The following is a 57671-nucleotide window of genomic DNA, read 5'->3' as shown; positions in this document are numbered from 1 at the left end:
GCTGAAGTGGTTCCAGGAGAGGGTGACGTGGTCGGCCCCGTCGGTCACCGAAATCAGCGCGCCGTCCCGGCCTCCGGAGAAGGTGGAGCCGTCCACCCACACGTGGTGGGCACCGCCGCGGACCGCGACCACGGTGCCGTCGGAGGTCATGTCCAGATTGGCGAGGATGACGTTGCTGGAACCGTCCACGGACAGTCCGCCACCGGTGAGTTCGGCACCCTCGCCGACCCCGATGAGCGTCTTGTCCGAGGCGATCGGGACGGTGCCGTCGAGGTCGATCTCGCCCTCGACCTCCACCACCAGGGGCTCTTGAGCCGCCAGGTGTTCGGCGAGCTGGTCGGCGTCGGTGGCGGTCACCGTCTCACCCCCGGCTCCTCCGCTCACGCCGGGGTGGAGGGCGGGTTCGGCGTCCGTGCCGCCGGTGTCACCTTCGGTTTCCTCCGCTTCCTCACCTTCCTCCGTGTCCGTTTCCTTCTCCGCCTCCGCGGAGAGTTCGGGGTCCGTCACCGCCATGGGCTGGCCCGCCCAGCCGACCGGGGCTGCGAAGGGCCACTCCCCCTCCGGTCGCGGGGGCGAACCGGCCTCGCCGGTCTCCTCCGGGGGCGGGGCGGCGGCGCCGGCCGCTGCCTCGACGGCTTCCGCGTCCTCCTCCGGACCGGAGCAGGAGGACAGGGCGGCGCACAACAGGACAGCCAGGCACGCGGCGGCGAGAGGGTGGGGTTGCATCTGGAACTTTCCAACGAACGGGGCGGGGGGCGGTGTCGGACTCCACCGATTCTGTCAGGCGGGGAAGGAACACCTGCACCCCAGTCGCGCGTTCGGGGCCGGGAAGCGGGCACGGCGGAGGGCGCCGACCCCCTCGGAAGGGGGCCGACGCCCTCGTTGTCGGAAACGCTCACCGGACCGGGTCAGGGGTGCCGGCGGCTCCGGTCGCACTCACCCGGGGGTGACTACTCCTTGACCCAACCGATGTCCTCGTAGACGTAGTCGGAGGCCACGCCGTACTCACCCCAGTTGCGCAGGTTCTCGTCCATGACCCAGAGGCCGGGACGCTCGAACATGGGGATGGTCAGGACCTCGTCCCAGACCAGGCCGTCGATCTCGTTGGCCAGCTCGGCGTAGCGGTCCGGGTCGGTCTCGGCCTGGAGCTCGCCGAACTTGTCGTTGATCTCAGGCGTGGAGTGGAAGCTGAGGTTGTTGCCCCACTCGGCGTCCTCGCCCTCACCGCTGACCGGGCCACCGTAGTTGCCCTTGCTGTCACCGGCGTAGGGGTTGGAGCCGACGTAGACGAACGTGGCCAGCTGGTAGTTGCCGGGGATGACGTACTCGGAGAACAGGGCGTTGCCGGGCACCTGCTGGACGTCGACCTCGACGCCGATCTCGGCGAGCATCTCGCGGCCGATGTCGGCCTCGTTCTGGGCCAGGGTGAAGTCGTCGGAGGCCACCCAGGTCAGCGTCAGGGTGTCGCCGTCCTCGTTGGTGCGGAACTCCTCGCCCTCGGCCAGGGTCCACCCGGCCTCGTCGAGGAGCTCGGCGGCGCGCTCGGGGTCGTGCCCGCCGAGCTCACCGCTGTTGTCCTCGAAGCCGTGCTGCGTGGAGCGCAGCAGGCGGTTGACCTGGCCGGTGATCGGCCAGTCGATCGGGCCGAGCGCGGCCTCGGCCAGGGTGTCGGTGTTGAGCCCCAGGGCCAGGGCCTCACGGACGCGCACGTCCTCCAGCTGCGGGCTGCCGGCGTTCACCGAGACGAAGCGGTGACCGTGGTTGACGGCGCGGGTGAAGTAGGCACCGTTGCCCTCGCGCTCCTTGAGCAGCTCGTACCCGGCGGCGTCGTAACCGAGGTAGAACCCGTCGATCTCGTCGTTGTCGAACGCGGTCGGCTGGCCGTCGATGGCCATCGCGTCGAAGATGATCCGGTCGAGCTTGGCGGGCTCGCCCCACCAGTCGTCGTCGCGGTTGACGATGATGCGCTGGGTGGTGTCGTCGAACTCCACGTCGCCGAACGGGCCGGCGGTGACCGGGTAGGCCTTGTGGTAGCCCTCCTCGAACTTCTCCTCGTCCTCCATGTACTCCGCCGGGTACAGCGGGGAGAACAGGGAGGGCCACTCGGCGTAGGGCTCGGAGTAGACCAGGGTGAAGGAGTACTCGTCGTCGCCCTCGACGAACTCGTCGACCAGCTCGTAGCCGGTGGTGCCGCCGATCTCGAACTCGCCGTCGCGCTGGCCCGACCAGGTGAGGTACTGGGCCTCGTAGTCGGCCGAGGTGATCGGCTCGCCGTCGGACCACTCGGCGTCCGGGTTCAGTTCGTAGGCGACCTCCAGGCCGTCGTCGCTGACCTGGGCGTCCAGGACGTAGTCGGTGATCACCTCGGGCAGGCCCTCGGCGTCCCAACGGAACGGACGCGGCATGACGGCACCGGCCACACGGCGCACGTTGGCCATGTTGCCCTGGGTGTGCGCCATGTTGTGCTGCTCGTCGTAGTTGGTGAGGGCCCAGACGAAGTCTCCGCCGTCCTCGAGGTCCTCACGGGGAGCGGGGTTGAGGTCCTGGGCGGGCAGCGCCGCCAGCTCCTCCTGGGCCTGCTCGGGGTCGTTCTCCTCGGCGCCACCGCTGCACGCGGTGGCGACCATCACCAGGGCGGCGACGGGGGCGAGGTAGCGCACCTTCCCGATTCGCATGGGGATCTTCCTCTCAGGGGTGAGATGGCCAGCGCGCGGGGTGGCTCTGGCCGTGCCGTGTCGGGCCGCAGTCAGCCGGTCTGCCGTCCCTCCGCGAAGTGGCAGGCAGCTCCCTGGTCGCCACCGTCGGTGGCGAGGATCTGCGGCTCGACCGTCATGCACTGCTCCTGCTCGTGAGCGGAGAGAGTGATGAACTTCTGGCACCTGGTCCGGAACCTGCACCCCGTCGGTGGGTTGGCGGGGCTGGGCAGGTCACCGTCCAAGACAATGTGGGTGCGTGTCCGCTCCTTCTCCGGGTCGGGAATCGGGATGGCGGACAGCAACGCCTGGGTGTAGGGGTGTGCGGGCCGGGTGTAGATCGACTGCGTGTCGCCGATCTCCACGATACGGCCGAGGTACATGACCGCGACGCGGTCGGCGATGTGCCGTACCACGGACAGGTCGTGCGCCACGAACAGGTAGGCGAGGCCGAGCCGGGCCTGGAGTTCCTCCAGGAGGTTGACCACACCCGCCTGGATGGACACGTCCAGAGCGGACACGGGTTCGTCCAACACCAGCAGCTTGGGTTCCAGGGCCAGGGCCCGGGCGATGCCGATGCGCTGGCGCTGGCCGCCGGAGAACTCGGCCGGGAACCGCGTGACGTGCTCGGTGTTGAGGCCGACCAGGTCGATCAGCTCGTACACCCGTCGGCCGACCTCGGCCGCGGACACGCCGTGCGTACGCAGGGGCTCGGCGATGATGTCGAAGACCGGCATACGCGGGTCGAGCGAACTCATCGGGTCCTGGAAGACGATCTGCATGTCCCTGCGCAGGGAGAACCGTGCGGGCCGGTTCAGCCCGGCCACGTTCTGGCCCATGACCTCGACCGTGCCGCGCTGGGGCTTGCTCAGCCCCATGATCTCCATGAGGGTCGAGGACTTGCCGCAGCCGGACTCACCGACCAGAGCGAGGGTCTCCCCCTCCCCGATGTCGAAGTCGACCCCGTCCACGGCGTAGACCGTGCCCACCCGGCGCTTGAACACGGTGCCCTTGGTGAGCGGGTGGTGCTTGATGAGGTCGGTGACCCGCAGCATCTCCGCGCGGTCCTCGCGGCGCAGGGACGCGCCCTCCGGCTCGGGGATGTCGGGGATAGGGTAGATGTCCCGGGCGGTCCACTCGTTGGCGTCGATCTCACCGGAGCGGATGCAGGCCGACCTGTGCGTGTCCGTGTCGTGCGCGCCGTCGGCCTGCGCGGTCCGGGACGCCTCGGGGCCGTCCGCGGCGGGCTCCCGGGATTCGCTCCGGGTCTCCTCCGCGGCGGGCTGCCCACCGATGGGGAGCAGGTCCGGCTCGGCGAGTTCGCACTCGGGCCGCGCGATGGGGCAGCGCGGGGCGAAGGTGCAGCCGGGGGGCAGGTCGGTCAGCGAGGGCGGGTTGCCCTTGATCGGGACCAGGGCGCCCTGGCGCTCCAGGTCCATCCGGGGTACGGCGCCGAGCAGGCCCATCGTGTAGGGCATGCGGCTGCTGTAGTAGATGTCGTCGACGTCGCCGATCTCCACGGGGCGTCCCGCGTACATCACCAGGACCCGGTCCACGAATCCGGCGACGACGCCGAGGTCGTGGGTGATCATGACGATCGCGGCGCCGGTCTCGCGCTGGGCGGTGCGCAACAGCTCGAGGATCTGCGCCTGGATGGTGACGTCCAGGGCCGTGGTCGGCTCGTCGCAGATGATGACGTCCGGGCTGTTGGCCATCGCCATGGCGATCATGACGCGCTGGCGCATACCGCCGGAGAACTCGTGCGGGAAGGAGCGGTAGCGGTCCGCCGGGTTGGGGATGCCGACGAGGTCGAGGAGTTCGACCGCGCGGGCGTGCGCCTTGGCCTTGCCCGCCTTGGGGTCGTGCACCAGGACCGCCTCGGCGAGCTGGTCGCCGACGGTGTACACGGGGGTGAGCCCGGACAGCGGGTCCTGGAAGACCATGGAGATGACCTTGCCGCGCTTCTTGGCCATGGTCCGGTCGTCCAGGCCGAGGATCTCCTCGCCGTGCAGGCGTACGGAGCCGGTGATCTCGGCGTGTTCGGGCAGCAGGCCCATCGCGGCCATCGAGGAGACCGACTTGCCGGAGCCGGACTCACCGACGATGCCCAGGACCTCGCCCCGGCGGACCGCGTAGCTGACGCCGCGCACGGCGCGCACATCGAGGTTGCCGTTCAGGCCGGGGAAGGTGACGTTGAGGTCGTTGACCTCCAGGACGGGGGCGTTGTCCGCGCGTTCGTCGGGCGCGGTGCCGGTGGTCGTCACGGTGTCAGTGCTCATGTGTGTCTCCCCCTAGGACCGGCGCGACTTGGACGACGGGTCGAGGGCGTCGCGCAGCCCGTCCCCGATCATGTTCACGGCCAGCACCATCACGACCAGCAGCAGCGCGGGGAACGCGAACATCCACCAGGCGGTGGTGGCGAACCGCGAGCCGGCGGCGATCACGACGCCGAGGCTGACGTCGGGCGCCTGGACGCCCAGGCCGAAGTAGCTGAGCGCGGTCTCCCCGATGATCGCGGCGCTGACCATGATGGTGGCGTCCGCGATGAGCAGGGAGGACATGTTCGGCAGGATGTGGCGCAGGATGATCTTGTGCGGGGGGACGCCCATGAAGCGGGCGGCGTGGATGTACTCGCGTTCGCGGAGGGAGATCGTCAGGCCGCGGATCATCTTGGACGTGACCATCCAGCTGAACACGGCCAGCAGGAGGACCAGCACGAACCAGCCGCCGTCACCGGAGAAGTGGGTGGACAGGATGGCCAGGATGACGAAGTTGGGCAGGACCAGGGCCAGGTCGGCAACCCACATCAGGCCCTTGTCGAGGAGGCCGCCGAAGTACCCGGCGAAGGAGCCGACGACGGCCGCGACGCCGGTGGTCAGGACGGCGACGAGCAGGCCGATCATCAGCGACTTGCGCAGGCCCGCGGTGGTCTGCGTGAAGATGTCCTGACCGGTGCTGTTGGTGCCCATCCAGTGGTCGGCGGACGGGCCGCCGAGGATGTCGGTGAAGTCGCGCTCGCCGACCCCCCAACCGCTGACCAGCGGGCCGAGGAAGGCGAACAGCGCGAGGAGGGCGAGCAGGACGAGGCCGACGATGACGCGCCGGGTCCCGAGGAGTTGGCGGCCCAGGTCCTTGAGCCGGTTGGGAGCCGGGGGCGCGGTCGGCGCCTTCGTGGGCTCCGCACTCTCTTGGATCGTGCTCATGACGTGGTCTCCAGCAGGGGCGCCGCTGCGATGCGGGACGGAACGTGGCGGGTGGGGGTGCGGGGCGTCTGTGTCACGGTCACACCCGCACCCTCGGGTCGAGCCAGGCGTAGAGGATGTCCGACAGGAAGGACGCCGCCATGATGGTGATCGCCATGAACCAGGAGACGGCGGCGACGACGTGCACGTCCTGACTGAAGATCGAATCGATCATCCAGGCGCCCATGCCGTGCCAGCCGTAGATCTTCTCGGTGAAGGTGGCCCCGGACACCAGGGCGCCGAAGGTGAAGGTGAAGTAGGTGATGGTCGGGATCAGGGCCGTGCGCAGCGCGTGCTTGAACAGGGCCGCTCTGCGGGTGAGCCCCTTGGCCATCGCCGTGCGCACGAAGTCGGCGCCCAACACGTCCAGCATCATGTTCCGCTGGTACCGGGCGAACGCGGCGAACAGTGCGACGGCCAGGACGAAGGTGGGCAGGATCGCGTGGTGGACGCGGTTGAGGAACAACTCCCATGCGCTGCCCTGAAAACCCGCCGAGTACTCACCCGAGTAGGTGAACAGTTGGAAGCCGAGGAGGTCGTTGACGGCGTTCGCGCCGACCTGCACGGAGAGCGCGATCACGACGGTGGGTACCGACAGCACGAAGAACGACGCGGCGGTGGCCGCCTTGTCGAAACCCCGGTACTGGCGTACGGCGGCGTAGGCGCCGATGATGATGCCGATGGCGCTGCCCAAAACGGTGGCGACGGTGATGAGCCGCAGCGTGACCCCGGCCTTCATCCACATCTGGGCGGTGACGTCGCCGCCCTGGATGGTCTGCCCGAAGTCACCGGTGAGGACACCGCTGATCCAGGTGACGTAGCGCTGCGCGATGGGCGTCTGGTCGTTGAGGTTGAGCGCGTCCAGTTGGGAGTTGACCGCCTCGGGGGACGGGGGTGGCTGCATCTGCTCGAAGTACCCGCGTGGATACAGGTTGGTGGCCGCGAGCAGGTAGGCGAAACTCGTCGCGAGAAAGATCAACACGACGTAGTTCAGCAGCCGCCTGGCCAGGAACTTGCCCAAAACTATCTCCGAACCTCACAGCCGAGCCCGGCGCTGGATCTGTTGTGATTCGTCCGCACTGGGGGTGACCTCGGGCGGGCAGGAGGCGCACGCCCCGGTCGGTTAGCCCGGGTAAGCGTTCGCGCTCCGCCAACACCATGAGGATCACTCTCAGTGACTGCCGAAACACACTGACTTCTGGTTCACGTTCAGTGACCGGAATGTCAAGAGTCTGGGGGATCGCTAGACACTTGACGGTAACTGACGCATCAAGAAAGGACAACGGTGGCAATTTGGACAGCAAGTTTTCGCTTAATTGTCAAGCTTTACACTCATGGCTACCACGGCGACACTTTAAGTCACAATAGGCAACTTGACCTGCAAAGACAGAGACTCTGGACCCTCATTACGTAAACGTCGTTTACAAAAAGGCGACACTCCCCCCGAATCCGACCCCTATTCGCAACGGTTCGCAATCCGAGGGAAACAATCACGCCCTCGCCACGGCCACGAGCACCGAGAACGCCTCCCAAGGCATTACGCCGGGTCACAGGCGGGGACGGGCCCCACCATCCGACCCCCGGCACACTCATCACCTTGGGTGAGCAGTGTTAACCACCGCTAACGACAGAAACTGGCGCCGGCTTACGAACCTGGCCGCCTGAACCCCTCTCCACCTGCGAGGACACCAGTGACGTGGCCGACACCGGGGGGCGTCGCCGGGGCAGCAGCGGGGCCGACGAACGGGCCCGGGCCGCACCCCACCACGTCCCCGCCGAGCGGGCCGCGTCACCGGCCGCGGACATCCCCGTCCACGCGAGCGGGCCCACCAGGGCGGTACCGTGGCGCCGCCGCCAGGACACCAGGTGCGGGACCGTCAACACGGCGCCCGCCGCCAGCGCCCAGCCTCCCGGCACCCGCACGCCACCGGACCGGTCCACCCGGGCCACGGCCCCGCCCACGGCCACCGCGGCCACCACCGGCCACCAGACCGTGCGCGCCGCACGCGCCCCGGTCCGCGCCGTGTGCACCAGGTCGGCGACGGCGGGACGCACCGTGTCCGCCAACGGGACAGCGGCTCCGCTCGTCATCGCCCGGGCCGTCATCGCGCCCCCGACCGCGCACACCGCCAGACCCGCCATGGGCCGCCCGGCCAGCACCAGCCCCAGGCCGAGCGCGCCCGGCAGGGACAACTCGGGGCCGACCGCGCACCGCCCGTGGCGACGGGCCAGCGGCCCGGCCGCTGCCCCGGACTCGAAGCGGACGCGCAGGTAGGAGCCGAGGCCGGTCGGCATCGGGACCCGCACCTTCGAACGCGGTTCGTACCGGACCGACCAGCCCTCCTCGGCCAGACGCCACAACATCTCCACCTCCGCGCCCGCGCCCAGGGAGGGATCGAGGTCGGCGGCGCTCCGGCGCACCAGGAGCGCGCGGACCGGGGCCAGCGGGTCGGCCGAGGCGTGTTCGTTGGGCGGGGCGGGGTGGCCGAGACCGCGGCGGGCGTGACCCCAGGGCAGGACCGGTGCGGGGTCAGCGCCCCGGTCCACCGCCTGGGCGTGCAGGGCCGCGGCGGCCATCGCGCCGTTCCCGCAGCGCTGTCGCACCGGAAGGACCCGGGGCAGCACGGCGGCGACACCGGGGTCGGCGAAGTGGCCCAGCGCGACGTCGAGCCAACCCGGCTCCGGTTCGGCTCCGGTCTCCAGCAGGGCGACGATCCCGGCGTCACAGGCTCCGAGCGCCGCCGCGCGGGCTCCGGCCCCGCCGGACGGCCCTTCCACCACCCTCAGACCACGCCGTCGTGCCGCCCGGGCGGTCTCCCCGGTGGCACCGACCACGAGCGGGCGCAGGCCCGGGTGCTGCCGTCCGATCCGGTCCAGGGCTCTTTCCAGTTCGGCGGGTTCGGCCCGGCCGGTGAGAGCGATCTGCACGTCCTCACCCGGGGGCAGGGGCGCGGGACGCGGGTGGGCAAGCCCGGCCCGGACCAGCAGGCGCGCGAGTCGGCGCTCACCACGGTGGCCGGGATCGGCTCCGCTGAGCCAGCGGATGACGGCACTGACGCCTTCAGCGGGCAGGCGAAGGGCCCGGGGAGGAGAACCGCCGACGAGGACGTGGCCCTCGTCGGTGAGCCGGACGGCGCGGTCGATCTCCACGCCGAGGCCCACGGGCAGGGGGTCGGGGGTGGGCGAGGCCATGCCACATACCTTGTCGGGAGACACAGGCCACGCGCAAGACCGAACAAAGCAGCAAAATTCAGATGGCCTTCACCAAATCGTTATTTGCCCCCGGAGGACCCCAGGAACACGCATCCCCGCCGATATCCGTCTCCTGTCAGCCTTCCCGGTCTTACGGATACCCCCTTTACCCAGCTCAGGCAGGGTTACCCTGTGCGAACCAGGTCGGCCGGGTCGCAGGGAGGCACGGAGCGTATGCTGAGCGCAAGTAGGCCCTTCAGTGTCGTAGGGCATGCCCCACACCAGACATGACCACCCTCCACGGGCCGCCCCCAGGCCCCAACACCGTCCAGTGTGAAGCCCAGCGGCTTCTCCCCCACCGTGTGCCGCCACCCTCGTACCGCGCCCCCAGCGATACCGAGCCGTGTCCCTCCCTGCCCCAGGGGGCTTCGCCCCGTGTGTCCACACCGCGCCGTGACCCGTACCGGGCATGGACGCCTCGAGGGCCAGGCGCCAGTTCAGCCCTGCCCTCGAACACACATCCCCTGGGAGTGAACCCACATGTGTGAGACCGCAGCCCCCCGATCCGCGCCCTCGGACCCGCTCCAGACGATCTCGGCCCCCCTCCACCGTCCCCAACGCCCGGCGAGTTCCATGGAAGAGTCCAGTAGCACCTCGTACCGAACCAGCACGGACCCCCGGTCGTCGCGCAGGCGTTTTCCCGGCCTGCCCAGCCAGATCGCCTACGCGCGCAGATTCGTCGCCCGACAGTTGGCGGACTCACCGGAGCTCACCACCGCGACGCTGTTGACCAGCGAACTCGCCACCAACGCCATCACCCACAGCGACTCGGGCCGTGCCACCGGAAAGTTCGAGGTGTGTGTGCACCGCGCGCCCGGGTGGGCGCGGGTGGAGGTCCGGGACCTGGGCAGCACGACGGAGGCGCCCCAGCCACAGCACCGGGACCCCTATGACACGACCGAACACGGCCGTGGCCTGGATCTGGTCGAGGCGCTGGCCGGCAAGTGGGGCACCGAACCACGCCGGGACGGCCGTGGCCGCCAGGTGTGGTTCGAACTCGTGTGGGACGGCGACGGGCCGGACGGGGACGCCAGGCCCGGTTGAGGACCCCACCGGGTCCGAAGCGGAACAGTCCTCCGGGCTCGCGTCCGTGCGTCGCCGTGCCGGGGAGTGCCCCGGCCGCTACTCCTCGGGCGCGGGCGCGGCGGGGGCGGCGTCCTCGGTGGCGGGCAGCCGGTAGCGCTCGTAGAGCTGGCGTGCGTAGTCCTTGGCCTCCTGGGACGGCTCGTCACCGAGCTCGTCACGAACGAGGTCTTCCAGGCTCTTCTTCGAATCATCCATGTGAGGCAGCCTGCCTGGACTGCGCGGATAGCACAAATCGGCACTCCGGTCACACAGCGGAAGGGTGCCGGATGTCCTGTTCTGCAGCTCTTTCCGATGATCCGGCCGGACCCCGCGCCCGGGCGTGTCGCACCCTCGGCGGGCCGGGCCGTGCACCCCGGGCACGGCGTGCGTACCAGGACAACGAAAGGGCGCCCCGCACGGAAGATCGTGCGAGGCGCCCCGGACGGTGCCGACGGACTACCTGTCGGCGTGCTCCCCGGCGGTCTCTCCGGAGGCGTCCTTGGCAGCAGCGTTCCCACCGTGCTTGGCGGGGCTCTCGCCCGCCTCGCCCTCGGCGGTACTGCCGTTGCCCGACGCCTTACCCGACGTCTTGGCCGCAGCCCTGGCCCGACGCCTGGCGCGGCGCCGCTCGTGGCGGGCGGCCGACCTGGCCTCACGCCGCTCCCGGAGCACCTCCACCAGCTGGTAGAGGACCGGGACCAGGATCAGGGTCAGCAGGGTCGAGGTGACCAGGCCGCCGATCACCACGAGGGCGACCGGGGCGGAGATGAACGCTCCGCCGCCCGCGAGGCCCGTGGCCATCGGCAGGAGCGCGGCGATGGTTCCCGCCGCGGTCATCAGGATGGGCCGCAGACGGTGCCTGGCTCCCTCCACGATCGCCTCGCCGAGGTCCATCCCGTTCTGCCGGTTCTGGTTGATCAGGTCCATCAGCACGATGGCGTTGGTGATCACGATGCCGATGAGCATCACCATGCCGATCAGGGCCGCGGCGCCGATCGGGGTGCCGGTCAGCATCAGCAGGCCCAGCGAGCCGGTGGCGGCGAACGGCACCGAGATGAGCAGCATGAGCGGCTGCATCAGGCTCTTGAACGTCGCGACCATGATCAGGTAGCAGATGACGATGGCCGCGAGCATCGCCAGGCCGAGCTGGGCGAAGCCCTCGGTCTGGTCCTGGCTGACGCCGCCGAGGCTGGCAGTGGCGCCCGAGGGCAGGTCGAGGGAGTCCAGGACCCGCATGATCTCGGCGCTGACCGCTCCGAGGTCGGAGGCGGTGGGGTCGGCCGAGACCGTGGTGCTGGTGACACCGTCGATGCGGGTGAGTTCCGGCGGCTGCTGGACCTCGGCGACCTCGGCGACCTCGGACAGCTCGATCTCCTCGCCCGTGGGGGTGCGGATCGGCAGTTCCTCGAGCTCGGCCACGCTCTGCGGCGCGTCCTCCACGATGACGACGACGTCGCGGCGGACGTCATCGATGGTGGCGGTGCCGACGCCCTGGCCGTTGAAGGCCGCTGCGACCGTCTGGCCGACCATGGCCTCGCTCAGACCGAGCTCGGCGGCCTCCTCCCCGTCGACCTGTACCTCCAGCGAGGCCTGAGAGGCGGTGATGCCGCTGTTGACGTCCTCGGCGCCGTCGATCGCGCGCAGCTCCTCCTCGACCATCCCGGCGGCCTCGGCCAGGGTCTCCTGGTCCTCGGCGGTCACCTGGACCTCGATCCCCGAACCGCCCATGCCGCCGGTGGAGTCCAGGCGCGGCTGGTACTCGGTGTCGAGTTCGTCGAAGGTGTCGCGCAGCACGTCGCGGTTGCGGAGCTGATCCGTTTCGGGGTCGGCGGTGATCGTGTAGTCGATCTGGTCCGTACCGCCGCCCATCAACGGGTTGCCGCCGATGTTGACCTGGTAGGTCTCGATCCAGGCCATCCCCTCCAGGGCTTCCTCGACCTTGACGGCCTCGGCGTCCGCGGCCTCCAGGGACATGCCCGGTTCGAGCTCCTGGACGACGGTGTAGGTGTTCTCCTCGGCCTGGCCCAACCAGTCCGTCTCGGAGCCGGCGGCCATGACGGCGGTACCGCCGAAGATCGCCACCGAGGCGGCCAGGGTGAGGACCGTGGCGGTCTTGCGCCTGGTGGTGATCCAGCGGATCACCGGCAGGTAGACACGCTGCAGCGGGGTGCGGATCTCCCGGTCGTGGGCCTCGCGCTCGATCTCCTCGCGGCTGGCGTCGCCGACCTCGGCCGGACGCAGGAACCAGTAGCACAGCACCGGGGTGATGGTCAGGGCCACCACCAGGGATCCGGCCAGGGCCAGGCTGCTGGTCACGGCGAAGGGCATGAAGATCTCGCCGACCATGCCGCCGACGAAGGCCAGGGGCAGGAAGACGGCGATGGTGGCGAAGGACGAGGAGGCCACGGCCGTGGCGACCTCGCGAACGCCGTCCCTGACCGCGCTCAGCCGTTCCTTGCCGTAGTCCATGTGTCTGCGGACGTTCTCCAGCACGACGATGGAGTCGTCCACCACCCGGCCGATCGCGATCGTGATCGCCGCCAGGGTGAGCATGTTCAGGGTGAACCCGAACGCCTGCATGCCGATGAAGGACACCAGGACCGACACCGGGATGGAGACCGCCACCACCAGGGTGGAGCGGATGGACAGCATGAAGACCAGGATCACGATGACCGCGGCGGCCAGACCGTAGGCTCCGGCCTCGAACATGTCCGTGATCGAGTCGTTGATGAAGGGGGCCTGGTCGAAGACGACCGCGAGGTTGATGTCCTCACCCAGCAGGTCGGACTTCCCGTCGATGACGTCCTGGACGCCCTCGGAGATCTCGACGGTGTTGCCGTCGGGGGTCGCCATGATCATCAGGGCGACGCTGGGGTCGCCGTCCAGGCGGGCGATGGAGGAGGACTCCTCGGTCACCATCCCGACCTCGGCGACCTCGGAGATCCGCACCGGCTCGGGCTGCGGGGCGGGAGGGGCGCCGGGCACGGCGGCCGAGGAGTCGACCCCCTGCGAGGGCTGCACCCACACGTCCTCGATCTGCTCGAGGCCGGTGAGCTGGTCGCCGGTGGTGACGCTCAGGGTGCGACCGTCCTCGTCCACGGTGCCGCCGGCCATGAGCAGACCGCTGGACTCCAGTGCGTCGGACAGGTCCTGGGTGGTGACCCCGGCGTCGGCGAGCTCGTCCTCGTCCGGGGTGACCTCGACCCGCTGCTCGGGCACGCCCATCAGGTTGGCCGCGCGGACCCCGGAGACCGACTCCAGTTCGGGGATGAGCACGTTCTCGATGGAGGAGGCCATCGCCTGCTCGTCACCGTTCTCGCTGCTCGCGGCGAGGAGCATCACCGGCATCATGTCCGTGCTCATGGACGTGACGGAGGTGTCGGCGTCCTCGGGGAGCATCCCGGAGACCTGGTCGACGGCGACCTGGACCTCGCGGACCAGGGCATCCTGGTCGCGGCCGTAGTCGAACTCCGCCATGACCTGTGTGGAACCGGTGCTGGTGGTGGACGTGACCGAGTCGACGCCCTCCACCCCCTGCACGGCCTGTTCCAGGGGCTCGGTGACCTGTCCCTCGACCACCTGGGGTGTCGCCCCCTGGTACTGGCCGCTGACCATCACCATCGGGAGGTTCACTTCGGGGAAGAGTTCGCGTTTGGCCGAGACCGCGGCGAGGACACCGAAGAAAAGCACGGCCAGGGTGATGAGGAGGACCAGCGCCCGGTTTCCGAGCGACATGACCGATAGGCGGTTCACTCGTTCGTCCCTTCCGACTGGTGGGCGGGAGCCCCGTTTCGGGGTCGCTCCGCGCAGAGGGCCGTTGTGGCCGGTCTGGACATGAGAGGTGCTCGCTCCTAGCTCGCCGTGTGTGGGACGGCCGGACCGGGATGTGCGGCGCTCGTCGTCGGGCGCGCACTCACTGGCTCGGTCTCGGGGCCGATCCGCGAGGACGTGGGTGGGGTGCGGGGCGCTCATCCGCGCGGCGCGGGGCCCGTTGGCAGGGCTGCGCGTCCGCTGGGCGCACCACTCACCATACGTCGCGTTATATCGGAAGTTGAGCCGCCCCAGGCCGGTTCAGGGATCTCTCAGGGACATGTCAGCCTTCTGTCAGGGTCGCCCCCGACCAAAGTTGGGGACATCTTCCGGAAGTCGGTGTCTCCCCGTTCCGAAGTGGGGCTTCACGCCCCACCAGTCGACCCTCGACCTGTAACGGACGTCACGTGGCCGATTTCGGACATCCCGGAAAAGGACACCCGGAGTGAGCACCGGGCGCAGCGAAGCGCCTCCCCCGGGTGAGCACGCACGCCCCTGGCGACCACCCGGAGACAGCGGTCACGACAGGCGGCCCACTGAAGCGCTTCCGGCCACCCGCGACGGCGCGGCGCGGTGACTCAGACAGCCGAGGCCTGTTCCCCTGGGGCTTCCAGCGGCTCGTGGGGCTGTGCGGTGCCCCAGACGACACGGAGGAGGTCCTCCAGCGCGTGGGCGAGGGAGTCGTCGACGAGTTCGTAGCTGACCTGACGGCCGCGGGCATGGGTCCGCACCAGTCCGCAGTCGCGCAGGCAGGCCAAGTGGTTGGAGACGTTCTGCCTGGTGAGACCGAGCCGATCAGCGAGCCCGGCGGGATAGTCGGGCCCTTCCAGCAGGGCCAGCAGGAGGCGGCACCGGGTGGGATCGGACAGGGCGCGCCCGAGACGCTGGATCGCGGAGAGGCGCTGCTCGGAGGTCAACATGAAAATCATTGTACACCGTTTGCTGTATAGACAGCCCAGGCTGTATAAACAGTGAAGGCTGAACTGTTCGGCCACAAGACCCCGACGGCGTACCGGCAGGGGAACCGAGCACCACCGAAGCACCACGAACCGAGGAGGGGACCATGGGCGCGGGACACGACCACGGACGAGTCACCGCCGGGGCCGCCAACAGCGGAAGACTGGCGGTGGTCCTGGGCCTGATGCTCACGGTCGCCGCGGTGCAGGTCACCGGAGCCGCGTTCAGCGGCAGTCTCGCCCTGCTCGCCGATGCCGGACACACCGTCACCGACTCCTTCGGGGTCGCCCTGGCACTGGCTGCGGTGTGGATCGCGGCACGGCCGGCCACCAGCAAGCGCACCTTCGGCTTCCAACGGGCCGAGATCCTCGCCGCAGCCGTCAACGCGATCGTGCTGTTCGTCCTGTGCGGGTTCATCGTGCTGGAGGCCGTGGACCGCCTCCGCGAACCCGCCGAGGTCTCCGGAGCCGGAATGGTCGCCGTCGCCGCCTTCGGCCTGGTGATGAACGTGGTGGCGCTGCTGGTCCTGCGCTCGGGCGCCAAGGAGAGCCTCAACGTCAAGGGCGCCTACCTGGAGGTCATGAGCGACGCCCTGGCCTCGGTGGGCGTGATCGTGGGCGGCCTGGTGGTGTGGTTCACCGACTGGCAGCAGGCGGACACCCTGGTCTCCCTCGGCATCGCCGCGATCATCGTGCCCCGAGCGTGGTCACTGCTGCGGGAGGCCGTGCACATCCTGCTGGAGGCCACCCCCGAGGGGATGGACCTGAGTGAGGTCCGCACGCACCTGATGGGCCATCCGGCGGTCATCGACGTCCACGACCTGCACGCCTGGACCATCACTTCCGGAGTCCCCGTGATGTCCGCACACGTGGTGGTCGCGGAGGAGGACCTGCGGGACGGCGGGAGGATGCTCGACGAACTGCACGAGTGTCTGACCGGCCACTTCGACGTGGAGCACTCGACCCTTCAACTGGAGCCCCCGGGGCACGCGGACCACGAGGGCGCCAGGCACCCCTGACGCCGCGCCCCGGCCCGGGCCCACCCCCACCACCGCCACGCGCTCCGGCCCGCACCACCGCGCCGGAGCCTCGTCGTCCCAGGCCACCGGATCTGGCAGAATTGCGCAGGTTCGGCAAGACCCCAGCTAGTGACGACAGGTGAGCACGGGATCATGTGGTGGAACTCCACCACACCCAGGGCAACCAGGACCCGGGTGTTCGTGGCAGTACTCGAACGGGTGAGAACCCTGTGGGACCGGCTCCCCATCCCCCGGAGCAGGTTCCGGGGCGCACCGCCCATGCAGAAGTCGCGCACCGCCTGGGGCAAGCCCGCCCGCGCCTTCCTGCTGATGTTCGTCCTGGTCGACCTCCTGGGCACCGGGTTGCTCATGACCCCCGCCGCGACCACCGGTCCGGAGGAGCTGACCCTGGTCGAGGCGACATTCACCTCGACCACCTCGCTCGCCGTGTGCGGGCTCAGCGTGATCTCCATCGGCGGCGACCTCTCCGTCTTCGGGCAACTCGTTGTACTGGCGCTCATCCAAGTGGGCGGGATCGGCATCATGACCCTGGCCTCGCTGCTGGGCGCAGCCCTGGTCCACCGCTTCAGCCTGCGCATGCAGCTCAACGTCCAGGCGGAGAACCGGGCCCAGGCCGTCGGGGACGTACGCAGCATCGTGAGCCGGGTCGTCATCGTGTGCCTGACCATCGAGGCCGTCGTCTTCGCCATCATCACTCCGCGGATGTGGCTGGGCCACGGCCTGAGCCCGGGCGAGGCCCTGTACTCGGGCCTCTTCCACTCCGTCTCCGCCTTCAACAACGCCGGGCTGTCGCTGTACGACGAGAGCCTCACCCGGTTCTCCGGTGACGGGATCATCCTCTTCACGGTGGCGGTGGCGGTCATCCTCGGCGGGATCGGCTTCCCCGTGCTGTTGGAACTGCGCCACCACTGGCGGACCCCCGGCGCCTGGGGCCTGCACACCAAGATCACCATCGTCACCAGCACTCTGCTCTTCGGGGTGACGGCGCTCCTGATCATCATGATGGAGTGGAACAACCCGCGGACCCTGGGCGAACTGCACTGGTGGGCCAAGATCTCCGACGGGTTCTTCCACGGGGTCATGCCGCGAAGCGGTGGCTTCAACGTCACGGACACCGGTGCGATGTACGACTCCACACTGCTGCTCACGATCATGATGATGTTCGTGGGCAACGGCAGCGCGGGAACCGCCGGCGGCATCAAGGTCGCCACCCTCGCCGTGATCTTCCTCGTGGTGTGGTCCGAGGCACGGGCCCACACCAGAGTGCACGTGTTCGGCCGCCGACTCGCCCCCGACGTGATCCGGCAGTCGCTGAGCCTGACCTTCCTGTCCATGACGGTGGTGGCGATAACCACGGTGTTCTTCCTACACACCACACCGTTCACCTTCATGCAGACGCTCTTCGAGGTCGTCTCGGCCGTGGGCGTGGTCGGTCTCTCGACCGGGATCACCCCCGCCCTGGCCCCCTGGGCCCAACTGACGCTCGCGTTCCTCATGATCGCGGGGCGTATCGGCCCCATCACCTTCGTCACCGCGCTGGCCTTCCGCGAGCGCAAGCGCCGTTACGACCTGCCCGAAGCCCGGCCGATGATCGGCTGAGGCCGCTCCACAGACAAGAGGTAGAACCCCGTGCCGCAAAGCAACAAGCTCTCCGACAAACGCATCCTGGTCATCGGGCTCGGCCGGTTCGGCAGCTCGCTGGCCCTGGAGCTGGTCAACCACGACTGGGAGGTCCTCGGGGTGGACTCCAACCCCCGTGTGGTCCAGGTCTTCGGGGAGTCGCTCACGCACACCGTCATCGCCGACTCCACCGACGACGAGGCCCTGAGACAGATCGGCGCCGCCCAGTTCAGCCGGGCCGTGGTCGCCATAGGGACCCACCTGGAGGAGAGCATCCTGACCACCTCGCAGCTGGTCGACCTGGGGGTGAAGGACATCTGGGCCAAGGCCACCAGCCGACGGCACGGCCGCATCCTCGAACAGGTCGGAGCCCACCACGTCGTCCTGCCCGAACACGACATGGGTGAGCGGGTCGCCCACCTGGTGTCGGGGCGCATGCTCGACTACGTGGAGCTGGAGGAGGGGTTCTCCCTCATCAAGACCAAGGCCCCCCAGGCGCTGATCGGCCGCTCCCTCAGGGAGACCAAGGTCAGGCAGCGCTTCGGGATCACGGTGGTGTCGGTGAAACGGGTGGGGGCCTCCTTCACCTACGCCACGGAGGAGACGGTGCTGCACAAGGGCGACGTGATCGTGGTGGCCGGCCGCACGAAGGACGTGGAGCGGTTCGCCGAGAACAGTTGACCGGGGCGGCCGGCCATGACCGAAGGGCGCGGTCCCGGGCGGGCCGGTGTACCCGCAGAGCCGGGGAGGCCGTCAGAGCAGCGGTCGGAGGGGCAACCGGGAGCCGTTCCCCGAGGTGACCGCCCCCATGGACAAATGCGGCAAATTGACAACCGTTTTCATTTTCCCGATGATGGTGTCCATGCGAACTGCCACCGTACGAGCCGCCGCCCTCGGCGCCGCCACACTCATGATCGTCGCCGGGTGCGGAAACGACGGAGGTGGGTCCAGTGACAACGGAACCTCCCCCGCCGACGCCGACCTCACCGTCGTCACCGGTGTCTACCCACTGGAGTGGTTGGCCCAGGAGATCGGCGGGGACGGCGTCGCCGTCGTCCAGCTCACCGAGCCGGGCACCGAACCACACGACCTGGAGCTGACCGGCCGACAGATCGCCGAGGTCAGCGAAGCCGACATCGCCTTCTACGTCGAGGGCCTCCAGCCCGCGGTGGACGAGGCGGTCGAACAGGAGGCCGCCGAGGCCGCGCTCAACGTCGCCGACACCGTCCAGCTCCGCCCCGCCGACGACGGCGCGGGCGAGGAGGACGAGCACGGGCACGAGGAGGACGAGCACGGGCACGGCGAGGAGGAGCACGGGCACGAGGACGAGGCCGAACACGAAGAGGACGGCCACGAGGAGGACGGCCACGACCACGGCGAGTACGACCCGCACTTCTGGCTGGACGTCGAACTCATGACGGAGACCGCCGAGGCCCTCGCCGCCCGGATGGCCGAGGCCCACCCCGAGGGCGCCGACCTCTACGAGGAGGGGGCCGAGCGCGTCAGCACCGAGCTCGCCGCCATCGGCTCGGAGTACGAGGAGAACCTGGCCTCCTGCGAGCACCGTGAGGTGGTCGTGGGGCACACCGCCTTCACCTACCTCACCGACCAGTACGACCTCGAACAGATCGGTGTCAGCGGCGTCGACCCCGACACCGAACCCTCCCCGGCCCAGATCGCCGCGATCGCCGACACCGTCAACGAGCGCGACATCACGACGATCTTCACCGAACCGCTGATGCCCGCCGCCACCGCGGACACCATCGCCGCCGAGACCGGAGCCCGGGTGGAGGTACTCGACCCGCTGGAGGGAGTCACCGACCAGTCGCCCGGCGACGACTACCCGTCGATCATGCGCGGCAACCTCGACACCCTGTCCACCGCACTCGTCTGCGAGTAACCTCCACCCCCGAAAGAAACGTCCGGGGGCGCTTTCACGAGCGCTTTCGACACCCGCGTTCGACCCCGTCGGTACACCGGCGGGGTCTTTTGTCGGCCCGGAACGGCCGGGGCGGCCCCCTGGGAGGAGCCGTGGTACCGGGACCGCCACACGACCGCCCTGAGCTGGGTGGAAAGACCTTCGGGGGTCCTGTGGCCCACATCCTGGTCACATGGCGCTTACATCCTTCGAAACCCAGGGACAAGTGGCGATGGTCACGCTATGCTCGTGAGAGTGACAGTGCCGATGCACGTGCATGTGGCAGTGCATCCGCACGCACGTCCCCTCAGCAAAACACAAGGAGCTAGGCGAAATGACCCCACACAACGGCATCCGTGCGACTGAGCTGACCGAGGTCTCCTGGCAGAAGGCCAAGCGCAGCAACTCGCAGGGGGCCTGCGTCGAGATGGCCCGTCTGACCGACGGTTCGATCGCCGTGCGCAACTCACGTTTCCCCACCGGACCCGCCCTGGTCTACACCCAGGAAGAGATCGACTGCCTCATCCTGGGCGCCAAGGACGGAGACTTCGACAACCTGCTCGGCTGAGACCCCGCAACACTCGGGAGTCGCTCTCCGGGAAAGCGGACCATCCACGGCCTGGCAAGCCTTGTCCGCGCCCTCTCCCAGGCCGCGGGGGGATCAGAACCGGAGGGCTCCGTCCACCGCCGACGGAGCCCTCCACGCCTCCCCGGGCGGTCTTGACCCGGGCCGGGTCGACCAAGCGACCGATCGCGGCCGGATCGACCACACGCGAAAACGGCGTCGGTCGGAACACACGACGCCGCCTCCGAGGTAACGCCACGACCTCGGGTCCTTCTACCGCTCCCGGAGCGCTGGGCACGCCCCCGCCGGGCCGGGGTGCGCTCGGCGACCACACACCCTGCCACGCGCGGCCCCAGCGGAACCGCCACCGCGTTCGGGCCGTCACCGGCCGCCACTCAGGACTCCTCGAGGTCCTTCAGCATGTCCTTGAGCATGGAGACGGTTTCGTCAGGGGTGGCAGCCGAAACGCTGAGCCTGGTCATGGCCTTGGTGTAGGCCTCGACGGTGGCGGGCTTGTCCACGATCTCACCGTCGGTGAGCTGTTCGAGGTAGAGGATGTCGGACAGCTCGAAGTCGGAGTAGCGCAGCAGCGTGAAGGAACCGGCCTCCGCCGCGTGCGCGCCCACCTCGAAGGGGACGATCTGGAGGGTGATGTTCTCGTAGTTCTCGCAGAGGTTGATCAGGTGGCTCAACTGACCGCGCATGATCTCCGCCCCGCGCTCCCTGCCTCCGATGGGGCGGCGCACGGCGGCCTCGTCGAGGATGATCCACATCCTCTTGCCGAGCTCGATGTGCTTCTGTCTCTGCAGTCTGGCCTTGATCCGCTGTTCGGTCACCAGGTCCGTCTCGACGCCGCCACTGATGATCTCGCGGGCGTACTCCTCGGTCTGCAGCAGGCCGGGGACGAACTGGGACTCGTAGATACGGATGTGGTCGGCGGCCTCCTCGAAGCCCACGTAGCGGATGAACCACTTGTGGAGGGCGTCGCCGTACTCCTTCCACCAACCGGGCTGGTTGGATTCGGCCGCGAGTTCCCGGAATTGCTTGAGGAGCTTGCGGTCCGTGACTCCGTACATCTTCAGCAGGTCCTCGATATCCCGGGTCTTGAAACCGACCCGGCCGAGTTCCATGCGGCTGATCTTGGAGGCGGAAGCGCGAATCTTCTCGCCCGCGGCCTCGCGTGTGATGCCGCAGCGCTCTCGGTGCTTCCTCAGCTGGTGTCCGAGGAGCATGCGACGCACGGTGGGGCCACTCCCCTGACGCAATTGAGCGATATCCACGTTCGCCGCCTCTCTGTCATTCTCCGGGCTAGGGTATCGGGTCGCCCGGTCCCCTTTGCCGTGCGCTCAGGACACTACACGTACACGATATAGCCAGTACACCGTTCCGCTCACGGGCCGCCCCCATCCCCCCTGAGGCGCCCGACCCCCTCCGGCACGTGCCGCTCTCCCGAGATCCGACCGCGGCCGGCGCCCGGGAACGGGCCCGGTGTCATCGACTCACACGAATTGCGCCCAAACGAACTTTCCGCCGGACGGTGTGGGAATCACACCCCACTCTCGCGCGAAAGCACTCACCAGGGCAAGCCCTCGACCACCCTCCATGGCGGGATCGGCTTCCCTTCTCCTTGGCAAGTGATCTCCTCCGTCACGAACGGCACAGATGAATTCACTACCGCTACGCATCAGGGAGAGCTGAATACCGGCATCGCCCTGCCTGGTCAAGGCCAGTGGTCCGCCATGGCGCACGGCATTGGTGACCAATTCGGAAACAACCACCGCGACATCACCGGACAAGTACTCCATCTGCCATTCGAGGAGCAGAGCCGCGGAAATCTCACGGGCAGCGCCCACCGCCCCGGGGCGGGACCGGAAGGTCCACGTGACGGCGTCGTGCCGATCACCGCAGACAGGGGTGTTCCAACGGCGTGACCCGTGCGTCAGGACCCTGAGCCACCAAGCACCGGCCGACTCCGCCACCGCCTCCGCACACTCCATGCCCTTCAACTCCTCACTGACGCGCCGCACCGGGCCGCCGACGAATGGCGGAAGGCTCGTGCTTGTGCACGGCCCGAATGCACGTGCATCTCGGTCTTGGTGGTAATCGTAGGCCACGGTCCGCCAAAGTGCAGGCAAACGCGGACACGGGTCCGACGGGTTTGCCGCAGCGCAGGTGAGGGAGTGCGAACCGGGCCGAGGAAGTTTTACCCGAGGGCCCGGGCGGGAACCGGCAACCGCACCCCGGATACGTACCGACCGGTAGGCATGCGGATAGGATTCGCACGCGCCCACCACGTGAATTGATGGAGGTAACACCATGTCCCCAACGCCTCGTGTGGCGATCGTGACCGGCGCGGCCCGCGGTATCGGTGCCGCCACGGCCGAACGGCTGGCCAGTGAGGGTCACGCCGTAGCCGTCGTGGACCTGAAGGAGGCCGACGCCCAGGAGGTCGTGGACCGCATCACAGCCGACGGCGGCAAGGCCGTCGCGGTGGGCTGCGACGTCTCCGACGCCGACCAGGTGACCGCTGCGGTCGACACCGTCGCCGAGCGGCTCGGCCCGCCCGCGATCCTCGTCAACAACGCGGGTGTGCTCCGCGACAACCTCCTGTTCAAGATGTCCCCGGACGACTGGGACACCGTCATGAACGTCCACCTGCGCGGCTCCTTCCTGATGAGCAAGGCCGCCCAGGCGCACATGACCGCCAACAAGTGGGGCCGGATCGTGAACCTGTCCAGCTCCTCCGCGCTGGGCAACCGCGGCCAGGCCAACTACTCGGCCGCCAAGGCCGGCCTGCAGGGCTTCACCAAGACCCTCGCGATCGAACTGGGCAAGTTCGGCGTCACCTGCAACGCGATCGCCCCCGGTTTCATCGAGACCGCGATGACCCGCGCCACCGCCGAGCGGGTGGGCGTCAACTACGACGACATGAAGGCCTTCAAGGCCAAGGAGATCCCGGTGCAGCGGGTCGGCGGGCCCGAGGACATCGCCAACGCCGTGGCCTTCTTCACCGGTGAGGACGCGGGCTTCGTGTCCGGCCAGGTCCTCTACGTCGCCGGAGGTCCGCTGGACTAGCCGGAACCGCGCTTCGAGCAGCACCGGGCGCCCCGCCGGGACCACGGTTCCGGCGGGGCGCCCCCGTGTGTGCCGGACAGACCGCGTGTGTCGGACGGGCAGCTTGTGTCGGACGGGCCGCGGGCGGGCGGGACGCGTGTGCCGGTCGGGCCGCGGGCAAACGGGTCCGGCGCCGGCCGACCTCACCAGCGCCCCTGGCCGGAACCGGCCACGACGCACCTGTCGCAGCCCCGGGGCCTAACGGGTGCGGGGACCGGCGCCCCCGGGTTCGGGTCGGACCTCGATGGCCCCGGCGACCTCGGCAACCGCCTCCTCCACCAGGGCGACCCCGGTGAAGTAGTCGGGGTGATCGTCGGTGAGGACCGCGATCAGGTACTCACGGTCGGGGCCGGTCACGTAGCCGACGCTGTTGACGTTCCACAGACCTCCGTTGGACGCGCGGGGGGTCCAGCCGTTCTTGAGGCCCACGGTGTCCCCGGGGCCGGCCGCGGCGGAGACACCCCAGGCCTGTTCGGGGGCGACCCCCTCCATGAGCCCGCGGGCGTAGGCGCACCCCTCCGCCGAGAGCGGGCCCTGCCCGGTGTACAGGGCGCGGAGCAGGCGGAGCTGGTCGGCGGGGGTGGTCAGCGTGGCCCCCCAGGTCCCGTACCGGTTCGGGTCGGTGTTGGTGAACCCGAGTTTCTCGGCGTGGCGGAGGAACCCGTCGGTGAAACCCATCCGGGCGTAGAGGCCGTCGGTGACCGAGTTGTCGCTGTACCGGATCATCTGCTCGGTCTGGGACCGCTCGTCCCGGGTGAGTTCACGGCCCTCCTCCTCGGTGTGCATCAGGAGCATGGTCAGAACGGTCAGCTTGGCGACGCTCGCCGTGGGGAACTGCTGCTCCGGATTGTGGCTGAAGGTCGTCCCGGTACGCAGGTCCCAGGCCGCGACCCCGAGCCGGACCCCGTGCTCGGCCTCCAGCTCCCCGATCCGCGCGGAGAGCTCGGCCCGCCGTTCCGGAAGCAGAGCCGTGCCGCCCGTCGGTGGGGCGGTCACGGGCACGAGGGGCACCAGCGGCAGCGGGGAGGGGGCGGCCAGCTGGTTGAGGAGTGCCGCGTCGGGGGTCAGGACGACGACGTTCGCGGAGAGCGCTCCGGGGAGGGCGAAGGTCATGAACAGGGCGATGAGGATCGCGGTCAGGCTCGATCGGATCCGTCGTTCGGCGGGGAGGCGCCGGGGCACACGATCACCGGTTCGTCTACACCATGGGGGATGTTGCGCAGATAATTATCCCGGGATATCCACCGAAAAGCACCTGTCCGATACTGAATCGGTACCGAGTCCCGCCGGAGGGACACTCTCCTTCCCGGTGATCTTGCTACCAGGGGCGACTTCGGCGCCGAAGTTGCTTCTGGTAGCAAGATCAGCGCAGGAAACTAAGTGCGGGTGTCCTCGTCGATCCCCCGCGCCACGAGGGCCTCACCGGTGGCGTCGGCCATCCGCAGCAACTGGACGATCACCGGCACCACGAGCAGGTGCGGGCGACCGGAGAGCCCCCGCGCCCGGTAGCCCTCGCGGGCGGCACGCCAGGCGGTGGCGACCATCGGAATGGAGCGGATGGTCAGGGCGAGGACGAGGGCGACCCGGTCCGGGTTGACGCCCACCCGGCGCAGGGGTCGGGCCAGTCGCTCGAACAGGTCGAGCATCTCCCGGACCCGGGTGGTGAGGGTGACGGCGTTGGCGAGCAGGACCAGTGCGGCGAGCTGGGCGCAGAGCCGGGCACCCTCCGTCCAGGCGCCGACGAACAGGGCCTGGAACACCCCGATGGCCAGCAGGAACGGCCACAGGGGCCGCAGCACCCCGAGGGCCCGGCGCGGGTGCAGGCCGACGAGCGGGTACAGGAGCAGACTCGCGGCGAGTACGCCCAGGGCCGCCCACAGGTCGGCGGCGATCAGCAGGGCGGCGCCGATGACCAACAGGGCGAGGAGTTTCGGCCCGGCGGCGATCCGGTGCAGCGGCCCGGTGCCGGGGACGTACAGCCCGATCACGCTCACGAGGCCGCCCCGGTCCCGGGGTCCCCCGGGCCTTCGGCGCCGGGCTCCTCGGGCTCGGCCCCCTCGGACTCTGGGGATTCGCTGTCCATGAGCTTGGTGTAGAAGGCGACCGCGTCGGCGGGGGTGCCATCGAAGGCCACCCGGCCGTCGCTCATCACCAGGACCCGGTCGAAGCCGGTGAGCAGGTCGAGGTCGTGGGTGAAGAGGACGACCTGCTGGTCGAGCCCGGCCAGGGTGCGGTGGACCATGCGGGTGTTGCGCAGGTCGAGCAGGGTGGTGGGCTCGTCGCAGACCAGGATTTCGGGGCCGGTGACCAGGACCGACGCCAGGGCGAGGAGCTGTTTCTGGCCGCCGGAGAGCAGGTGCCCGGGGTGGTCTCGGTGGTCGGCCAGACCGTACCGGTCCAGGGCGGCGTCGACCCGGCGGGCGGTTTCGGTGCGGCCCAGGCGCAGGGCGCGCAGTCCGATCTCCACGTCCTCGGCGACCGTCGGCATGATGATCTGGTTGGCGGCGTCGGAGAAGACGAACCCGACACGGCGCCGGATGTGCTTGGCGTGCCGCCGGGTGTCCCACTCCCCCAGCGACACACGGCCCCGGTCCGGTAGGACGAGCCCGTTGAGGGTGCGGGCGAGCGTGGACTTGCCCGATCCGTTGGCCCCGATCACGCCGATGCGGTGCTCGGCGAGGTCGAGGTCGATGTCGCGCAGGACGGCGCGGCCTTCGTAGGAGTGGGAGACCCCCTCGAGACGGAGCATCAGGCGCTCTTTCCGCCCGTGTCGGCGGTGTCGCCGCCGTCGATGACCGGTCGCCCCGCGGGCGGGAGCGGGTAGGCGCGGAAGACGGCGCCGGCGATGGCCGCGGTGAGGACCGCCTTGACGAGGTCGCCGGGGAGGAAGACCACCATGGACATGGCCGCGGCGAGGACGCCGTCACCGAGGACCACGCCCATCCAGGGGACGCCGATGGCGTAGATGACGACGATGCCGCCGAGGACGTTGACGAGCAGGCCCTGCCAGAAGCGGTACCTGCCCCGGCGGACCATGAGGTCGGTGAGCAGGCCGATGACCAGGGCGGCGAAGATCCAGCTGACGATGAACCCGGCGGAGGGTCCGGCGAGGACCGCGAGTCCGCCACGACCGCCCGCGAAGAGGGGGAGCCCGGCCAGGCCGAGGGCGAGGAAGGTGGCGACGGCGAGGCTGCCGCGCTTCCAGCCGAGGAGGCTGGGGGCGAGCATGATGCCCAGGGTCTGGAGGGTGATCGGCACGGGAAGGCCGGGGACGGGGATGGCGACGGTGACGCTGAGCGCGGCGATGAGCGCGGCGAACACGGCGACGAGGGCGAGGTCGCGCGAGGTAAGGCCCCGATAGCGGACGTGGGCCGTCACTGTGGTGGGCATGCGTGGTTCCCCTCGGGGAGGTCTCGGGAGCAGATCACCGTCCATTGTCCGTTATGCCGGTTCACCGGGGGGGAGGCGGGGCGCACAGAAGAGTCCGGGGCGAAGTTGTAGGGGTTCGACTGAGACCCAGGTCACGGGCACGAACCTCTGGCGGTCGGGGACGGCTCCCCCGAGTACTGGAACCTGGTGCGCGTGGTCGTACCCGGCTTCGAACGCCGCCGCGAGCGGCTCACCTACCCCAAGGGGTCGGGTGTGACCGGGCTGGCCGGGGACCGTCTCGATGCGTGGACTGGACAGGGGCACACGGTCATCTTCGACGCCTCTCGGCGGTAGCGGCCGTACTGGAAGCCCGATTGTCGGCCGTCTCGTCGTCGAAGGACTCCACCCCGCTCAGGTGGCAGCCGATGAGTACGCGCATCACCTTCTTGCGCAACCCGATCCGATGCGACCGTAGCTCGCCACGACGATCTCGCGATGCGTCAGGTCGGTGACGTCGATGGTGAACTGCGAAACGGAGAGGTGGGGGCAGGGCCCACAGAGGTGCCCATGGGGCACCTTGCGTCACTGGCGTCAGGTGTGACGGGCCGCATGTCCGTGGCCTTCCGGCCTGCCACTCACCAGCGTCAAAGGCTTGTGTTCGGGCGTTCCAAGGGCTTCACGCTTGCTCGCGGCCAGGGCGACTACCGGCCGCCACGCACGGCGCCCATCACGTTACCGAGAACACCTCCGTGCGTGGACTGGGCATGGCGCGACCGGGTTGCGGAGCTGGTTCAGGTAGGAAATTCTCCGTACCAGCTGCGCTGGAGGAGATGCTTGGGCAAGTATCCGGACTCGACATCGAAACTGAAGTCCGGGTCCGCCTCAGCGGTGTCGTAGGCCAGACAGGCCAAAGCAAGAAGGTCTACTGGGACGACCCCTTCGATGTCGTTGGCCCGGCCCTCATGGGCTGTGTAGTAGTCACGGTGAAGCGCCAGAGCCTGGGCCAGGGCTTCGTTGAACTTGTCGCTGTCGCGCTCGACCAGACGCAGGAACACGTTCATCGGGGGGAAGATGAGCTTGTCCAGGGTCTCGGTGTCTCCGAAATCCACCCGTTCGGGGGTGGAAAGCTCCATCGCGGCCAGGAGATTATCCCCCAGGCCGGGGCGATTGAGGACGAAATCCTGCAGCGCGGAGATCCAGTAGTAGGTGAAGGGATTGTACTGGGTGCCCTCACTCTCCCCCGCCTCGCGGAGCAGATCGACCGGAATCTCACACAAGTCCCGGTAACGCTGCTGTTCGCGGCAGATGACCGCCAAGAAGAACGCTGTCGTCCAGTTGCTCGCGCTGGTGCAATAATACGGACCGGTACCCGTAGTACGCCGGAGCTTGTGGTGAAACATCACCTCGACGGGATCGCCTTCGGGGGTGGCAGTGACCTTGAATAGAGCATAGTACATCTGCATGTCCGCCACCCATGCTTCCCAGGTCTTCAGCCGTGACACCTGGGGGTCCGCCGCAGTACTGAACAGCGCGTCGAGGTGAAACGATCCCACCATAATATCGACGCCACCGGGATTCCGCTCAAGAATCGAAGAATATTTTTCCCGCTTCTTTTCGCTTGAATCTTCACGCCCCACCTCTGCCCGATGGGAGAGGTCGTGACTGGGAATCGAGTAGGTCAAGACCGCCCCTTGTCAATGTCAAAAAATCTCATGGCATTCCCCCGACAGTCTCCAGATTCTCCTGGATTTCCCCTAGCTTCTACATAGTGCACTTTCCCTTCATTCGCAAGCAGTGCACCCTCGATTTCCAATGCAATATCACCTTCAACCCCTCCTCGTTTGCTCATCTCCTTCAGGATATCATTGAAGTATTCTCGAGTTCCCTGGCTTACGCGCTTGAGATCCTTTCCAACCTTGATCGTGCGCTCACCGAGTTCGGTACCTAGGCTACTCTTGGCCTCGACGACGACAAACCCACCGTCCTTGGTGCGCCAGATCTGGTCAAATTGGTCGTTGCCGTTCTTTGGGGCGTTCTCACTGACCGGAATAGGGTTGGGCTTTTCCGGAGTGCTCTCGGCGAGCTCCGGAAGGACCCCCTTCCAGGTCGTTGTTACGTCGTTCCCCTGAGCATCTTTTACTGTTTTCCCGCTCCTGCCCCTGAGGGGCTCCTCAAAGGAGACCTCCGAGCCGGTGAAATTATCCCGGACAGCTCGTTCCCCGGCTCTCTCTCCGAACATCTCCGTGAGCCTTTTCTTCATTCCGCCCATCGGCCTGCGGTTTTCTCGTGCCGCTTCGAGGGCTTGGCTGGCCGCCTGGCTGGGATTGGCCTTGTGCTCAGCCTTGAGTATCTTCACCACCTTGTTCAGTGGGTTGTAGGCACCAAGGGAGACCTTGCGCAGATTGGCGAACTTGTCGAGCTTCTGCAGGGTTGCTCCCACGACCCCTGCCCGGCTTCCCCTGATCTCTCCCGCAAGATATTTGGGAGGAAGGGGCGGTGGAAGGGAGTCCCTGGCGATCCAGGGATCGTTCGGATCGGCCCGTGTCAGGCTGGGGACAATGCCACTAAGTTAAGCGGCTGGGAACAGCACTGGCTGGGGCGGGTGTTCGTGTTTGACCCCACGATCACACGAGCGATCGAGCCGGTAGTAGTTGTGCCGGGCCCGCTTGACCTTGCGCGGACACGAACGCGGCCGACGCACCAGACCGCGATGCTCGGAGATCTCGGCCAACACCCACCGATACAACTCCCACCGCTGGTCAGGGGAAAAAGCCACCCCACCCCGGGCAGCAGGACGCACCGCCCTGAGCGTGTGGGTGAAGGAGAACCGGTCCGGGTCCTCCTACAGAGCATCGGCGGCCTCACACATCAGTGACCGCACCGCGTAGTGGGCCAACAACAAACCCCACACCTGCGCCTGGACCATGGGCGGGGACTTGGAGGAAAGCACCTGCCCGGGACCGATCATGCGCCGTTTGATCTCGGCCAACGCACTTTCATGCTCCCAACGCTGCCCGTAGGCCAAGGCGATCTGTGTCGCGCTTAGCTCCTGGTGGTCCATCACGTTGGTGATGACGGTGATCAGCTCACCCTCGGGGTTGGCATCAGGCACCGTGTAGTCCACCGCCCGCACCAGGCGTGCCTTGGCCGGGTCGAACCCGTCCCCGGAGCGGGCGGCGTTGGCTTGGGTGTCGGCCACATCCAGTCCGGTCCCGTCCACGGCCATCAGCCGCCAGGGCCCTCTCCGCGCGCCGGGAGTGCTCACGCTGGCCAGGGGCAGGCAGGTGCGCTCGAACAGTTCGGCCAGGGGTTCGGAGCCCAGCCGTGCGCGGGCTTGCGCGATGGCTGAGGTGGAGGGGAACTTCCACGAGCGGGCCCAGGATCCGGTGGCGCGTAGGGATCCGGCGAGCTCGCGCATGAGGGCGTCTGATCCCAGGTGGTGGTGGAGTCCTTACGCGATAGCGAAGCGGACCATGACGCGGACGGGCAGGGAGCGGGAGCGTTGTTCCTTGGTGCCGGTATCGGCCAGGACCTCATCGATCACGTGGCAGGGGTAGCGCAAGGCCAGGATGGCGAGGTCGAGGTGATCGGTGATGTTCCCGGCCGGGCGAGAGGCAGTGTGGTGGCGGGGGTGGGACACAATCCGCAGATTATCGTTCCCGGGCCCCGGGGCTGGTCTGCACTGCTGTGATCAGCGCCAACACCTTAACTTAGTGGCACTGCGGCCAGGGGTCGACAGGTCCGTAGGGGTGGCGGCGAACACCCAGAATGATCATCTTCTTGCTTGGGGACCAAACCGTAAAAGAGCCGCCCTCCAGGCCTTATATGAAATTTCGAACCTTAAGGAAACCATTTTCATTCCAAAAACCTGACAAATGGAATCCTTCATGTCATTCTGGATGACTTTCCCGGAAAATCCCTTGCCACCCAAAATGTCGGACGATTCTTCCATGTGGTCAAAATCGTCGCAGCCTTTCTTTTGAATTAATGTCGCCTTTTCTGTCGTTGGATGGTTGATTTTTCTTTCATTCGGCCTCCATTTAGGCACACAGGTCTCCCTGGTGGATTTCCGATATAAGTTTTTCGATCAACTGACTCACGCCAGACGGAATACCTGCTTGGTACTTTTAATCTTCTCGCCTTGCCTCTTCGAGCTTTTCCCTCAGCCAATCAGGAGTGAACTCCTCACTCCGCGGATACAGGTCAATTTCATCCAAGAAATCCCTTGCCCCCGGAGAAAATGTAAACGGAGGGTAGTCGTCATAGTTGAACCTGGATTTGAATTTTCCTTCGTTCGAGATCATGAGCTCCCACGAGAACCACGTTCCCTGGTTCTCCTTGTACATTCCAGCCCTTAGTTCCATGGTATTTGGGAAAAATTTGCCAGGAACTTCAACCCTGACAACCTCACCGTCTTCTTTTTCCACCTCCGTATTCATGATCCCGTACTCCCCCATGTACATCACAAAAAGCCGTCCATACTTCCAGCCGTCAGGAAGATTCTCCGACAAATCAAAAGCTATGGCGGAGATCGCCTCCTGTTCCTCCATTGGTCCCATGTGGCCTTTTTTTCTGCCGAGCATAATTTCCCTACTTGAGGCGTGGCTTGTTTACGTAGTGGATCGCCTGCTGAGGGACACCATTGATTGTGTACGAGAGACTGACGCCCGTCGGTGGAGCATCGAGCATCGAATCAAGGTTCCCGTTACTTCTTCTGATCTCAAACTCTGGCATACTGGGATCATAGATCTGAGTAACTCTAGCACGAATGTCAGGCGGAGGCGGGTTCAGTTCGTAAGCTTGCTTCCAGAGCTCAACCTGATCCAGGTACTCCTTTTGGGCAACCGGGTCGTTTTTGTAAGCCTTGGCCCGCGCGTGCAGTCGATCAAATTTTCCATCCAGAACATCTCGCATTCCCGATTCATAGTTCCGGTAGGATTTTCCAATCCTCCATTCCTTTGCGGCGTGCTTATTTACTGTATCCAACATGGCAACTTGGTTCAAGCGCTCAGGAATGCCCCCGAACTCGCCAATTCCAACAACATGCCCACCATTCCATGTCACTGATTCAAATTGTGGAGCCTCTGTTCGCCCCGGATAATTTTCAGGATTCTGAGCAAAATCTTCCCTCAGTAGCTTGTTGTAGGCTTCGTAATATTTATTCGCCGCCCTCGTTACCGCTGACTCCTCATTTGAAAATCTTGGAGTCTTTGCCCTGGTGAACCTCCCTTCAGACTCAACATTCCTGCCATGCATGTTTGTTTCGTAGCGATAGCTCGAGTTTCCGGTGTCAATCTTGTACTCTACATTTGGCCTCGGTGACGAAAACTCTGGATGAACCTGAGAAAAGTCTTTCACGGTGATATTAACTCTTCTGATCTCACCCGCACCATCTGTGATGTACTCGCCTCTTGGATTTCCCTCCATGTCGGTGACGTCGTACTTCGTGTTGGGTGATAGCGGCTTCTTGTCTCCGAATCTCTCATTGCGCTCGGGAGAAAAGTCAGCATCCCCCTTCTTTACCGTTTCAGACTTCAGATCATTCTCGGAAAGAACTCGTTTTGCCCCATCATTGATTCCAGGGCCCGGGTATCCTCGATCTGCGACCGTCCAAGTGTCAGTCCACTTGGCCGACAAGGATTCCCTTGGATTAAAGGAAAAACTTCCGGATCCGTTTTGAACGCCATTTGGTGAATGTGAGGCGCCAGTCGGGCTCTGATCTCCAGTCTGGTTTCCACCAGAGTTGGAGCTTCTCCCCTGGTCTCCGGCTTCTACAGGACTTCCTTGGTTATGGTCAGGTGAGTCGTTCCTTGCAGCAGATGGGCCGTTGTTGTCTTGGTTGGACGCGGTGGGGACCTGGTCGCGTGATTGGGGGCCGTCATCGCGGCCGGTGGGGGCCTCAGCGCTGGGGTCGCGTTCTCCTGAGCGGTTGGCGTCGGAGCTTTGACCCTCGCTGTCGTCCACACGCAGATGCTGGTCCTGGGAACCGCGGCTCTGCGCATGCTGGACATCGGCGTCGTGCCGGGGCGCTGTGGTGACCAGCTCCCGAGCACGGGGGTCCGGGTCGTCGAGGAGCTCACTGGCCGTCCAGCGGCTTTCCGGGGACCCCGAAGGACCACGCTGGTCGGTCTTGGCCGCCCGGTCCACGCTCTGGAGTTCGGGGGCGGCCTCCTGGCTCACCCTCGCATCGAACTTCTGGTTCTCCGGGTGGTTGATGATCTGCTCGTACAGAGCCAGATCCCCCACCCGGGCCTCCTCCGGGTCGGCCCCCGCCGAGCTCGGGGAACGCTGATACGAATGGCTGGAATCGCTCTGGCCCGGGCGGGATTGTGAGGGACGGCCACCACCGGGGGAGGTTTCGCTGTCCGCGCCGTGGCTCGCAGCGATCCGGTCCAGACTGGCCCGCACCTCGTTGAGCTGTTCGGGACTGAAGCCGCTGGCGTCGAGGTTGCTCAGGTCGACCGGCACCACCGGGGCACCGTTACCGCCAAAGGCGGGCACCTCCGGGAGCTGCGGCAGGTCCACATCCGGACCGCGGCCGGAACTGCCCATGCCGTCCAGGATGGCCGCGCCGCGCCAGAGCATCAACGGCACACCCACCACCGCGCCCACACCCGTGGCGGTCAGCACCGCACCACCCACGGTCGCCCCGATGTTGAGCAACGCGGTACCGATCACATAACCAGGGCGCTCCCCCCACTCCTCCCAGGGCACCACCGAGTGCGCCAGGTCCTTCCAGGCCTCACCCGCCGAGCCCAACCCCGACCAGCCCAGGGAGTCACTCTCGGCGTCATACATCCCCACCAACGAGGCCGCCGAGGTCAGGTTGTCCCAGTGGTACTCCTTGAGCGAATCCCCCCAGGACTGGTTGAACCACCCCTGTGAGGAATGCGCACCCACCATCGCGCCCACATCCTCGGCCGCGCCCACACCGAAGTCCCACACCGCATCACCCACGTCCTGATACCAGAACGTGTCGGCCCCGGCCGGATCACCCCACGTGGAGGGGATGTCGGTGTTGAGGTTGACCGTGTCGTAGACGAACGCGTTCGGTCCCAGCGGTTTGCCCTGGGCCTCCTCGCCGCTGAGGAAGTCGGTGCGGCCGACGATGCCGATGTTGATCTTGTTGGCGCAGTCACGCTCGGCCTCCTCGAAGGCGGCGATCAGCTTCTCCGCCTCACCGTGCAGCCGATCGTTCTCCTCGACGTTGCTACTCGTCCTGGTGAGCAGATGGTCGGGCTTGTCCCACTCGTCGTCACCCGCGATATCGGCCAGGAAGGCGTTGGCCTCGGTTTTGAGGCTGCGCCAGTCCGCCTGGATCTCGCGGACGGTCTCGGCGAAGGTCTCCAGGGCGCTGGCCACACGTTCGGTGGCCAGCTCGATCACGGCTCCGTTGGAGGTCACCGGGGCCAGGGCCGAGTACAGGTCCTCGGCCTCGGGGGCGCTGTAGCACTCGCTCAGCCCGTCCCAGGCCGAGACGATGTCATCGCCGGTCTGGGAGATGTTCACGCCGCCGGTGCGCAACTTGGCCGCGCGTATCTCCAGCACGTGGGTCATGGTTTCGGGGACCGGGAACAGGCTCGGGTCGATCTTGTTGTCGCCGTCGGTCAGTGAGGGCTGCTCGTCGGTGGGCACGCAAGGGCTCCAAGGGGAGGGAGAGGGCCGTGGGGTCGGCCCGCCGGGGAGGCGAACGGGGACAGCGGTGGATCCGGGGGCTCGAAGCCACAGGCCGGGGTTGCTCAGACGAGGCGGCCCGCGCCAGGTCCGCCCACCGGTCCGGAGGGGGCCGTGGGGTCGGGGACCTCCCCCGCGGTGCTCTGCGCCTCGGCGGCCATCTCCAGATCGCCGTTGACGTAGGCGTTGGTGGCATCACTGGCACCCTCGATGCCACTGGCCGTCTTGGCGACCATCTCGCCCATCACCCCGAAGTAGTGCCCGCAGAACTCACCCAACGCGATACTGACCGGTGTGCTGTGCGCGGCCGACTCACTGCCGGTGATGGCCTCCTGGATGGCGTCCATGTGCCCGAGCAGGCCCTCGCCCCCGCCCTCCTCGCCGATGTAGCCGGCGACCTGGGTCAGCACCGTGCCCACCTGGCCCGGGTCCACACTCCAGCTACCCATCGCCGCCTCCTCGGGGTCGGGGGCCGAAGGCCTCGGGACGGAAGAGCCCGCTCTCCTGCTCGGCGCCGGAGGCGCTCAGGTGCGGCTCCGGCCGGGGGCGGGCTGCCTCGACGGTGTACAGCATCCGGTTCAAGGAGGCGTGCAGCCGGTCGAGGTCGGTCCGGGCCCGGGTGTGCAGCCGCTCACCGGCCGCGGCGATCAGAGCGGCAGGAGAGGGAGGAGACCCCTCCTGGTCCTGTCCGGGATCCGGGTCGGGGGGTGAGTCCCACTCCTGTTCCGGGCTGAACTCGAACTTCACGGGCCTGCTCCTCCGCTCTGGTCCGCACAACGAGATGGCTTTGCGTTCTATGAGTCGCGCCGTGCGTATCCGCAGTTCTGATTCTGTCGGTATTTGTCCCGATGTGTCAGCGTCCAGTCGCGGCGCGGCAGCAGAGCAACAGGAGGACGACAGGAGGGTTTCGGGAGGTCACGCACCCAGCACGGTCACACCGAGCACGGAGAGGGGCGCTGGTCGACACCGGGCATGTGGTGCACTTCACTACGCCGTCGGGGTGCGGCTCCGGGTTCGTCTCCGACGGTCGGGAAAGCACAGGGGAACCGGCGTCCCTACCCGACACCGGGCATGCCTGCCCGGCTCCGCCGCGTCAGCGGAGGAGCCGGGCGGAGTTCTGGTCAGGCCCGGTCGGCCTCGGCTCTGCGGATCCTCTTGATGGGGACCGGGAGCACGCACACCGGCACCGGGACCCCCAGGCGGTGGCCGGTGTCGGCGGGAATCCCGGTGTCCGGGTCGATACGCAGCGACATCAGCTCGTCCCCGTTCTGGGCGGCGGCGACCAGGTGGTCCGGCTCGTCCCGGTGGCCACGCACCACGGTGAAGTGGCGGGGCCAGACGCCCACGGGGGTGTCGGCGAGGTGTTCCAGACGGGCTCCGCCGTCACGGACCGCGAAGGTGGAGACGACGTCGGCCCCCCGATTGGACACGTACAGGCGACCCTCGTAGGTGCTGGTCAGCGGTAGCGCGTCGCCCTCGGCGATCTCGCGCCCCTCGACCTTGAGCCGGTGCAGGGCGATCTCGGCGGGGAAGTTCTTCCCGGCGGCCTCGTCCGCGGTCGCGGTGACCGAGCCCAGGTGTTCCCCGGTACCGGAGACCCCGTCCCAGCGGACGACGTGCACCCGGGAGTCGAGCTCCCCCGCGACGTACACGTGGTCGCCGTTGACGACCGCGTGGCGAGGCCCGGTGCCCGGCGGCAGCGGAACCCCGGGGAAGGAGCCCTCCCGGGGCTCGGGAGCGTCCTCGGCGAGCTGCTCGGGGACGGGGCTGTAGTGGTAGGCGCGCAGTTCGTCGGTGCCCAGGTCCGCGGCGAGCAGGTAGCGGTTGCCGGGTTCGAAGGAGTCGAGGGCGACGGCGGTGCTGTGCGCGTGCGGCCCCTCCTGGCGTTCGGCGACCGGGCCGGTGCCCTGGTGGGCGAGTTCGAGGGTGGCCCCGGTGGGCGCGCCGTCCTCACCGGTGGACACGAGGGTCACCACGCCGTTGGCGTAGTTGGCGACGGCCACCTGGCGGGGTCCGAGGTAGCGGACGTGGCAGGGGGAACCGCCACCGGTCGACACCGAGCCGAGTTCGGTGAGGCGCGCGTCGCCGTGGACCCGGAACGCGGTGAGGCTGCCCTCGGCGCGCTCGTTGACCGCGTACACCGTGGGGGGTTCGGGGCGGTAGGCGAGGAAGGACGGGCCCGGGGTGCGGGCCGCCACCCCGCCGTCGGTCATCGCGCCGGTGCGCGGGTCGAACCAGACCCGGTGGATGCCCCGTCCCTCCCCCTGCGGGTCGGAGTCGGGGGTGTAGGTCCCCACGAGCAGGAGTCGTCGTGGTGTGTCCACCGGATGCCTCGTTTCCTTCGCCTGGGGCGGAGATTTGGTCTATACCACCGGCGGCATGCTACCGCCCTGACCTCCACCGGGAAAAGGATGCGTTCGCCCCTCTCGGGTCCCACACTCATGAGTCACAGAACTACTCATGAGTCACAAAACAGAAACCTCTGCACTGAGTAGTGCATCTGTTACAGTTCCTCCACAACAGCCCGGTACAGGGAGTTCAGGGCCGCCTCCGCCACACCTGCCCCGTTCACAGTGCCCAGGTTCTGCCCCAGAAGGGCGGCGAGGCCGCGAACGGACGGGCTGATCACAGGAGCCCCGCGCGCAAGCGCGTGCGACCCGCAGAAGAACCTCCCGGTGAGGGCCCCGTCGTCCACGGTGCCGGCGGGCGCGCGCCGCGTGCTCACCGCCCGTGGTTCCCCGCTCACCTGAAAACTGGACCCGCCTTGACCCTCCGTTCCATATCCGAAGTGCCGCTCCCCAACCAGGAGACCATCGATCTGGTCCGACAGTCGTGCGTCGACATCCCAGAGGGATCGACACGTCTGGCCAGATCCTTCTACGACAACCTCTTCGCCATGGTTCCCGAGGTGCGGGGCATGTTCTCCGCCGACATCAAACCGCAGCAGCAGCGCATGGCCGACGCCCTCCTGTCCGTGGTCCGCCACCTCGACTCCCCCGACGAGGTCGCGCGGTACCTGCAGCAGTTGGGCCTGCAGCACCGCCGGGAACTGGGCGTGCTCCCCGAGCACTACCCCCACGTCGGGCGCGCCCTGGTCCGCGCCGTCAGCGAGATCTCCCCCACCTGGTCGTCCTCGATGAGTTCGGCATGGGTGCTGGTCTACCAGTGGGTCACCGCCAACATGCTCGCCGGCGCCGAACTCGCCGAGGCCTCCCCCGCCGCGTCCCGGAGGGCGCACTGACGGCCGCCGGAACTCCGTCCCCGCACACCGCACACCGTCGAAAGCCTTCGTTCATGACACAGACCGACCCGAACCGCATGCCCGGAACCGAGGGAGAGCGCCACGTACAGGCGGTCATGGGCACGACCGACCGCGCCGACCGCTTCTACCGTGACCAGATGCTGGACCACCTCAACCCGGTCATGAAGGAGTTCATCGCACGCCAGGAGATGCTGTTCATCGCCACGGCGGACAGTCGGGGCGAGTGCGACTCCAGCTTCAGGGCCGGACCGCCCGGTTTCGTCCACGTCATCGACGACCGCACCCTCGCCTACCCGGAGTACCGCGGCAACGGTGTGTTCGCCAGCGCGGGCAACGTCGTCCAGAACCCGCACATCGGGCTGATGTTCCTCGACTTCCAGCGGGAGCGGATCGGCCTGCACGTCAACGGCCGGGTGAAGATCATGGAGGACGAGCGCCTGCGTCCCCACGTTCCGGGGCTCCCCCTGCCCCGGACACCGGGCCAGCGGGCCCAGATGTGGATGATGGTCCAGGTCGAGGAGGCCTACATCCACTGCCGCAAGCACATCCCCCACCTGCGCAGGGTCGGCGCCGACGAGTCCTGGGGCACGGACGACGCCCTGAGCAAGGGCGGTGACTTCTTCGCCGCCAAACAGGAGAACGAAGCCCGCAGAGGGGCGACCTCCGGCGTCGGGTACCCCTAGAGCGGTCCGCGGGCGGGGACGGTACCGGGACCGCCGTTACCTCCCCGCCTGCTTGACGGCTTCGAGTGCCTTCATGATGCGCTTGTCCGAGACCGGGTACGCCGTGCGCAGCTCCTGGGCGAACAGGCTCACCCGGTACTCCTCCAGCATCCAGCGCAGCTCGACCACGTCCGGGTCCTGGGCGCGGCCCGCGGGGAGCGCGCCCCGGACCTTCGCGACGGCCTGGCGCATCTGTTCGACCTTGGACATGTTGACCTGGTCGCGGCGCGGGTTCTCCGGAAGCTTGTTCAGCCGGTACTCGACACCGCGCAGGTAGCGGTGCACGTCGTCCAGGCGGGACAGGCCCGCGCGGGTGACGAAACCGTCGCCCACCAGGTCACCGAGCTGGCCCTGGACGTCGTTGAGGGACGGCAGGACCGCCAGGGAGGTGGTTCCCTTGACCTTCTTGGACACCTTGCGCCACAGCACCAGGATGCGTGCCGTCCTGTCCAGGATCTCGGCGAGGGTCTCCCCCAGGTCGGCGCGGACCCGGTCGGCGAGCCCGGCGAAGTCCTCGGCGTTCCACACCGGGCCGCCCTCGCGGGTGAGCAGGTGGTCGACGGCCGCGGACTCGGCGTCGGCCAGCATCTTCCTGATCGACCCGTGCGGGTTGTCGGCCAGGGCGAGCTTGTCCGGGTTGTTCAGGCCCTTGCTGACCGCGGTGGCCGGGGACGGGACCGTGAGCAGGAGCAGGCGCCGGGTGCCCGCCCGCATGGCGGCGCGCTGTTCGGGCCGGGTGTCGAAGATGCGGATGGCGACGCTCTCGCCCTCGTCCACCAGGGCCGGGTAGCCCTTGACCTTCGGGCCCAGGGCCTTGCGTTCCAGGGTCTGCTCCAGCGGACCGAAGTCCCAGGAGGTGATGCCCTTCCTCTCCACGCCCTTGGCCTCGGTGGCGATGGCCTCGCGCAGCCGCGGTTTGAGCTTGGCGCGCAGCTGTTCGAGGTCCTTGGACTCGGCGAGGGTGCGTTTGCGGTCGTCCACCGCCCGGAACGTGATGCGCAGGTGGTCGGGGACCCGGTCGAGCTGGAAGTCCTCCGGGCGGATGCGTTCGCCGTGCGCCATCACGGTGAGTTCGGCGGCCAGGGCCCCGGCGAGGGAGCCCTCGTAGGGCGTCAGGCCGCCCCGGGCGCGGGCCGCGTTGTCGGGGACCGGTACGAAGTTGCGGCGCAGCGGCTTGGGCAGCGACCGGATCATCGCGGTGATGAGCTCGTCGCGCAGACCGGGGATCTGCCAGTCGAAACCGGTGTTCTCGATCTGGTTGAGGAACTTCACCGGGATGTGCGCGGTGACGCCGTCGGAGTCGCTGCCCGGCTCGAACTGGTAGGTGAGCGGGAAGACGAACGCGCCCTGGCGCCACACGTCGGGGTAGTCGTCCTCGCTGACCACGTCCACGCCGTCGTTGATGAGTTCCTCGCGGGTGAAGTCGAGAAGCCCGGGCTCGGTGCGGCGGGCCTTCTTCCACCAGGAGTCGAAGTGGGCTGCGGAGACGGCCGAGTCCGCGACACGTCGGTCGTAGAAGTCGAACAGCGTGTTGTCGTCCACGACGATGTCGCGGCGGCGGGCCCGGTGCTCCAGGTCCTCCACTTCGTCGAGGAGCCTGCGGTTGGCGTGGAAGAACTGGTGCCGGGTCTCCCAGTCGCCCTCGACCAGCGCGCGGCGGATGAACAGCTCGCGGGAGAGCTCCGGGTCGATCCGACCGTAGGAGACCTTGCGCTGCACGACGATCGGCACCCCGTACAGGGTGACCCTCTCGAAGGCCATGACGGCGCCGCGTTTGCGCTCCCAGTGCGGTTCGCTGTAGCTGCGCTTGACGATGTCGGCGCCGAGCTCCTCGGCCCACTCCGGTTCGATCCGGGCGACCATGCGACCCCAGAGCTTGGAGGTCTCGACGAGCTCGCCGACCATGACGAAGCGGGGCTGCTTCTTGAACAGCGCGGACCCGGGGAAGATCGCGAACCGCGCGCCGCGGCCGCCCAGGTACTCGTGCTTGTCCGGGTCCTTGAGGCCGACGTGCGAGAGCAGCCCGGCCAGCAGAGACATGTGCACGTCACGCGGGTTGGCGGCCTCCTCGCGCAGCGGCGGGACCTCGATGTCCATGGTGCGCAGGACCTGCTTGAGCTGGCCGTGGATGTCCTGCCACTCGCGCACGCGCAGGTAGTTGAGGAACTCCTCGCGGCACATCCGGCGGAACTGGTTGCCGGACAGCTCCTTCTGTTTGTCGCGCAGATGGTTCCACAGGTTGAGGAACGCCAGGAAGTCCGACTCCTTGTCGGTGAACCGGGCGTGCGCCTGCTGGGCCTGCTGCTGCTTCTCGGTGGGGCGTTCGCGCGGGTCCTGGATGGACAGGGCGGAGGTGATGACCATGACCTCGGCCAGGCAGTCGCGTTTCTCCGCCTCCAGGACCATCCGGCCCAGGCGCGGGTCGACGGGCAGCTGGGCGAGGCGGCGGCCCAGGGGGGTGAGGCGGCGCTGCTTGGATCCCTTCCCGCCGTCGGCGGTGCGGTCCGCGGGCCTGGTGGTCTTGGTCTGCGCCGTTTCGGGCTGGAGGGCGCCGAGTTCGGCGAGGAGGTTGACGCCGTCCTTGATCTGGCGATGGTCGGGGCCGTCCACGAACGGGAAGGCGGCGACGTCGCCCAGGCCCAGTGCGGCCATCTGCAGGATGACCGAGGCGAGGTTGGTGCGCAGGATCTCGGGATCGGTGTACTCGGGGCGGGAGAGGAAGTCCTCCTCGGAGTACAGGCGGATACAGATGCCCTCGGACACACGGCCACAGCGCCCCTTGCGCTGGTTCGCGGAGGCCTGGGAGACCGCCTCGATGGGCAGGCGCTGCACCTTCGTCCGGTGGGAGTACCGGGAGATGCGGGCGGTGCCGGGGTCGATCACGTACTTGATGCCGGGGACCGTGAGCGAGGTCTCGGCGACGTTGGTGGCCAGGACGACGCGGCGGCCGCTGTGCCGGGACCAGACGCGTTTCTGCTCGGCCACGGACAGGCGGGCGTAGAGGGGCAGGATCTCGGTGCCGCGGAGCTTCTTCTTCTCCAGGGCCTCGGCGGTGTCCCTGATCTCGCGTTCGCCGCTGAGGAAGACGAGGATGTCGCCGGGCTCCTCGCGGGAGAGCTCGTCGACGGCGTCCAGGATGGCCTGGGTCTGGTCCTTGTCGGTTCCCGGCCCCGGGTTCTGCCCGCCCGTCAGCCCGCCACCACCCTCAAACGACGGCCTTCGGCCGCGGTTCTTCTCCTCGGGGTCGAGGATGTCGTCCGAGATGGGCCGGTAGCGGACCTCCACCGGGTAGGTGCGCCCGGAGACCTCGACGATGGGGGCGTCGTCGAAGTGGCGGGAGAACCTCTCGGGGTCGATGGTCGCGGAGGTGATGATGATCTTCAGGTCCGGCCGCTTGGGCAGGAGCTGTTTCAGGTAGCCGAGCAGGAAGTCGATGTTGAGGCTGCGCTCGTGCGCCTCGTCGATGATGAGCGTGTCGTACTGGCGCAGCATGCGGTCGTGCTGGATCTCGGCGAGCAGGATGCCGTCGGTCATCAGCTTGACGAGCGTGCTCTCGTTGGAGGAGTCGGTGAAGCGGACCTTGTAGCCGACCGTCTCGCCCAGGGGGGTTCCGATCTCGTCGGCGATGCGCTCGGCGACGGTGCGGGCGGCCAGTCGGCGGGGCTGGGTGTGGCCGACCGTGCCCATGACGCCGCGCCCCAGCTCCAGGCAGATCTTGGGGAGCTGGGTGGTCTTTCCGGAACCGGTCTCACCGGCGACGATGACGACCTGGTTGTCGCGGATCGCCTCGGCGATGTCCTCGCGCCGGGCGCTCACCGGGAGCTCTTCGGGGTAGCTGAGCTCGGGTACGGCTTCGCGACGCAGGCCCACGCGGAGTTCGGCGCGGTCGATGTCCCCGGCGATCTGCGCGGTCACCGAGGCACGGCGGCGCTCGTCACGGATCCTGGCGAGGCCGTCGATACGGCGGCGGAGCCGGTGCCGGTCGGCGGGCATGAGGTCGCGCAACCGGGAACGGAGTTGGTCCGCGGCGGGCGCGGGCGTGGTGGTGCTCATCAGTACTCAAGGTTAGAAGGGCCGACAACCGGTTTTCCCGGCGGGCACGGTTTCGGGTGCTGTTTCGGGCACGGGCGGCCGTGGCCCGGGGCCGCGGGCCCCGGTCACACCGTCGTAGGAACGTCCCGGGTGTGGGGTTTGTTCCGGTTCGGTGGTGTCCCGGCCGCACGGGGCGGTGTCCCCGCGGTGGGATCCGCCACGGGGGACACCGGGTCTCCGTGGGACGTCACAGGCCCCGCTCGGCGAGCCAGTCGTGCAGGGCGCGGCCCACCACGTCGACATGCCCCTCCAACATGGTGAAGTGGTCGCCGGGCACCCGCAGCACGTCGTGCGGCAACTCCCAGGTGAACGGTGGCACCGCCACTCCGTCGCGGTCGTAGGTGGGCTCCTCGGGGCGCAGGACGACGGTGGGGGTCTCGATGGCCCCGGGACGCCAGTCGCGGAACAGCCGCAGGTAGGCGCCCATCGCGGTGAGCCGGACCCCGTCCATGATCCCCAGCATCTCCCCGCGTTCCACGACGTTGGTCTCCAACGTGGGCATGGTCGCCAGGTCGGTGGGGTGGGGTGTGTCCATCAGGGCGGTCGCGCGGGGCGCGTGGCCGCGCTGTTCGAGGCGTTCGACCACGGCGTGGGAGACCCAGCCGCCGGACGAGCGCCCGACGAGGACGAAGGGGCGTCCCGCGGCGCACTCGACGACAGCGTCGGCGAGGACCCCGGTGACCGCGTCGACGCTCTCGGGGAGGGGCTCCCCGTCGGCGAAGCCCGGCTGCGGGATCACGTCGACCTCGCGCAGGCCCCGGACCCCGTTGGCGAACCGCGCGTATTCCTGGACCCCGGAGATCATGAGGACCGAGGGCAGGCAGATGAGTTTGGCCCCGTCACCATCCTTGGACAGGTGGACCGGTACCCGGGGCGCGTGGATGTCGTGCGGCCCGGAGAAGGTGGGTCGGATCCGGGACGCCGCCCAGATCAGGTCCAGCCCCTGGACGATCCTGCCCTGTTCGCAGGTGTCGACGAACAGTTCCACGAGGCCGCCCTCGGCTGAGGTACGCCGACGGGGGCGCTTCTGCGGACCGGTCTCCGTCCCGGTGAGTTCTTCGGCCAGGTGCGCGGCCAGTGCGCGGGGGGTGGGGTGGGCGAACGCCAGACCTGCGGGCAGCCGCAAGCCCGTGGCGGACCCCAGGTGGTTGCGCAGCTCGATGGCGGTGAGGGAGTCGAAACCCATCTCCAGGAAGGGCGTGTCCGCGGTGACCGCGTCGGCGCCGGTCTGGCCCAGGACCTCGGCGGTGCGTGCCGTGATGAGGGACAGCAGAACGCCCTGGCGCTGGTCCGCGGGGGTTCCGGCCAGGGTTCGGCGCAGGTCGTCGGTGGACGGCCCCCCGGTGCCGGCGCGGCGCCGGGGCGGGCGGACCAGTCCGCGCAGCATCGTGGCCACCTCCCCGGTCCGGGACGCCCTGGCCCGGGAGCCCGCGAGGTCCATGGGGACCGGCAGCAGGTGGGGGAGTCCGCCCTCCAGTGCGGCGTCGAACAGGGCCAGTCCGCGGCCGGTGGCGACCGGCCCCGCCATGCCGAGCCGGGCGTAACGGCTGATGTCGGCCTCGCCGAGTTTGGCGGTGTTCTCGCCCCGCTGCTGCCACATGCCCCAGGACAGGGAGGTGGCGGGCAGGCCGTGCGCCCGGCGGTGGTGGGCGAGCATGTCCACGAAGACGTTGGCGGCGCTGTAGTCGGCCTGGCCGGGGCTGCCCAGGGTGCCCGCCGCCGAGGAGAACAGGACGAAGGCCTCCAGGTCGGAGGTGAGTTCGTGCAGGTGCCAGGCCGCGTCGACCTTGGGCCGCAGGACGTGGTCGACCCCCTCCGGGGTGAGCGAGGTCAGCAGGCCGTCGTCCAGGGTGGCGGCCACGTGCACGACGGCCGTGACACGGTGCCGGGCCAGGAGCGCGGCCAACTGGTCGCGGTCGGCGGCGTCGCAGGCCGCCAGGGTGACGGAGGCGCCCCGCCCGGTGAGGGAGGACTCGAGCTCGGCGGCGCCCTTGGCGTCCGGGCCGCTGCGGCTGACCAGGAGCAGGTCCCGGACTCCGTACCGGTCCACGAGGTGGCGGGAGACCTCGCCGCCCAGGGTTCCGGTGGCTCCGGTGACCAGGACCGTCCCGTCACCGAAGGAGACGGGGACGGGGTCGCGGTCGGTACGGGCCAGCCTGGGTTCCAGGGCGGCCCCCTCGCGGATGGCGGTCTGATGCCCGTCGCCGGTCAGGACGGTGACGAGGAGGGGTGTGGTGCGCCCGGGGTCGTCGGTGTCGACTATCGCGAACCTTCCCGGGTGTTCGCGTTCGGCGGCGCGCACGAAACCCCACAGGGGGGCGTGCACGAGGTCGGGCACGTCCTCCTCAGGCCCGGTGGCCACCGCTCCGTGGGTGAGCACGACCAGGCGTGCGGTGTCGACGCGTTCGTCGGCGAGCAGTTGTTGGGCCTGCGTCACCACGTGTCCGAGGACGGTGTGGACGTGCCCGGGTGCGGGTTCGGCGGGGCGGGCCAGATAGGGCAACAGGATCCGGTCGGGCACGGGGGCTCCCGCGTCCAGGGCCCGGCTCAGGGCACCGGCGTCGGCGTATGCGCGCACGGTGTGGCCGGGTGCGGTGAGTGCGGCCCCGGTGTCGAGGATGTCCTCACCGAGCACCGCCCAGACCTGCTGTTCCTCCGCGGGGGCAGGCGCGGCCGCCGCCCACTCCACGTGGAACAGGTCGTCGCTCTCGCCGCGTGCGGCGGGCGTGCTCGCGGGGGCGCGCAGGACCAGGGAGTCGACGGTGGCCACGGCGGCGCCGGCGGTGTCGGCGAGGAGCATCTGGACCTCGTCCGTTCCGGTGGGGCGTACGAGGACCCGGAGCCGGGTGGCTCCGACGGTGTGCAGGGTGACCCCGCTCCAGGAGAAGGGCATGCGGACGCCGTCCCCCGGCATCCAGGGCGCGCAACCGATGGCGTGCTGGGCGGCGTCGGCCAGGGCCGGATGCAGGCCGAAGCGGGCGGCGTCGGCCCGTTGGGGTTCGGGGAGGTCGATCTCCGCGTAGACGTCCTCCCCCACCAGCCAGGCCGCCGCGAGCCCCCGGAAGGCGGGCCCGTAGGTGTACCCGATGTCCCCCATGCGTTCGTAGAGGTCGGCGGTGGGCACCGGAGCGGCCCCGGGCGGAGGCCAGGCCGTCAGGTCCTCTGCGGGCCGGGCGGGTTCGGAGGCCAGGATCCCTCCCGCGTGCTGGATCCAGGGGCGTTCGCCCAGGTCGGGTGCGCCTGGAGCGCTTGCCGCCCGGGCGTGGACGCCGAAGGTCCGGCGTCCCTCCGCGTCGGGGGCGTCGACCGTCACCTGGAGCTGCACCGCGCCCTGTTCGGGCAGGGTCAGGGGTGCCCGGAGCACGAGTTCCTCGACGTGGGGGCTGCCCAGCCGGTCGCCGACGTTCAGTGCCAGTTCGAGGAACGCGGTCCCGGGCAGGAGGACGGTCTCACCCGCGGCGTGGTCGACCAGCCAGGGATGGGCGTCCCGGGAGACCCTGCCGGTGAACAGGGTGGCTCCGGTGTCGGCCAGGGGCAGGGCGGCGCCGAGCAGCGGGTGCTCCTCGGTCTCCAGCCCGGCGGAGGCGACGTCCGCCGCACCGGGCGTTCCGGAGATCCAGAACCTCTGGTGGCGGAACGGGTAGGTGGGCAGGTCCACCGTCCGACGGGGCCGGTCGAACACGGTGTCCCAGTCGGGCCGGGCCCCGCCCGCGTGAGCCTCGGCCAGCGAGGTGACGAAGCGGCCGAGGCCGCCCTCGTCCCTGCGCAGGGTGGGCACGGCGACCGCGCGCGCCGGGCCCTCGGCGCTGGTCTCCTGGACCGGTACGGCGAGGACCGGGTGTGCGCTGGCCTCGACGAACACCGTGTGGCCGTTGGCCAGGAGGGATTCGGTGGCCTTCTGGAACAGCACGGGGCGGCTCAGTCCGGCGTACCAGTAGTCGGCGTCCATCGGCCGGTCCAGCACCGTACCGGTGACGGGTGAGTAGACGGGGACGCTCGGCTTGGTCGGCGTGATGTCGGCCAGCGCCTCGAGCAGGCTCTCCCGGACCGGTTCGGTACGCGGGACGTGCGAGACGACGTTCGCGGAGAACACCCGCGCCCGCACGCCCTCGGCTTCGTAGGCCGCCACGATCCGGTCGATCGCCCCGTGGTCACCGCCGACCACGGTGGTCCCCGGGCTGTTGACCACCGCCACGTGCAGGTCGCCGAACTCTGCCAGGCGTGCGCGGACGGCGTCCTCGCCCTGGGAGAGCACGGCCATCGCACCGTTGCCGACGAGTTCGCCCACGGCCCGGCTGCGCAGGGCGATGACCTTGGCGGAGTCCTCCAGCGACAACGCCCCGGCGACGTACGCGGCGGCCACCTCCCCCTGGGAGTGGCCGACCACCGCGTCGGGACGGATCCCGTACGAGCGCCACAGGGCCGTGAGCCCGATCATGACCGCCCACAGCGCCTGGGGGACGATGTCGACCCGGTCCAGGTCCGGTGCGCCCTCGCGACCGCGCAGGACGTCGGTCAGCGACCAGTCGACGTACGGGGACAGGGCCTTCTCACAGGCAGCGATCCGGTCAGCGAAGACCGGCGAGGAGTCCATCAGGTCGCGGGCCATGGCGGGCCACTGTGAGCCTTGGCCCGGGTAGACGAAGACGGTCCGGCCCTCGGTCGCGCGGCCACGGACGACGCCGGGCTCCTTGGTCCCCTCCGCCAGGGAGCGCAGTCGGCGCAGGAGGGTGTCGCGGTCGGCCCCGACCACGGCCGCGCGGTGCGCGAAGGCGCCACGGGTAGTGGCCAGCGACCAACCGACGTCCACGGGTTCGAGTCCGGGGTCGTCCCCGGCAAGCTCCAGCAAGCGCTCGGCCTGGGCGGTGAGCGCATCCGGTGTGTGCGCGGAGAGCACCCACGGGACCGGCCGCCGGTTCCGGGTCCCGGAGAGGGTGACCGTCGACTCGTCGGCGCCCTCGGCCGGTGCGCCGGGTTCCTCGGGCGGGGCCTGCTCCACGATGAGGTGGGCGTTGGTGCCGCTGGCGCCGAACGAGGACACCCCGGCCCGTCGGGGGCGGCCGGTCTCCGGCCAGGGCCGTGCCTCGGTGAGCAGCTCCACTGATCCGGAGGTCCAGTCCACGTGTGGAGTGGGCTCGTCCACGTGCAGTGTGCGGGGCAGGGTCCCGTTGCGGATGGCCTCGATCATCTTGATCACGCCGGAGACCCCGGCTGCTGCGGCGGTGTGCCCGATGTTGGACTTGAGCGAGCCCAGCCACAGCGGATCGCCGGCACGGTCCCGCCCGTAGGTGGACAGCAGGGCGTGCGCCTCGATGGGGTCGCCCAGTCTGGTGCCGGTGCCGTGCGCCTCGACCGCGTCGACCTCGGCGGCGGTCAGCCGTGCGTCGGCCAGCGCCTGGCGGATCACCCGCTCCTGAGCCGGGCCACTGGGCGCGGTGAGTCCACTGCTGGCGCCGTCCTGGCCGATGGCGCCGCCGCGCAGGACAGCGAGCACCCGGTGGCCGTTGCGCCGGGCGTCGGAGAGGCGTTCGAGGACGAGCATGCCCGCCGCCTCGCCCCAGCCGGTGCCGTCGGCGTCCGCGGAGAACGCCTTGCACCGGCCGTCAGGCGCCAGCGCGCCATGCCCGGAGAAGGACACCCAGGAGGAGGTGTCGGTGAAGACGGTGGCTCCCCCGGCCAGGGCGAGCTCGGTCTCGCCCGCCCGGAGGGAGCGCATGGCCAGGTTCAGCGCGACGAGGGAGGAGGAACAGGCGGTGTCCACCGTCACCGCCGGGCCTTCCAGCCCCAGGGTGTAGGAGAGGCGTCCGGCGGCCACCGCGGGCATGGCACCGAGCATCCGGTATCCGATGAGATCGGCGGACGACTCCTGGACGGGCGGGCCGTAGGTCTGGCCGACCATGCCCACGAACACCCCGGTGGGGGTGGCGCGCAAGGAGGCCGGGGGGACCCCCGCGCGCTCAAGGCCCTCCCAGGCGGTTTCCAGCACCAACCGGTGCTGCGGGTCCATGGCCAGGGCCTCGCGAGGGCTGATTCCGAAGAACGCGGGGTCGAAGTCACCCGCGCCCTCCAGGAAGCTCGCGGAGCGGACGTAGGTGCTCCCCGGTGTGTCGGGGTCCGAAGCGAACAGGCCCGCCAGGTCCCAGTCCCGGTCGGTGGGGAAGCCCCCGAGGGTCTCGCGCCCCTCGGAGAGCAGGTCCCACAGTGCCCCCGGGCTGTCGGCTCCCCCGGGAAAGCGGCAGCCGACACCGACGACGGCGACGGGCTCGTGGGCGCGCTCCTCCAGTTCGTCGATCCGGGAGCGCGCTTGGCGCAGGTCGACGGCCATCTTCTTGACCAGGTCGCGGAACTTGTTCTCGTTGGTCATACTCGTGCCACTTTCCGTGTACGTTCCCGCTCCGGTCAGGAGATCCCGAACTCCTGGTCGATCAGTTCCAGCAACTGGTCGTCGGTCGCCCCGTCCAGGCCCTGGTCCCCCTCACCGGAGCTGGACGCGTTGCCGAGGCGACGCAGCAGCACGCGCAGGCGCTCGCCGACCTCGTCCCGGGTTCTGGCGTCCACCTCGGTGACGGTGAGTGCCCTCTCCAACCGGTCCAGCTCCTCGAGGGCCGGGAGGGGGGCGGTCTCCGGAACCGCGGACAACTGCTCCAGCAGGTGTTCGGCGAGGCCCACGGGGGTGGGGTGGTCCAGAACGACGGTCACGGGCATTGCGAGCCCCGTGAGGGAGTTGAGGCGGTTGCGTAGCCGGACGGCGGCCAGCGAGGTACCCCCGGCGTCGAGGAATCCGCGCCGCAGCTCCACCGACTCGGGCCCGGGGTGGCCGAGTTCCGCGGCGGTCTCACTCCGAACCAGGGAGAGCACGGCGTCCTCGCGTTCGGTGTCCGTGAGTCCTTCGGGCAGCTTCCAGAGCGCGGCCGGAGCGGCCTCCGGTTCGGGTACGGACGTCGGCGCGACGGCGGGCACGACAGGGGACGCGGCGCGGGAACGCCAGTAGCGCTGACGCTGGAAGGGGTAGGTGGGCAGGTCCACCGCGCGGGCCTGGGGGCCGAAGACCTCGGACCAGTCGGGGGCCACACCGTGGGCGTGGGCCTCCGCCAGCGAGGTGAGGAAGCGGTTCATGCCCCCTTCGTCCCGGCGCAGGGTCCCCAGGACCGCGCTCTCCCCCGCACCGGCTGCCTCGGCGGTCTCCTGAAGGGCGATGCTCAGGACCGGATGCGGACCGGCCTCGACGAACAGGTCGTGTCCGCGGTCCAGGAGGGATTCGGTGACGTGTCGGAACCGGACCGGTTCGGCGAGGTTGCGGTACCAGTAGAGGGCGTCGAGTTCGCCTTCCCGCACGGGCTCCCCGGTGAGGGTGGAGTACATGGGTAGGGCGCAGGATCGGGAGGCGACCCCGGACAGCGACGTCAGCAACTTCTCCCGCAGGCGTTCGACGTGCGGCGTGTGCGAGGCGTAGTCGACCGCGATCCTGCGGGATCGCACACCCGCCGCCTCGTACTCCTCGGCCAGACGGTCCAGTGCCCCGGGCTCTCCGGCGACGACGGTGGCGTTGGGGCTGTTGACCACCGCAACGTGGAGCGGTTTGCCGCCGATGTCCCCGAGGACCAGCTCCTCGGGCCGGGCCACCGACAGCATCCCCCCGGTTCCGGACAGTTCCAGCACGGCCCGGCTGCGCAGCGCCACCACCTTCGCGCCGTCCTCCAGGGACAGCGCGCCCGCGACACAGGCCGCGGCGACCTCCCCCTGGGAGTGTCCGACCACGGCCGCGGGGCGCAGGCCATGGGCGATCCACAGGTCGGCCAGGGCGACCATGACCGCCCACAGCACGGGTTGGACGACGTCCACCCGGTCCAGGGAGGCCGCATCGGGCTCACGGCGCAGGACAGCGCCCAACGACCACTCGACGTGTGGTGACAGCGCCTCCTCGCAGGCGGCGATCCGCTCGGCGAAGAGCGGCGACGACCCCAGCAGGTCCACGGCCATGTCGGCCCACTGGCCGCCCTGCCCCGGGAAGACCAGGACGGGCCTACGGTCGGCGGCCGCCCTGCCGAGGAGCACCGCGGGGTCGGGGCGACCCGCGACCAACGCGTCCAACCCGTGGAGGAGGTCCGCGTGCCCCCGCCCCACGATCACGGCGCGGTGTTCGAAGGCGCTGCGTGTGGTCGCCAGCGACCATCCGAGGTCCACCGGATCCGGCACTGGCAGGGTCTGGACCCGTTCGCGCAGACGGGCGGCCTGGTCTGCCAGGGCCGCCCCGTTCCGTGCGGACAGCACCCAGGGCAGGAGACGGCCGACGCGGCCGGTTCCCGGTACGGACTCGGAGCGCTCCCCGCCTCCGGCTGGGGCGTGTGCCCGGCCCGCGTCGAGGAGCCGGGGCACCTCGGGGGCCTGTTCCAGGACCAGGTGCGCGTTGGTACCGCTCATCCCGAACGAGGAGATCCCGGCGCGGCGGGGGCGCTCCGTGTCCGGCCAGGGGCGCGGCCGGTCCAGGAGCCGGACGGTGCCCGGTGACCAGTCGACGTGGCCCGTGGGTTCGTCGGCGTGCAGGGTCCGAGGCATCGTCCCGTGGTTCATCGCCAGCACGAGCTTGATGAGCCCGGCCACCCCCGCCGCGGCCTGGGTGTGACCGATGTTGGACTTGAGCGAGCCCAACCACAGCGGCTGGTCCTGGGCGCGTCCGTGCCCGTAGGCGGCCATGAGCGCCTGCGCCTCGATGGGGTCGCCCAGTCTGGTGCCGGTGCCGTGCGCCTCCACCAGGTCCACGTCGGCCGGGGTGAGCCGGGCATCGGCCAGCGCCTGGCGGATCACCCGCTCCTGAGCCGGGCCGTTGGGTGCGGTCAGGCCGTTGGAGGCACCGTCCTGGTTGACCGCCGTACCGCGGATCACCGCCAGCACGGGGTGCCCGTTGCGGCGGGCGTCGGACAGGCGTTCCAGCAGTACGGCGCCCACGCCCTCGGAGAAACCGGCACCGTCCGCGCCGGCGCCGAACGCCTTGCACCGGCCGTCGGCCGCCAGGCCGCGCAGGTGGGTGAACTCGGTCAGGGTCCCGGGGCCGGACATGACCGTCGTCCCGCCGGCCAGCGCCAGGGAGCACTCACCCGTCCGCAGCGCACGGACAGCGAGGTGCGTGGCCACCAGGGAGGCCGAGCAGGCGGTGTCCACCGTCATTGCGGGGCCGGTGAGCCCCAGGGTGTAGGAAAGGCGCCCGGAGAGGACGCTCGTGGTGTTGCCGGCCATCGCGAACCCGTCTCCGGGGGCGTCCGGAAGCAGCGGCCCGTACTCCTGGGGGATGGCACCGGCGTAGACACCGGTGTCCGAGCCCGCCAACGAGGTCGGCGGGATACCGGCCCGTTCGAAGGTCTCCCAGGCCACCTCCATGAACAGGCGCTGCTGGGGGTCCATCGCCTCGGCCTCGCGAGGTGAGATACCGAAGAAGGCGGGGTCGAAGGCCGCGACGTCGTCGAGGAAGGACCCCTGGTCCGTCGCGGACCGCCTCTCCCCTCCGCCCCGGCCGAGGAGTGCGTCGACGTCCCATCCGCGGTCGTCGGGCAGGGGACCGATGACCTCGGCGCCCTTGTCCAACAGGTCCCAGAGGTCCTGGGGGGTGTCGATGCCGCCGGGGAGCCGACAGCCCATCCCCACGATCGCGATGGGCTCGGCCGACCGATCGACCTGGTGGCGGAGCTGCTCGTTCTTCTTGAGCGCGGACCGCAGGGCCTCGACCAACTGCGCGTTCTGATCGTTACCGGCAACCATCAACCGTCTCCTCCTCAGCCGCGGAATCCTGGCCCTCAGCACCCAGAGCCAGCCTCAGGAGACCGGCCACGTCCATGTCGTCGATACCGCTGGCCCCGTGTCCGTCGTCCCCGGACCCCGTGGATTCGGGGACGGCGGGTGCCTGGGCGGCGGGGCCCGCGGAAGTCAACCGCTCCGCCAGGAACCGGGCGAGGGAGCGCGGGCTGGGGTGGTCGAACACCGCGGTCGCGGGCAGCCCCACCCCCAGGGACCCGGTCAGACGGTTGCGCAGTTCGACGCCGCCCAGGGAGTCCAGGCCCAGTTCCCGGAAGGGTCGGTCGGCCGGGATTCCCCGGCCGTCGCCTTGGCCCAGGACCTCGGCGGTGTGTGTACGCACCTCGGTGAGCAGCCGCCGCTCACGTTCGGGGCCGGGCAGGGCGGCCAGTTCGTCCGCGAGGGCTCCGCCCGGCGCCGGTTCGGCCGGAGCGGTGCGCCCTGCTGGGGTGTGCACGGCGCCCGCCCCCTCCGGTGCTGTCGTCGACGCGACCGCCTCCGGGGCCGCCGGTGCCGGATGCGTCCGGTATTCGGCGACCTCCCGCAGAACCGGCAGTTCGGGGCCTTCGGTCTCGAGCAGCGCGGGGACGAAGGTGCCCCGTTCCAGGTACAGCGCGGCGTCCAGTTTGGTCAGGGCCCGGTCCGGCGGCATCGGTCGCAGGACACCGCCCGCGGTGGCCGCGTCGCGGTCCTCGCCCGGGCCGAGGTCGTCGGGGTCACCCCACAGCCCCCACGCCAGCGCGATCGCGGGCAGGCCCCGCTCCCGCCGGTGGTGGGCGAGCGCGTCGCAGAACACGTTCGCGGCCGCGTGGTGCGCGCGCCCCGGGTCACCCAGGACACCGCCTGCGGAGGTGAAGAGCACGAAGGAGCCCAGCGGCAGTTCAGCGGTGAGCTCGTGCAGGTTCCAGGCTGCGTCCACCTTGCTCCGCAGGACCTCCTCCAGCCGCACCGGGTCCGCCTCGAGGATCCCGGCGCCGTCGACCACATCGACGGCGTGCACGACGGCGCCGAGCGGCCGGTCCAGCCCCTGGATCAGACGTTGCAGCGCGGCCCGGTCGGCGATGTCGCAGCGGTGCACCTCCACCCGGGCCCCGAGGTCGCGCAGTTCCCCGGTGCGCCCGTCCTGGCCGTCGGCGCCCCGGTGTCCGACCAGGGTCAGGTGGCGGACGCCGTAACCACTGACCAGATGTTTGGCCACTCGGTGGCCGAGCGCGTCGGTACCGCCGATGACCAGAACCGTCGCACCCTGGGGAAAGGGCTCGGGAAGGGTCAGCACGGTCTTGCCGACGCTCCCGCCCCGGCGCAGCTCCCCGAACGCCTCCTGGGAGTCCCGGATGTCGTGTTCGTTCACCGGAAGCGACCGGACCGAGCCGGATTCGAACAGCTCCATGATCCGACCGAGCATCTGCCCGATCCGGTCCAGGTCAACGTTGAGCAGGTCGAGAACCGCATAGTTGCGCCCCGGGTACGAGGCAGCCACCTCGGCCTCCGAGCGCACGTCGGCGCCGCCCAGCTCCACGAACCGTCCTCCCGGTCCGGCGCCGTCGGACGGCGCGCGCAACAACCGCAGAGAGGCGTCAACGAACTTGCCCGTGAGCGAGTTCAACACCACGTCCATGCCCCGGCCGTCGTTGGCCACACGCAGGGCGTCCTCGAAGTCCAGCGTTCGGGAGGAGGCGACGTGCTCCTCCGCCAGGCCGAACTCCTCCAGAACCGCCGTTTCGTGCGGGTCCGCCGTGCCGAACACCCGCGCGCCCATGTGCCGGGCGAGCTGCACGGCGGCCAGTCCCACACCTCCGGCGGCGGAGTGCACCAGGACGCTCTCCCCCGGGCGTACCCCGGCCACGTCGACCAGAGCGTGGTAGGCGATCAGATGGGCCACGGGGATCGCGGCCGCCTCCGTGAAACCCCACCCCTCGGGGATCGGCACCAGACCGCGCCCGTCGGCGACGGCGATCGGCCCCAACGCCCCGGGGAACACCCCGGTGACCCGGTCACCGACGTCGAAGACGGAGTCCGGCCCGGTCTCCAGGACCACCCCGGCGCCTTCGATCCCCATACCGGTGTCGGGGGACCCGATCGGGGCCGTGCCACCGCCCAGCGTCCCGCTGTCGGGCGTTCCGTTCCCGGAACGTCCGGCGGCCAGGTCACGGCTGACCGTCCTGTCCCGGTGGTCCACCCCGGCGGCACGCACAGCGATCCGCACCTGCCCAGGGCCGAGTGGGGCGGCGGCGTCGGAGGCCTCCCGCAGGACCAGGTCGTGCAGGGACCCGGGTTCCTTGGTACCCAGCCGCCAGACGGCGGCGGGCGGCACCGGCCGCTGGTCGTCGGCCGCCGGAACCAACCGCGGCACCAGGACGTTGCCGGACCGCAGCGCCAACTGGGGCTCGCCCGAGCGGACCGCGCCGGGCAGGGCCCGGTGGGAGCTCTCGGAACCGTCGGAGTCCACGAGTACCAGGCGCCCCGGGTACTCGCGCTGAACCGAGCGCAGCAGCCCCCACACGGGGGCGGCGGCCAGACCGCTGAGCCGGTCGTCCGGACTGGTCGCCACCGAACGCCAGGTCACCATGGCCAGGCGGGCGTGGGCGAAGCGCTCGTCGTTCAACCAACCGCGCACGGTCGCCACCGCCGAGTCCAGCCCTTCGCGCACCGCAGCGGGCACGGAGTCGTGGTCCGCGTAGACCGCGGGGGCGGGGAGTTCGGCGTAGACCACGTCCGGGACCGGGACATCGGTGTCCAGCGTGTCCACGGAGGGCAGCTCCGAGGGCACGTCCTCCTCGGCCTCCGGTGCGGGGACGGGGTCCCAGCGCAGCCGGTAGAGCTCGGGCTCCTCCCCCGGCGCGGGCGGTAGCGTCCGCCCCTCCACCGGGCGCAGGGACAGTTCGTCGACCTCCAGCACGGGTGTACCGGACCGGTCCAGAGCGGTGATCCGGTAACGGTCAGCCCCCAGGGGCTCCAGACTCACCAACAGCTCGGCGGGTACGGCGCCCCCGCGCACCCGGACCCCGTTCCAGACGGCGGGGACCAGAGGCGGCCCCTCGGAGCACGCGCCGAACAGCAGAGCGGCGTGCAGAGCCGAGTCGAGGAGAGCGGGGTGCACCCCGGTCGGAGTCAGTTCATGGCGCTCCGGCAGCGCGACCCTGGCCAGCAGGGTGTCGCCCATCAGCCACACCTGACGCATGCCGCGGAAGAGCGGGCCGTGTGTGTATCCGCGCCGAACCAGGCGCGCGTAGGCCTCCTCCGGGTCGAAGCCCACCGCCACCGCTTCGGGGGGCGGCCAGTCCGCGGCGCCGGTCCGCCCCACGGTGTCCGGGGCGGGCGCGGACCCGGGTTCCGGAACCGGAGCGTCGTGCGCCTCGTCGGGTGCCAGGGTCCCCGAGGCGTGTTCGGTCCACGTCCCGGACCCCGGCCCGCGCGCGTGCACACTCACCTCACGGACACCCTGCCCGTCGGCTCGGCCCACGGTCACCTGGACCTCGGTGGCCCGGCCCCCACCCGGCAGCACCAGCGGCTCCCCGAGGGCCAACTCGGCGACGGCACCCGCGCCGACCCGGGCCCCCGCATGCAGCGCCATCCCCACCAGCGCGGCCCCGGGCAGCACCGTGCGACCCAGCATCCGGTGGTCCAGTACCCACGGCTGGCGGGTGTCGTCGATTCGTCCGCTGAACACGGTACGGCCGTCGACCAACTCAACACCCCGGTCCGGCAGGGGCTCCGGGTGGGCCCTGGGTGCGGGCGATGGACGCACCCTCGGCTCGTCCGGCCAGAACCGCTCCCGCTGGAACCGGTAGGTGGGCAGGTCCGTGCAGCGCGCGCCGGTGCCCTCGAACAAGGACGCCCAGTCGACGTCCACCCCGGCGGTGAACGCCCTGGCCGCCGCGGTGAGCAGGCGCGCCTGGTCGCCCTCGCCGCGCCGCAGGGTCTCCAACACACGCCCGGGGACCCCCTCTTCGGCCAGTGTTCGCCGGATACCGAAGGACAGCACCGGGTGCGGGCCGACCTCGATGAAGGTGTGCCGCCCGGAGGCCGCCAGCGCCCGGACCGCCGGGGCGAACAGCACCGGGTTGCGCAGACCCGTGTACCAGTACTCGGCGTCCAGGTCCGGGCCGTCCTGGCCCAGCTCGGCGCCGGTCTGCGTGGAGAAGAAGGGGATGCGCGGCCTGCGCCAGCGCACCCGCCCCAGATAGGAGGCGAGCCGGTCGCGTACACGGTCCACGTGCGCCGAGTGGGAGGCGTAGTCCACGTCCACCAGGGACCCGTGCAGCCCCTGGTCCACGCACCTGCGCACCGCCTCTTCCACCGAGCTCGGGCCGCCGGAAACCACCACGGCCCGCGGTCCGTTGACCGCCGCCACGTACAGGTCCGGGATCGCCTCGGCCAGCTCCTCGGCTTCCTCCGGAGAGATCCCCAGCGAGGCCATGGCCCCGCTACCCGTCAGCGCCGTCAGTGCCCGACTGCGCAGTGCGACGATTCGCGCCGTCTCCTCCAGAGTCAGCGCACCGGCCACGCAGGCGGCGGCCAACTCGCCCTGGGAGTGGCCCACCACCGCCGAAGGGCGCACCCCCAGCACCGACCACGCCCGTGCCAGCGACACCATGACCGCCCACAGCACCGGCTGGACGACGTCCACCCGCGCCCCCTCGCCCAGCAGGGGTGGTGCCTGCGGATCGCCGCGCAGCACAGCCGTCAGCGACCAGTCGACATGCGGCTCCAGTGCCCGTTCGCAGGCCCAGATCCGTTGCGCGAACGCCTTGGCCAGCACGCCTTCGCCCGCCAACAGGTCACGGCCCATACCCGCCCACTGGCCGCCCTGGCCCGGGAAGACCAGGACCGGCCCGGGGCCGCCGGTGTCGGGTTCACCGCCCTGTCCGTCGAAGCGGACCGACTCCAACTCCCGCATGTCGTCCCCGCCCGAGGCGAAGACCACCGCGCGGTGGTCGAAGAGGTCCCGTGTGGTGGCCAGGGACAGCCCCACGTCCTGGGCCCTGGTGCCCTTCCGCGAGGACATGTGGGCGTGCAGGGTCGACGCCTGGGCGCGCAGCGCCGCCTCCGAACGGGCCGACAGCACCCACGGGACCGGGTCGAGCACCCGGGTGCCGCCGGTGGACGCGCCGTGCTCGGCCGAAGCCTGTTCGGTCAGCGGCGCCGGGCCAAGAACCAGATGGCAGTTGGTGCCGCCCATCGCGAATGCGGACACCCCGGCGAACGGGGTGTGGCTCGGCCACGGTTCACGGCGGGTCTGTACGGCGAGTCCCCAGGAGTCCAGGTCGATGTCCGGGTGGGGTTCGGCGAAGTTGAGGGAGGGAGGGAGGGTCTGGTGGTCCAGGCTGAGCACCGTCTTGACCAGACCGACGATGCCCGCGGCGCCCTCCAGGTGGCCGATGTTGGTCTTGACCGAACCCACCCTGAGCGGTTCGGTGCGGCCCTGTGCGAACACCGAGCCAAGTGCCCGGGCCTCCACCGGATCGCCCACCGGTGTGCCGGTGCCGTG

At 69.4% G+C, this 57671-nt stretch carries 38 protein-coding genes and 1 pseudogene (2 of these 39 cut by a window edge); 10 read left to right on the top strand and 29 right to left on the bottom strand.

All coding sequences use genetic code 11. The features are described from left to right. The 6 genes from ACUKCB_RS00710 to ACUKCB_RS00685 form a co-directional block, all read right to left on the bottom strand. Positions 1 to 726: the 5' portion of a pectate lyase family protein gene (locus ACUKCB_RS00710; protein WP_473038505.1), read on the bottom strand. The gene continues 408 nt to the left of window position 1, outside the view; the window shows 726 of its 1134 coding nt (coding positions 1-726); the start codon lies at positions 724 to 726; the stop codon falls past the left edge of the window. Positions 727 to 950: 224 nt separating this feature from the next. Next, positions 951 to 2675: an ABC transporter family substrate-binding protein gene (locus ACUKCB_RS00705; RefSeq protein ID WP_473038504.1), complete on the bottom strand. Its 1725-nt coding sequence runs from the start codon at positions 2673 to 2675 to the stop codon at positions 951 to 953. 71 nt (positions 2676 to 2746) lie between these two features. Continuing rightward, positions 2747 to 4972 carry an ABC transporter ATP-binding protein gene (locus ACUKCB_RS00700; RefSeq protein ID WP_473038503.1) on the bottom strand — a complete coding sequence of 742 codons (2226 nt, stop codon included), beginning with the start codon at positions 4970 to 4972 and terminating at the stop codon, positions 2747 to 2749. A 12-nt stretch (positions 4973 to 4984) separates the two neighbouring features. Then, positions 4985 to 5896, bottom strand: coding sequence for an ABC transporter permease (locus ACUKCB_RS00695; protein ID WP_473038502.1), 912 nt, complete (start codon positions 5894 to 5896; stop codon positions 4985 to 4987). A gap of 79 nt (positions 5897 to 5975) precedes the next feature. Further along, a complete protein-coding gene (locus ACUKCB_RS00690) occupies positions 5976 to 6956 on the bottom strand; it encodes an ABC transporter permease (protein ID WP_473038501.1) in 981 nt (326 codons plus the stop codon). Positions 6957 to 7546: 590 nt separating this feature from the next. Continuing rightward, positions 7547 to 9127: a family 2 glycosyl transferase gene (locus ACUKCB_RS00685; RefSeq protein WP_473038500.1), complete on the bottom strand. Its 1581-nt coding sequence runs from the start codon at positions 9125 to 9127 to the stop codon at positions 7547 to 7549. A gap of 633 nt (positions 9128 to 9760) precedes the next feature. Between ACUKCB_RS00685 and ACUKCB_RS00680 the strand changes: the two genes are divergently transcribed. Beyond that, positions 9761 to 10231, top strand: coding sequence for an ATP-binding protein (locus tag ACUKCB_RS00680; RefSeq protein ID WP_473038499.1), 471 nt, complete (start codon positions 9761 to 9763; stop codon positions 10229 to 10231). Positions 10232 to 10309: 78 nt separating this feature from the next. Here the strand turns inward: ACUKCB_RS00680 and ACUKCB_RS00675 are convergent, their stop codons facing one another. From ACUKCB_RS00675 to cmtR, 3 genes are all read right to left on the bottom strand, one after another. Continuing rightward, on the bottom strand, positions 10310 to 10468 hold the full coding sequence (locus ACUKCB_RS00675; RefSeq protein WP_473038498.1) for a hypothetical protein: 159 nt from the start codon (positions 10466 to 10468) through the stop codon (positions 10310 to 10312). 240 nt (positions 10469 to 10708) lie between these two features. Continuing rightward, the gene (locus ACUKCB_RS00670) at positions 10709 to 13987 is read right to left on the bottom strand and encodes an efflux RND transporter permease subunit (protein WP_473038497.1); all 3279 of its coding nucleotides are present in this window, start codon (positions 13985 to 13987) and stop codon (positions 10709 to 10711) included. 653 nt (positions 13988 to 14640) lie between these two features. After that, positions 14641 to 14982, bottom strand: a complete 342-nt coding sequence (gene cmtR, locus ACUKCB_RS00665) for a Cd(II)/Pb(II)-sensing metalloregulatory transcriptional regulator CmtR (protein ID WP_473038496.1) — start codon at positions 14980 to 14982, stop codon at positions 14641 to 14643. A 143-nt stretch (positions 14983 to 15125) separates the two neighbouring features. Here cmtR and ACUKCB_RS00660 point away from each other — a divergent pair, with 143 nt between their 5' ends. The 5 genes from ACUKCB_RS00660 to ACUKCB_RS00640 all read left to right on the top strand — a co-directional run bounded on the left by ACUKCB_RS00660 (position 15126) and on the right by ACUKCB_RS00640 (position 20164). Further along, entirely contained in the window at positions 15126 to 16037 is a 912-nt protein-coding gene (locus ACUKCB_RS00660; RefSeq protein WP_191274991.1) for a cation diffusion facilitator family transporter, read from the top strand. A 195-nt stretch (positions 16038 to 16232) separates the two neighbouring features. Beyond that, a complete protein-coding gene (locus ACUKCB_RS00655) occupies positions 16233 to 17657 on the top strand; it encodes a TrkH family potassium uptake protein (RefSeq protein ID WP_473040876.1) in 1425 nt (474 codons plus the stop codon). A gap of 30 nt (positions 17658 to 17687) precedes the next feature. After that, a complete protein-coding gene (locus tag ACUKCB_RS00650; protein WP_191274989.1) occupies positions 17688 to 18359 on the top strand; it encodes a potassium channel family protein in 672 nt (223 codons plus the stop codon). Positions 18360 to 18540: 181 nt separating this feature from the next. Then, on the top strand, positions 18541 to 19578 hold the full coding sequence (locus tag ACUKCB_RS00645) for a metal ABC transporter substrate-binding protein (RefSeq protein ID WP_473038495.1): 1038 nt from the start codon (positions 18541 to 18543) through the stop codon (positions 19576 to 19578). Positions 19579 to 19930: 352 nt separating this feature from the next. Further along, positions 19931 to 20164: a DUF397 domain-containing protein gene (locus tag ACUKCB_RS00640; protein WP_191274985.1), complete on the top strand. Its 234-nt coding sequence runs from the start codon at positions 19931 to 19933 to the stop codon at positions 20162 to 20164. Between the two features lie 392 nt (positions 20165 to 20556). Here ACUKCB_RS00640 and ACUKCB_RS00635 read toward each other — a convergent pair whose 3' ends face one another. Together ACUKCB_RS00635 and ACUKCB_RS00630 are read right to left on the bottom strand one after the other, a co-directional pair. After that, entirely contained in the window at positions 20557 to 21393 is an 837-nt protein-coding gene (locus tag ACUKCB_RS00635; RefSeq protein WP_191274983.1) for a helix-turn-helix domain-containing protein, read from the bottom strand. Between the two features lie 267 nt (positions 21394 to 21660). Then, positions 21661 to 22158, bottom strand: coding sequence for an ATP-binding protein (locus tag ACUKCB_RS00630; protein WP_191275230.1), 498 nt, complete (start codon positions 22156 to 22158; stop codon positions 21661 to 21663). A 319-nt stretch (positions 22159 to 22477) separates the two neighbouring features. Here ACUKCB_RS00630 and fabG point away from each other — a divergent pair, with 319 nt between their 5' ends. Then, on the top strand, positions 22478 to 23236 hold the full coding sequence (gene fabG, locus ACUKCB_RS00625) for a 3-oxoacyl-ACP reductase FabG (RefSeq protein ID WP_473038494.1): 759 nt from the start codon (positions 22478 to 22480) through the stop codon (positions 23234 to 23236). A gap of 237 nt (positions 23237 to 23473) precedes the next feature. Here the strand turns inward: fabG and ACUKCB_RS00620 are convergent, their stop codons facing one another. The 4 genes from ACUKCB_RS00620 to ACUKCB_RS00605 all read right to left on the bottom strand — a co-directional run bounded on the left by ACUKCB_RS00620 (position 23474) and on the right by ACUKCB_RS00605 (position 26665). Then, a complete protein-coding gene (locus tag ACUKCB_RS00620) occupies positions 23474 to 24457 on the bottom strand; it encodes a serine hydrolase (RefSeq protein ID WP_473038493.1) in 984 nt (327 codons plus the stop codon). A 194-nt stretch (positions 24458 to 24651) separates the two neighbouring features. Further along, a complete protein-coding gene (locus ACUKCB_RS00615; RefSeq protein WP_473038492.1) occupies positions 24652 to 25269 on the bottom strand; it encodes an energy-coupling factor transporter transmembrane component T family protein in 618 nt (205 codons plus the stop codon). After that, positions 25266 to 26024 carry an energy-coupling factor ABC transporter ATP-binding protein gene (locus tag ACUKCB_RS00610; protein WP_473038491.1) on the bottom strand — a complete coding sequence of 253 codons (759 nt, stop codon included), beginning with the start codon at positions 26022 to 26024 and terminating at the stop codon, positions 25266 to 25268. The genes ACUKCB_RS00615 and ACUKCB_RS00610 overlap by 4 nt, the downstream gene beginning before the upstream one ends. Next, positions 26024 to 26665 (bottom strand): biotin transporter BioY, encoded by a 642-nt coding sequence (locus ACUKCB_RS00605; RefSeq protein WP_473038490.1) that lies wholly within the window; start codon positions 26663 to 26665, stop codon positions 26024 to 26026. The genes ACUKCB_RS00610 and ACUKCB_RS00605 overlap by 1 nt, the downstream gene beginning before the upstream one ends. A 192-nt stretch (positions 26666 to 26857) precedes the next feature. Between ACUKCB_RS00605 and ACUKCB_RS00600 the strand changes: the two genes are divergently transcribed. Next, positions 26858 to 26998, top strand: a complete 141-nt coding sequence (locus ACUKCB_RS00600) for a hypothetical protein (protein WP_473038489.1) — start codon at positions 26858 to 26860, stop codon at positions 26996 to 26998. A 437-nt stretch (positions 26999 to 27435) separates the two neighbouring features. On the opposite strand, the gene ACUKCB_RS00595 is transcribed toward ACUKCB_RS00600, so the two are convergent. The 10 genes and pseudogenes from ACUKCB_RS00595 to ACUKCB_RS00550 all read right to left on the bottom strand — a co-directional run bounded on the left by ACUKCB_RS00595 (position 27436) and on the right by ACUKCB_RS00550 (position 37043). Further along, complete coding sequence (locus ACUKCB_RS00595; protein ID WP_473038488.1) at positions 27436 to 28326, bottom strand: immunity 49 family protein; 891 nt, start codon at positions 28324 to 28326, stop codon at positions 27436 to 27438. Next, positions 28323 to 29084 carry a hypothetical protein gene (locus ACUKCB_RS00590; protein WP_473038487.1) on the bottom strand — a complete coding sequence of 254 codons (762 nt, stop codon included), beginning with the start codon at positions 29082 to 29084 and terminating at the stop codon, positions 28323 to 28325. Before ACUKCB_RS00590 ends, ACUKCB_RS00595 begins: the two co-directional genes overlap by 4 nt. A 402-nt stretch (positions 29085 to 29486) precedes the next feature. Continuing rightward, positions 29487 to 30284: pseudogene (locus ACUKCB_RS00585) on the bottom strand (transposase domain-containing protein). 132 nt (positions 30285 to 30416) lie between these two features. After that, on the bottom strand, positions 30417 to 30692 hold the full coding sequence (locus ACUKCB_RS00580) for a hypothetical protein (protein WP_473038486.1): 276 nt from the start codon (positions 30690 to 30692) through the stop codon (positions 30417 to 30419). Between the two features lie 79 nt (positions 30693 to 30771). Then, positions 30772 to 31227 (bottom strand): immunity protein YezG family protein, encoded by a 456-nt coding sequence (locus ACUKCB_RS00575; RefSeq protein ID WP_473038485.1) that lies wholly within the window; start codon positions 31225 to 31227, stop codon positions 30772 to 30774. Positions 31228 to 31234: 7 nt separating this feature from the next. Then, the gene (locus ACUKCB_RS00570) at positions 31235 to 34279 is read right to left on the bottom strand and encodes a hypothetical protein (RefSeq protein WP_473038484.1); all 3045 of its coding nucleotides are present in this window, start codon (positions 34277 to 34279) and stop codon (positions 31235 to 31237) included. Positions 34280 to 34383: 104 nt separating this feature from the next. Then, positions 34384 to 34767 carry a DUF6507 family protein gene (locus tag ACUKCB_RS00565; RefSeq protein ID WP_473038483.1) on the bottom strand — a complete coding sequence of 128 codons (384 nt, stop codon included), beginning with the start codon at positions 34765 to 34767 and terminating at the stop codon, positions 34384 to 34386. Next, positions 34760 to 35065: a hypothetical protein gene (locus ACUKCB_RS00560; RefSeq protein WP_473038482.1), complete on the bottom strand. Its 306-nt coding sequence runs from the start codon at positions 35063 to 35065 to the stop codon at positions 34760 to 34762. Before ACUKCB_RS00560 ends, ACUKCB_RS00565 begins: the two co-directional genes overlap by 8 nt. A gap of 374 nt (positions 35066 to 35439) precedes the next feature. Continuing rightward, on the bottom strand, positions 35440 to 36642 hold the full coding sequence (locus ACUKCB_RS00555) for a lactonase family protein (RefSeq protein ID WP_473038481.1): 1203 nt from the start codon (positions 36640 to 36642) through the stop codon (positions 35440 to 35442). Between the two features lie 179 nt (positions 36643 to 36821). Then, on the bottom strand, positions 36822 to 37043 hold the full coding sequence (locus tag ACUKCB_RS00550; protein WP_473038480.1) for a hypothetical protein: 222 nt from the start codon (positions 37041 to 37043) through the stop codon (positions 36822 to 36824). A gap of 39 nt (positions 37044 to 37082) precedes the next feature. Between ACUKCB_RS00550 and ACUKCB_RS00545 the strand changes: the two genes are divergently transcribed. Both ACUKCB_RS00545 and ACUKCB_RS00540 read left to right on the top strand, forming a co-directional pair. Then, positions 37083 to 37559, top strand: coding sequence for a globin domain-containing protein (locus ACUKCB_RS00545; protein WP_473038479.1), 477 nt, complete (start codon positions 37083 to 37085; stop codon positions 37557 to 37559). Positions 37560 to 37612: 53 nt separating this feature from the next. Continuing rightward, positions 37613 to 38263, top strand: a complete 651-nt coding sequence (locus ACUKCB_RS00540; RefSeq protein ID WP_473038478.1) for a pyridoxamine 5'-phosphate oxidase family protein — start codon at positions 37613 to 37615, stop codon at positions 38261 to 38263. 36 nt (positions 38264 to 38299) lie between these two features. Here ACUKCB_RS00540 and hrpA read toward each other — a convergent pair whose 3' ends face one another. The 4 genes from hrpA to ACUKCB_RS00520 all read right to left on the bottom strand — a co-directional run. After that, positions 38300 to 42355, bottom strand: a complete 4056-nt coding sequence (gene hrpA / locus ACUKCB_RS00535; RefSeq protein ID WP_473038477.1) for an ATP-dependent RNA helicase HrpA — start codon at positions 42353 to 42355, stop codon at positions 38300 to 38302. Positions 42356 to 42581: 226 nt separating this feature from the next. Further along, complete coding sequence (locus ACUKCB_RS00530; RefSeq protein WP_473038476.1) at positions 42582 to 48758, bottom strand: type I polyketide synthase; 6177 nt, start codon at positions 48756 to 48758, stop codon at positions 42582 to 42584. 35 nt (positions 48759 to 48793) lie between these two features. Then, on the bottom strand, positions 48794 to 52147 hold the full coding sequence (locus tag ACUKCB_RS00525) for a type I polyketide synthase (RefSeq protein ID WP_473038475.1): 3354 nt from the start codon (positions 52145 to 52147) through the stop codon (positions 48794 to 48796). Next, positions 52134 to 57671, bottom strand: the 3' portion of a protein-coding gene (locus tag ACUKCB_RS00520; protein ID WP_473038474.1) for a type I polyketide synthase. It continues 930 nt past the right edge of the window; only the last 5538 of its 6468 coding nucleotides appear in the window; the start codon falls outside the window, past its right edge — the gene reads right to left on this strand; it ends in the stop codon at positions 52134 to 52136. Before ACUKCB_RS00520 ends, ACUKCB_RS00525 begins: the two co-directional genes overlap by 14 nt.

Source organism: Nocardiopsis moroccensis (assembly GCF_055763695.1).
This window is presented reverse-complemented; position numbering and strand designations above follow the sequence as displayed.

What these genes read in the sequence shown, in the direction of transcription:
- ACUKCB_RS00635 (WP_191274983.1), bottom strand. Translation starts at nt 21,393, where the DNA reads ATGCTCCTCGGACACCAGCTGAGGAAGCACCGAGAGCGCTGCGGCATC.
- ACUKCB_RS00695 (WP_473038502.1), bottom strand. Translation starts at nt 5,896, where the DNA reads ATGAGCACGATCCAAGAGAGTGCGGAGCCCACGAAGGCGCCGACCGCG.
- fabG (WP_473038494.1), top strand. Translation starts at nt 22,478, where the DNA reads ATGTCCCCAACGCCTCGTGTGGCGATCGTGACCGGCGCGGCCCGCGGT.
- ACUKCB_RS00675 (WP_473038498.1), bottom strand. Translation starts at nt 10,468, where the DNA reads ATGGATGATTCGAAGAAGAGCCTGGAAGACCTCGTTCGTGACGAGCTC.
- ACUKCB_RS00525 (WP_473038475.1), bottom strand. Translation starts at nt 52,147, where the DNA reads ATGGTTGCCGGTAACGATCAGAACGCGCAGTTGGTCGAGGCCCTGCGG.
- ACUKCB_RS00645 (WP_473038495.1), top strand. Translation starts at nt 18,541, where the DNA reads ATGCGAACTGCCACCGTACGAGCCGCCGCCCTCGGCGCCGCCACACTC.
- ACUKCB_RS00565 (WP_473038483.1), bottom strand. Translation starts at nt 34,767, where the DNA reads ATGGGTAGCTGGAGTGTGGACCCGGGCCAGGTGGGCACGGTGCTGACC.
- ACUKCB_RS00575 (WP_473038485.1), bottom strand. Translation starts at nt 31,227, where the DNA reads ATGCTCGGCAGAAAAAAAGGCCACATGGGACCAATGGAGGAACAGGAG.
- ACUKCB_RS00540 (WP_473038478.1), top strand. Translation starts at nt 37,613, where the DNA reads ATGACACAGACCGACCCGAACCGCATGCCCGGAACCGAGGGAGAGCGC.
- hrpA (WP_473038477.1), bottom strand. Translation starts at nt 42,355, where the DNA reads ATGAGCACCACCACGCCCGCGCCCGCCGCGGACCAACTCCGTTCCCGG.
- ACUKCB_RS00700 (WP_473038503.1), bottom strand. Translation starts at nt 4,972, where the DNA reads ATGAGCACTGACACCGTGACGACCACCGGCACCGCGCCCGACGAACGC.
- ACUKCB_RS00705 (WP_473038504.1), bottom strand. Translation starts at nt 2,675, where the DNA reads ATGCGAATCGGGAAGGTGCGCTACCTCGCCCCCGTCGCCGCCCTGGTG.
- ACUKCB_RS00605 (WP_473038490.1), bottom strand. Translation starts at nt 26,665, where the DNA reads ATGCCCACCACAGTGACGGCCCACGTCCGCTATCGGGGCCTTACCTCG.
- ACUKCB_RS00680 (WP_473038499.1), top strand. Translation starts at nt 9,761, where the DNA reads ATGGAAGAGTCCAGTAGCACCTCGTACCGAACCAGCACGGACCCCCGG.
- ACUKCB_RS00530 (WP_473038476.1), bottom strand. Translation starts at nt 48,758, where the DNA reads ATGACCAACGAGAACAAGTTCCGCGACCTGGTCAAGAAGATGGCCGTC.
- ACUKCB_RS00640 (WP_191274985.1), top strand. Translation starts at nt 19,931, where the DNA reads ATGACCCCACACAACGGCATCCGTGCGACTGAGCTGACCGAGGTCTCC.
- cmtR (WP_473038496.1), bottom strand. Translation starts at nt 14,982, where the DNA reads ATGTTGACCTCCGAGCAGCGCCTCTCCGCGATCCAGCGTCTCGGGCGC.
- ACUKCB_RS00670 (WP_473038497.1), bottom strand. Translation starts at nt 13,987, where the DNA reads ATGTCGCTCGGAAACCGGGCGCTGGTCCTCCTCATCACCCTGGCCGTG.
- ACUKCB_RS00660 (WP_191274991.1), top strand. Translation starts at nt 15,126, where the DNA reads ATGGGCGCGGGACACGACCACGGACGAGTCACCGCCGGGGCCGCCAAC.
- ACUKCB_RS00630 (WP_191275230.1), bottom strand. Translation starts at nt 22,158, where the DNA reads ATGGAGTGTGCGGAGGCGGTGGCGGAGTCGGCCGGTGCTTGGTGGCTC.
- ACUKCB_RS00685 (WP_473038500.1), bottom strand. Translation starts at nt 9,127, where the DNA reads ATGGCCTCGCCCACCCCCGACCCCCTGCCCGTGGGCCTCGGCGTGGAG.
- ACUKCB_RS00610 (WP_473038491.1), bottom strand. Translation starts at nt 26,024, where the DNA reads ATGCTCCGTCTCGAGGGGGTCTCCCACTCCTACGAAGGCCGCGCCGTC.